The 57671-nt window shown below is 32.0% G+C and carries 53 protein-coding genes and 1 tRNA gene (2 of these 54 only partly in view); 24 read left to right on the forward strand and 30 right to left on the reverse strand.

The window, feature by feature from the left end; translation table 11 throughout:
* Both AAFP94_RS01125 and AAFP94_RS01130 read left to right on the forward strand, forming a co-directional pair.
* Positions 1-209, forward strand: the 3' end of a protein-coding gene (locus AAFP94_RS01125) for a C40 family peptidase (protein WP_316661040.1). Its footprint begins 328 nt before the window's first position; 209 of the gene's 537 nt are visible here — the last part of the coding sequence; its start codon lies beyond the left edge, outside the window; it ends in the stop codon at positions 207-209.
* Positions 210-236: 27 nt separating this feature from the next.
* Complete coding sequence (locus tag AAFP94_RS01130) at positions 237-2273, forward strand: ComEC/Rec2 family competence protein (protein ID WP_316661039.1); 2037 nt, start codon at positions 237-239, stop codon at positions 2271-2273.
* Here AAFP94_RS01130 and AAFP94_RS01135 read toward each other — a convergent pair.
* The 3 genes from AAFP94_RS01135 to AAFP94_RS01145 form a co-directional block, all read right to left on the reverse strand.
* Complete coding sequence (locus AAFP94_RS01135) at positions 2270-2818, reverse strand: thioredoxin family protein (RefSeq protein ID WP_316661038.1); 549 nt, start codon at positions 2816-2818, stop codon at positions 2270-2272. The genes AAFP94_RS01130 and AAFP94_RS01135 overlap by 4 nt on opposite strands.
* An 88-nt stretch (positions 2819-2906) precedes the next feature.
* Complete coding sequence (locus AAFP94_RS01140) at positions 2907-4691, reverse strand: peptide MFS transporter (protein WP_316661037.1); 1785 nt, start codon at positions 4689-4691, stop codon at positions 2907-2909.
* 12 nt (positions 4692-4703) lie between these two features.
* Positions 4704-6089: a peptide MFS transporter gene (locus AAFP94_RS01145; RefSeq protein ID WP_316661036.1), complete on the reverse strand. Its 1386-nt coding sequence runs from the start codon at positions 6087-6089 to the stop codon at positions 4704-4706.
* Between the two features lie 269 nt (positions 6090-6358).
* Here AAFP94_RS01145 and AAFP94_RS01150 point away from each other — a divergent pair, with 269 nt between their 5' ends.
* A complete protein-coding gene (locus AAFP94_RS01150) occupies positions 6359-7681 on the forward strand; it encodes a hydroxymethylglutaryl-CoA reductase, degradative (RefSeq protein WP_316661035.1) in 1323 nt (440 codons plus the stop codon).
* Positions 7674-8606, forward strand: coding sequence for a GYDIA family GHMP kinase (locus AAFP94_RS01155; protein WP_316661034.1), 933 nt, complete (start codon positions 7674-7676; stop codon positions 8604-8606). Before AAFP94_RS01150 ends, AAFP94_RS01155 begins: the two co-directional genes overlap by 8 nt.
* 31 nt (positions 8607-8637) lie before the next feature.
* Here AAFP94_RS01155 and AAFP94_RS01160 read toward each other — a convergent pair whose 3' ends face one another.
* The 7 genes from AAFP94_RS01160 to AAFP94_RS01190 form a co-directional block, all read right to left on the reverse strand.
* Entirely contained in the window at positions 8638-10761 is a 2124-nt protein-coding gene (locus AAFP94_RS01160) for a peptidylprolyl isomerase (protein WP_316661033.1), read from the reverse strand.
* Positions 10762-10859: 98 nt separating this feature from the next.
* Entirely contained in the window at positions 10860-12143 is a 1284-nt protein-coding gene (locus AAFP94_RS01165) for a hemolysin family protein (protein WP_316661032.1), read from the reverse strand.
* A gap of 7 nt (positions 12144-12150) precedes the next feature.
* The gene (locus AAFP94_RS01170; RefSeq protein ID WP_316661031.1) at positions 12151-12327 is read right to left on the reverse strand and encodes a hypothetical protein; all 177 of its coding nucleotides are present in this window, start codon (positions 12325-12327) and stop codon (positions 12151-12153) included.
* 53 nt (positions 12328-12380) lie between these two features.
* The gene (gene lptC / locus AAFP94_RS01175) at positions 12381-12935 is read right to left on the reverse strand and encodes an LPS export ABC transporter periplasmic protein LptC (RefSeq protein ID WP_316661030.1); all 555 of its coding nucleotides are present in this window, start codon (positions 12933-12935) and stop codon (positions 12381-12383) included.
* A complete protein-coding gene (locus AAFP94_RS01180) occupies positions 12935-14317 on the reverse strand; it encodes a tetratricopeptide repeat protein (RefSeq protein WP_316661029.1) in 1383 nt (460 codons plus the stop codon). Before AAFP94_RS01180 ends, lptC begins: the two co-directional genes overlap by 1 nt.
* Before the next feature lie 17 nt (positions 14318-14334).
* A complete protein-coding gene (locus AAFP94_RS01185; protein ID WP_316661028.1) occupies positions 14335-15648 on the reverse strand; it encodes a hypothetical protein in 1314 nt (437 codons plus the stop codon).
* A complete protein-coding gene (locus tag AAFP94_RS01190; RefSeq protein ID WP_316661027.1) occupies positions 15648-16376 on the reverse strand; it encodes a type III pantothenate kinase in 729 nt (242 codons plus the stop codon). The genes AAFP94_RS01185 and AAFP94_RS01190 overlap by 1 nt, the downstream gene beginning before the upstream one ends.
* Positions 16377-16473: 97 nt before the next feature.
* Here AAFP94_RS01190 and AAFP94_RS01195 point away from each other — a divergent pair.
* Positions 16474-16546: transfer RNA gene (locus AAFP94_RS01195), tRNA-Phe, on the forward strand.
* A 61-nt stretch (positions 16547-16607) separates the two neighbouring features.
* Here the strand turns inward: AAFP94_RS01195 and AAFP94_RS01200 are convergent.
* A complete protein-coding gene (locus tag AAFP94_RS01200; RefSeq protein ID WP_316661026.1) occupies positions 16608-17210 on the reverse strand; it encodes a peroxiredoxin-like family protein in 603 nt (200 codons plus the stop codon).
* Between the two features lie 174 nt (positions 17211-17384).
* Here AAFP94_RS01200 and AAFP94_RS01205 point away from each other — a divergent pair, with 174 nt between their 5' ends.
* The 4 genes from AAFP94_RS01205 to AAFP94_RS01220 all read left to right on the forward strand — a co-directional run bounded on the left by AAFP94_RS01205 (position 17385) and on the right by AAFP94_RS01220 (position 22099).
* On the forward strand, positions 17385-17864 hold the full coding sequence (locus AAFP94_RS01205) for a nucleoside deaminase (protein WP_316661025.1): 480 nt from the start codon (positions 17385-17387) through the stop codon (positions 17862-17864).
* 7 nt (positions 17865-17871) lie between these two features.
* Positions 17872-19287 carry an FAD binding domain-containing protein gene (locus tag AAFP94_RS01210; protein WP_316661024.1) on the forward strand — a complete coding sequence of 472 codons (1416 nt, stop codon included), beginning with the start codon at positions 17872-17874 and terminating at the stop codon, positions 19285-19287.
* Positions 19280-21604 (forward strand): xanthine dehydrogenase molybdopterin binding subunit, encoded by a 2325-nt coding sequence (locus AAFP94_RS01215; protein ID WP_316661023.1) that lies wholly within the window; start codon positions 19280-19282, stop codon positions 21602-21604. Before AAFP94_RS01210 ends, AAFP94_RS01215 begins: the two co-directional genes overlap by 8 nt.
* Positions 21605-21691: 87 nt before the next feature.
* Complete coding sequence (locus tag AAFP94_RS01220; RefSeq protein ID WP_316661022.1) at positions 21692-22099, forward strand: hypothetical protein; 408 nt, start codon at positions 21692-21694, stop codon at positions 22097-22099.
* Here AAFP94_RS01220 and xdhC read toward each other — a convergent pair.
* Positions 22096-22866, reverse strand: coding sequence for a xanthine dehydrogenase accessory protein XdhC (xdhC, locus tag AAFP94_RS01225; RefSeq protein WP_316661021.1), 771 nt, complete (start codon positions 22864-22866; stop codon positions 22096-22098). The two genes, AAFP94_RS01220 and xdhC, sit on opposite strands and share 4 nt — an antisense overlap.
* A 27-nt stretch (positions 22867-22893) precedes the next feature.
* Positions 22894-24138, reverse strand: coding sequence for a cation:proton antiporter (locus AAFP94_RS01230; RefSeq protein WP_316661020.1), 1245 nt, complete (start codon positions 24136-24138; stop codon positions 22894-22896).
* 119 nt (positions 24139-24257) lie between these two features.
* Between AAFP94_RS01230 and AAFP94_RS01235 the strand changes: the two genes are divergently transcribed.
* From AAFP94_RS01235 to AAFP94_RS01295, 13 genes are all read left to right on the forward strand, one after another.
* Entirely contained in the window at positions 24258-24593 is a 336-nt protein-coding gene (locus AAFP94_RS01235) for an arsenosugar biosynthesis-associated peroxidase-like protein (protein ID WP_316661019.1), read from the forward strand.
* Positions 24594-25634 (forward strand): arsenosugar biosynthesis radical SAM (seleno)protein ArsS, encoded by a 1041-nt coding sequence (arsS, locus tag AAFP94_RS01240; RefSeq protein WP_316661018.1) that lies wholly within the window; start codon positions 24594-24596, stop codon positions 25632-25634.
* A gap of 2 nt (positions 25635-25636) precedes the next feature.
* Positions 25637-26134 carry a rhodanese-like domain-containing protein gene (locus AAFP94_RS01245; protein WP_316661017.1) on the forward strand — a complete coding sequence of 166 codons (498 nt, stop codon included), beginning with the start codon at positions 25637-25639 and terminating at the stop codon, positions 26132-26134.
* A complete protein-coding gene (locus tag AAFP94_RS01250) occupies positions 26127-26729 on the forward strand; it encodes a TIGR04282 family arsenosugar biosynthesis glycosyltransferase (protein WP_316661016.1) in 603 nt (200 codons plus the stop codon). Before AAFP94_RS01245 ends, AAFP94_RS01250 begins: the two co-directional genes overlap by 8 nt.
* Entirely contained in the window at positions 26722-27534 is an 813-nt protein-coding gene (locus tag AAFP94_RS01255; RefSeq protein ID WP_316661015.1) for a purine-nucleoside phosphorylase, read from the forward strand. The genes AAFP94_RS01250 and AAFP94_RS01255 overlap by 8 nt, the downstream gene beginning before the upstream one ends.
* Before the next feature lie 79 nt (positions 27535-27613).
* Positions 27614-28582 carry an arsenosugar biosynthesis arsenite methyltransferase ArsM gene (arsM, locus tag AAFP94_RS01260; RefSeq protein WP_316661014.1) on the forward strand — a complete coding sequence of 323 codons (969 nt, stop codon included), beginning with the start codon at positions 27614-27616 and terminating at the stop codon, positions 28580-28582.
* Between the two features lie 9 nt (positions 28583-28591).
* On the forward strand, positions 28592-29473 hold the full coding sequence (locus AAFP94_RS01265) for a sterol desaturase family protein (protein WP_316661013.1): 882 nt from the start codon (positions 28592-28594) through the stop codon (positions 29471-29473).
* Positions 29473-30162 carry a DUF547 domain-containing protein gene (locus AAFP94_RS01270; protein ID WP_316661011.1) on the forward strand — a complete coding sequence of 230 codons (690 nt, stop codon included), beginning with the start codon at positions 29473-29475 and terminating at the stop codon, positions 30160-30162. The genes AAFP94_RS01265 and AAFP94_RS01270 overlap by 1 nt, the downstream gene beginning before the upstream one ends.
* Positions 30155-30907: a TIGR04283 family arsenosugar biosynthesis glycosyltransferase gene (locus AAFP94_RS01275; RefSeq protein WP_316661010.1), complete on the forward strand. Its 753-nt coding sequence runs from the start codon at positions 30155-30157 to the stop codon at positions 30905-30907. Before AAFP94_RS01270 ends, AAFP94_RS01275 begins: the two co-directional genes overlap by 8 nt.
* A gap of 66 nt (positions 30908-30973) precedes the next feature.
* Positions 30974-31438, forward strand: a complete 465-nt coding sequence (locus AAFP94_RS01280; RefSeq protein ID WP_316661009.1) for a hypothetical protein — start codon at positions 30974-30976, stop codon at positions 31436-31438.
* A 42-nt stretch (positions 31439-31480) separates the two neighbouring features.
* Positions 31481-32170 carry a glycosyltransferase family 2 protein gene (locus AAFP94_RS01285; RefSeq protein WP_316661008.1) on the forward strand — a complete coding sequence of 230 codons (690 nt, stop codon included), beginning with the start codon at positions 31481-31483 and terminating at the stop codon, positions 32168-32170.
* On the forward strand, positions 32167-33654 hold the full coding sequence (locus AAFP94_RS01290) for a cellulose synthase family protein (RefSeq protein WP_316661007.1): 1488 nt from the start codon (positions 32167-32169) through the stop codon (positions 33652-33654). Before AAFP94_RS01285 ends, AAFP94_RS01290 begins: the two co-directional genes overlap by 4 nt.
* A gap of 108 nt (positions 33655-33762) precedes the next feature.
* Positions 33763-35205 (forward strand): glycosyltransferase 87 family protein, encoded by a 1443-nt coding sequence (locus tag AAFP94_RS01295; protein WP_316661006.1) that lies wholly within the window; start codon positions 33763-33765, stop codon positions 35203-35205.
* Here AAFP94_RS01295 and AAFP94_RS01300 read toward each other — a convergent pair.
* The 14 genes from AAFP94_RS01300 to AAFP94_RS01365 all read right to left on the reverse strand — a co-directional run bounded on the left by AAFP94_RS01300 (position 35195) and on the right by AAFP94_RS01365 (position 50876).
* On the reverse strand, positions 35195-35605 hold the full coding sequence (locus AAFP94_RS01300; protein ID WP_316661005.1) for a VOC family protein: 411 nt from the start codon (positions 35603-35605) through the stop codon (positions 35195-35197). The genes AAFP94_RS01295 and AAFP94_RS01300 overlap by 11 nt on opposite strands.
* 9 nt (positions 35606-35614) lie before the next feature.
* A complete protein-coding gene (locus AAFP94_RS01305) occupies positions 35615-35845 on the reverse strand; it encodes a hypothetical protein (RefSeq protein ID WP_316661004.1) in 231 nt (76 codons plus the stop codon).
* A 14-nt stretch (positions 35846-35859) separates the two neighbouring features.
* Complete coding sequence (locus AAFP94_RS01310; protein ID WP_316661003.1) at positions 35860-36189, reverse strand: hypothetical protein; 330 nt, start codon at positions 36187-36189, stop codon at positions 35860-35862.
* A gap of 33 nt (positions 36190-36222) precedes the next feature.
* Positions 36223-37758, reverse strand: coding sequence for a bifunctional GNAT family N-acetyltransferase/carbon-nitrogen hydrolase family protein (locus AAFP94_RS01315; protein WP_316661002.1), 1536 nt, complete (start codon positions 37756-37758; stop codon positions 36223-36225).
* A gap of 2 nt (positions 37759-37760) precedes the next feature.
* Positions 37761-38735: a deoxyhypusine synthase family protein gene (locus tag AAFP94_RS01320; RefSeq protein ID WP_316661274.1), complete on the reverse strand. Its 975-nt coding sequence runs from the start codon at positions 38733-38735 to the stop codon at positions 37761-37763.
* Positions 38725-39660, reverse strand: coding sequence for an agmatinase (gene speB / locus AAFP94_RS01325; protein WP_316661001.1), 936 nt, complete (start codon positions 39658-39660; stop codon positions 38725-38727). The genes AAFP94_RS01320 and speB overlap by 11 nt, the downstream gene beginning before the upstream one ends.
* On the reverse strand, positions 39660-41114 hold the full coding sequence (locus tag AAFP94_RS01330) for an arginine decarboxylase (RefSeq protein ID WP_316661000.1): 1455 nt from the start codon (positions 41112-41114) through the stop codon (positions 39660-39662). Before AAFP94_RS01330 ends, speB begins: the two co-directional genes overlap by 1 nt.
* Positions 41115-41547: 433 nt before the next feature.
* Positions 41548-42360, reverse strand: coding sequence for a pseudouridine synthase (locus AAFP94_RS01335; protein WP_316660999.1), 813 nt, complete (start codon positions 42358-42360; stop codon positions 41548-41550).
* Positions 42361-42398: 38 nt separating this feature from the next.
* Complete coding sequence (locus AAFP94_RS01340; RefSeq protein WP_316660998.1) at positions 42399-43313, reverse strand: geranylgeranylglycerol-phosphate geranylgeranyltransferase; 915 nt, start codon at positions 43311-43313, stop codon at positions 42399-42401.
* Positions 43314-43324: 11 nt separating this feature from the next.
* Positions 43325-44254 carry a mevalonate kinase family protein gene (locus AAFP94_RS01345; RefSeq protein ID WP_316660997.1) on the reverse strand — a complete coding sequence of 310 codons (930 nt, stop codon included), beginning with the start codon at positions 44252-44254 and terminating at the stop codon, positions 43325-43327.
* 28 nt (positions 44255-44282) lie between these two features.
* Positions 44283-45389 carry a diphosphomevalonate decarboxylase gene (locus tag AAFP94_RS01350; protein WP_316660996.1) on the reverse strand — a complete coding sequence of 369 codons (1107 nt, stop codon included), beginning with the start codon at positions 45387-45389 and terminating at the stop codon, positions 44283-44285.
* Positions 45386-45928 carry a DUF1697 domain-containing protein gene (locus AAFP94_RS01355; RefSeq protein WP_316660995.1) on the reverse strand — a complete coding sequence of 181 codons (543 nt, stop codon included), beginning with the start codon at positions 45926-45928 and terminating at the stop codon, positions 45386-45388. Before AAFP94_RS01355 ends, AAFP94_RS01350 begins: the two co-directional genes overlap by 4 nt.
* Positions 45929-47140, reverse strand: coding sequence for a BaiN/RdsA family NAD(P)/FAD-dependent oxidoreductase (locus tag AAFP94_RS01360; RefSeq protein WP_316660994.1), 1212 nt, complete (start codon positions 47138-47140; stop codon positions 45929-45931).
* A gap of 31 nt (positions 47141-47171) precedes the next feature.
* Complete coding sequence (locus AAFP94_RS01365; protein ID WP_316660993.1) at positions 47172-50876, reverse strand: metallophosphoesterase; 3705 nt, start codon at positions 50874-50876, stop codon at positions 47172-47174.
* Positions 50877-50915: 39 nt separating this feature from the next.
* Between AAFP94_RS01365 and AAFP94_RS01370 the strand changes: the two genes are divergently transcribed.
* Complete coding sequence (locus AAFP94_RS01370; protein WP_316660992.1) at positions 50916-52112, forward strand: Pycsar system effector family protein; 1197 nt, start codon at positions 50916-50918, stop codon at positions 52110-52112.
* Here AAFP94_RS01370 and AAFP94_RS01375 read toward each other — a convergent pair.
* Positions 52109-54484 carry a GAF domain-containing protein gene (locus AAFP94_RS01375; RefSeq protein ID WP_316660991.1) on the reverse strand — a complete coding sequence of 792 codons (2376 nt, stop codon included), beginning with the start codon at positions 54482-54484 and terminating at the stop codon, positions 52109-52111. The genes AAFP94_RS01370 and AAFP94_RS01375 overlap by 4 nt on opposite strands.
* A gap of 168 nt (positions 54485-54652) precedes the next feature.
* On the opposite strand from AAFP94_RS01375, the gene AAFP94_RS01380 reads away from it, so the two are divergent.
* A complete protein-coding gene (locus AAFP94_RS01380) occupies positions 54653-55060 on the forward strand; it encodes a hypothetical protein (RefSeq protein WP_316660990.1) in 408 nt (135 codons plus the stop codon).
* 49 nt (positions 55061-55109) lie between these two features.
* Here AAFP94_RS01380 and AAFP94_RS01385 read toward each other — a convergent pair whose 3' ends face one another.
* Together AAFP94_RS01385 and AAFP94_RS01390 are read right to left on the reverse strand one after the other, a co-directional pair.
* On the reverse strand, positions 55110-56783 hold the full coding sequence (locus AAFP94_RS01385) for an alpha-amylase family glycosyl hydrolase (RefSeq protein ID WP_316660989.1): 1674 nt from the start codon (positions 56781-56783) through the stop codon (positions 55110-55112).
* A 4-nt stretch (positions 56784-56787) separates the two neighbouring features.
* A protein-coding gene (locus AAFP94_RS01390; RefSeq protein ID WP_316660988.1) for an alpha-amylase family glycosyl hydrolase crosses the window boundary here: on the reverse strand, positions 56788-57671 show its final stretch. It continues 994 nt past the right edge of the window; only the last 884 of its 1878 coding nucleotides appear in the window; its start codon lies off the right edge, out of view; it ends in the stop codon at positions 56788-56790.

Genomic DNA, 57671 nt, shown 5'->3' on the forward strand with positions numbered 1-57671 from the left:
TTGACCTCAAAGAGGTAGAAAAAGGAGATCTTCTTTTTTTTGCCACTAAAAAAAACAGTAGAAAAGTAAACCACGTAGCCATTGTTACCGAAGCCCGAACTGGCTATGTTGAGTTTATACACTCAACAACCAGTGCTGGAGTCATTGTTTCAAATTTAGAAGAGAAATACTGGTATTTTGCATTTGTGCAAGCCAGGCGAGTTTTTTAGAAAACGTAATTTTATTAACTTTCATAAATGAAGTTACTGGATTTTGCAATTATTAAACTTACGTTTTGTTTGGTCTTTGGTATTATATGGGCTAGTGCTTTTTCTATTTCTTTAAATTGGTCTTTATGCATTACAGGTTTTTTCATAATATTAACATTTGCCTTTTGGGTATTGGCAAAGAAACAATTGGTTAAACCCTTTTGGTTTGGTATTATTTCTTTTTCGACTTTTATTTCTATTGGAATTTTAACTGTTAACCTTCATAACCAGAAGAATTTTGAGGATCATTATTCTCACAAAATATCTTCAAAAAGTGAGTCTCATGTTCTTTTGCTAAAAGTAAGAGAAGTACTAAAATCAAGTGCTTTTCATGACAAATATGTTGTTAATGTCATAAAAATGAATAATAATGAAGTTTCCGGAAAAATACTTCTAAATATTGCTAAAGATTCTTCAAAAAATCAATTGACAATAGATGAAGAATTTTTGATAAAAACTAATCTTGCCGAAATAAATACTCCTCTTAACCCAAATCAGTTTAACTATAAAAATTATTTGGAAAAGAAATATATTTTTCATCAAATTTATACTGACCATTCAGAACTATTCAAACTTAAATCTAATTCATCAACCATATTTGGTAGTGCAAATCATATTAGAACTACAATAAATGAAAAGCTTAAAAAATATGATTTTAAAGGAGATGAACTTGCTATAATCAACGCATTATTATTAGGACAAAGGCAAGATATAGACAGAGATATTTATGAAAATTATACTAATGCTGGAGCAATACATATACTGGCAGTTTCTGGTCTACATGTTGGAATTATATTACTATTAATCTCTTTCGCTTTAAAACCAATTGAACAGATAAAGCATGGTGTTTTCATAAAAACGTTACTCATAGTTTTGTTTTTGTGGTGCTTCGCCGTTGTGGCTGGATTATCGGCTTCGGTTACAAGAGCAGTTTCCATGTTCAGTATTCTTGCTATTGGGCTACAAATGAAAAGACCAGCCAATATTTACAACTCCATTGCTATTTCTGTTTTCTTTTTACTTTTAGTCAAACCCATGTTTTTATTTGATGTAGGATTTCAATTAAGTTATGCTGCTGTTTTGGGCATTGTTAGTATCTATCCTTTGATATATAAACTCTGGAAGCCTAAACATTTTATTTTAGATAAGTTTTGGCAAATATTCATAGTTAGTCTTGCAGCACAAATTGGTGTTATTCCTTTAAGTCTGTTCTATTTTCATCAGTTTCCAGGATTGTTTTGGCTTTCCAATCTCGTTATTATTCCTTTTTTAGGGCTTATCCTAGGTTTAGGTTTAATTATTATTCTTATGGCTTTACTAGGTGTTTTGCCTTCCTTTTTAGCTAGAATATATGAAAGTATTATTAGGGCAATGAATCTATTTATAGAATGGGTTTCTGTTCACGAAGAATTTTTGATCAAAGACATTTCTTTTGGAATCATATTTGTCATAACTACGTATTTGATCATTGCTTCAACCGTCAGGTATATTAAGAATAAAAGCTTTCATAACCTAATCTATGCTTTTGTGGCCATATTGTTTTTTCAAGCCACATTGATATATAAAAATATTGAAAATCAACAGATTGCATTCATTGTTTTTCATAAAAGCAGAAAAAGTTTAATTGGTGAAAAAACTGGTACTAAATTCATTGTACATCATAATTTAGATAGTATTGAAAACAATTTCATTTTAAAGAACTACTGTATTGGCAATCATATAAAAGAAATTAAGGAGGATACTCTAAAAAACATTTATCAGATTGCCGATAAAAAACTCTTGGTTATTGATAGTCTTGGAATTTATAATGTAAAATCTTTTAAACCCAGTTATGTTTTGTTACGGGATTCACCAAAAATAAATTTAAACAGATTAATAGATTCTATTAACCCGGAACTGGTTATAGCAGATGGAAGTAACTATATATCATATATTGAAAGATGGGAAGAAACCTGCAACAAAAGAAAACTCCCTTTTTACCAAACTGGAAAAAAGGGAGCTTATATATTTAACTTTTCCTATTAACTTTTAAATTCTGGTTTAAAAGCTTCATAAAAATCATTAAAATCTTCTTGAGATTTCATGTTCTTATGATGATCATCTTTGAACAACTTTAAATACAATTCTAGCTGCTGTGGTGTTTGATACCCAACTATTGGTGTAATATAATCACCTTTTTCATCAAAGAATACTAATGTAGGATAAGCTGAAACTTTTAAATATGAAGTAAGTCTATGAGTCCCATTTCTTCTTTTGGCTTTTGCAGGATCATAGTTTGGATTATCAAACGTTTTACCTTGATAGGTAATGGTTTCATTTCCTTCAGCATTAAACTTCACAGCGTAAAAATGCTCATTGATATAATTTACTACATCATTGTTGTGAAAAGTGTTACGATCTAACATCTTACATGGACCACACCATTCAGTGTAAGCGTCCATGATTATCTTTTTTGGATTCTTTTTTTGAAGTGCTATAGCTTCCTCCAAACTAACCCAATTTATCTCTTGAGCTACACTGTTAAAGCCTACAAATGCCAAACACAGTAATAAAATAATTGCTTTTTTCATAATAAGATTTGTTGCAATAGTTGTGCCTAACTTACAAAAAAAGCTCCAAAATTGGAGCATTTTACGTTTATTTTAACTGTTTTTTCGATTATCGGATACCGTGCATAAGTTTCTTTAACACAGGATTCAACACCATCGAAATAAACCCTACACCTATAGGAATTAGCGCAAATATCATGAAAAACGTGCCCATAGAGTATTGTTCTGAAATTTTATCAATCATGCCTCCCATAGTTCCTGCTGCTTTTTGTCCTACCGCAATGGCTAAATACCAAATACCAAACATAAAGCCTATCATACGCGCTGGCACCAATTTACTCAAATAAGAAAGACCTAATGGCGATAGGCACAACTCTCCCATAGTATGAAATAGGTAAGCTAAAATCAAAAAGATAATACTTACCGATGCAGTTTTCGCACCTGATGGAATATCAGAAGCTCCATATGATAATATCGCAAAACCAAGACCTAAAAGAATCAAGCCTATAGCATATTTCATAGCAGCACTTGGATTATATTTACTTTCCCACCATTTTGAAAATAACGGAGCCAATGTTATAATGAAAAATGAATTTAAAATACCGAACCAAGTAGCATCTATCTCATTGCCTTCTTGTGAAAATTTATCATTAAGTCGAAAAATCACCAAGCCCCAAATACCAATAAAAGCGATTGCCAAAATAATATTTGAAGGACCAATTCTAGAAAATGTCTTTTTTGCTAGAAGAATTAAAACCCACGTTATAATTATTAATGGCACAGTAGTTAGCAAGGCATCTACAACTTTAAATACCATTGCTGAAGTACCTACCAAGTCTCTTTCGGTGTAATCTCTAGCAAAAAGAGTCATTGAACCTAAAGATTGTTCAAAAAATGAAAAGAAAAATACCGTAAAGATTCCAAAAATAGAAACTGCAATAATTCTATCTCTTACCACCGGAAGATATCTAGAAATTCTAGTGATGAGTAATATTAAAAATAAAAATAAAGCCGATAACACAACAACATTAGACCCGCTTAAACTCCCTAAACTAAATGGTAAAATATTAATATCTCCTATTTTTTCTAATGGATCATTAAATAAATATAGTAAGCCACCTATTGACGATAAAATAACCAAAATTTTATCAACCATAGTAAATGGATTTAGTTTTTCATCGGTTTTGGTATCCTCGTGTTCGGTTGGAGTTTCTTCGTTAATATTTTGTGGTAATTCTACTTCATACTTTTTTGAAGGTTTAGCTCCGATACTTCCAAATAAACTACCTGCTAACCAAAATTGTAGCATTCCTAACATCATGAAAATTCCTGCTAATCCAAATCCCCAAGACCATCCAAAATTTTCAGCTAGATAGCCACAGAGCATCATCCCAAAAAAGGCTCCTGCGTTAACACCCATGTAAAAAATAGTATAAGCACCGTCTTTTTTAGATTCTTTCCCTTTGTACATTTCGGAAATTATCGAAGTAATATTAGGCTTAAAAAAACCTGTACCTATGACCAATAAAGCAAGACCAAGATAAAAAGTCATTGTGGTTTCAAGAGCCATAGACGCATGACCTAAAGTCATAATTAAACAACCAATAACTACAGCGATTCTATAGCCAGTAATTTTATCGGCTATCCAACCACCAATAATAGGTGTTAAGTACAATAAAGAAGCATAAGTTCCTATCAAAGCCAAAGCATGCTCTCTTGGCCATTCCCATCCAGGATTATCACTTAAAATTGGTGCTGTTAAAAACAAAACCAATAATATACGCATTCCATAAAATGAAAAACGCTCCCACATTTCTGTGAAAAACAAAACAAACAATCCTGCTGGATGTCCTAGTACTTTGTCTTTAAAAAGGTTCTCTATGTCTGTGTTCATTTTAACTTTTCTTTAATTGTCAGCTAATTCAAAACCTTCGGTTTCATCATTTATTACATGTTCATTGTCTTCTGCTCCATGTGTCAGATGTTCTAATTTTTTTCTAAAAACCATAACTAAACCTCCAAACGCCACACAAAAAACAGCTATTCCCGTAAATATGGTATACTCACCTAAAGTTTCAGAAGCTTCACCAAGCAATCCAGCAAGCTTATTTCCGAAACCTGTCATTGCAAAATAAATTCCCATCATTAGAGACGCATATTTTACAGGAGCAAGTTTTGTAATATAGGATAATGCAACAGGTGAAATGCTTAACTCACCAACAGTGTGAAATAAATAAGCTAAAACCAACCAATACATTGCTGAAGACCCATTACTCTCATATTGTCCAGCTGCAGCAGTCATAAAAAAGAATCCTGTACCCATAATTATAAGACCAACTATCATTTTAAAAAGTCCAGTTGCTACTTTCCCTTTTAATTTTCTATTTGCCCAATAAGCCGCTACTGAAGTTCCCAAAAAGATAATGAACATAGCATTCAAAGACTGAAACCAAGATGCTGGAATTTCCCAACCCATAAGCAGTCTATTTGTTTTTTCTGAAGCATATATATTCATTAAACCTCCAGCTTGTTCAAAAGCGCCCCAAAATACGATAACCAATAAAAAAGAAACAAATAATACTACGACTCTATCTTTCTCATTTTTGGTTAGTGGCTTTTTCATTATCTCCTTATCAACTTTATTTTCAGATGCGCCCAAAAAATTCCCTACATGCTTTAAATGTTTTTGGCCAACTAAATACTGAATCAATCCGAGAGCCATACCTATTCCAGCTAATCCAAAGCCATAATGCCAACCATGAACCTCACCTACATATCCAACAATTAAGCTTGATAAAAATGCACCTACATTAATGCCTATATAGAAAATAGTAAATCCTTTATCCCGTCTTATATCTCCTTGCTTATAAAGACCTCCAACCATAGTTGAGATATTTGGTTTCAACATGCCAACACCAGCAATAATTAAACCTAAACCAGTATAGAACGCCCACATTTGTTCGACTGCAAGAATACTGTGACCAGCAACCAAAAGAATTCCCCCATAAAGAACAGACTTTTTTTGACCTAAAAATTTATCTGCTATCCAACCTCCAGGGATGGAAGCAACATAGACCAACATTGTGTACCAACCATACAAGGCTAATGCTTCACCGTTGGACCAACCCAATCCTGCATTATCATCTGAAGTAGATTGTACTAAATATAATACTAGAATTGCTCTCATTCCATAATAAGAAAAGCGTTCCCACATTTCAGTAAAGAATAGAACATATAACCCAACTGGATGCCCAAATAGTTCTTTTTGTTTAATTGCTGATGTATTAGCCATAAATGTTATTTTAGTTAATAATAGTTAGTAAATATGTTTGATTGAGATTTCCTTGTTTATAAAAAAAACTTGAGAAGTAATAAAAAAACAAGCAAATAGAGAAAATTTCAAATATTTCATTAAAATTGTTTTATTATCAAAATGTTGTCAAGTTTACTAAAAATTATGCAAAAAACCGTAATTATTAACAGTTAAATGGTCATTATCATTTTTACATTTAACTTATTACTCTTAAGAATAGTATCTTTGGAATCGAAAAATAGTGATCTATGAGCAAATCTATTTCGGGCTTTTCAAAATTATCAAAATCCAAAAAAATTGATTGGATTGTTGATACCTATTTTGTAAACAAAGAAGATGCTAAAAATATTTTAAAACAGTACTGGAATTCTAATGAAAAGTTACAACAGCTTCATGACGAATTTATTGAAAATACAATCTCTAATTATTATTTACCACTTGGTGTTGCACCAAATTTTTTAATCAACAATAAACTTTATACCATCCCAATGGCTATCGAAGAAAGTTCGGTAGTTGCTGCAGCAAGTAAAGCTGCCAAATTCTGGTTAGATAGAGGAGGTTTTAAAACCAAAGTTATTTCTACTGAAAAAATTGGTCAGGTGCATTTTATGTATCATGGCAATTTTGAAAATCTTCAGCGCTTTTTCGAAAAAGTTAAACCCCAATTAATTGGCGAAACTAAATCCATTACCAAAAATATGGAAAAGCGTGGTGGAGGTATATTAAAGATTGAATTACGTGATAAAACCAATGAAATAAAAGGATATTATCAGCTGCATGCAACATTTGAAACTGTTGATGCTATGGGTGCCAATTTTATTAATTCCTGTTTGGAACAGTTTGCAAATACATTCAAAAAAGAAGCTGAAAAATATGATGCTTTTGGTCCAGATGAAAATATTCAAATTGTTATGAGTATTCTATCTAACTATGTCCCTAATTGTCTAGTTAGAGCAGAGGTGAGTTGTCCTGTTGAAGATTTAAATGAAGATAGCACTATTTCGGGAAGAGATTTTGCTCAAAAATTTATCCAGGCCGTAAAAATTGCAGAAGTAGAACCATATAGAGCCGTTACTCATAATAAAGGTATTATGAATGGTATTGATGCCGTTGTACTCGCTACTGGCAATGATTTTAGGGCAGTTGAAGCTGGTGTACATGCATATGCAGCTAGAAATGGAATATATAGTAGTTTAACACATGCGAAAATAGATTATGGGATTTTTAAGTTTTGGATTGAAATACCTTTAGCTTTAGGAACCATTGGAGGTTTAACGAGCTTGCATCCTTTAGTAAAATTATCATTGGAATTACTTCATAAACCTTCTGCGAAAGAACTGATGCAAATCGTTGCTGTAGCAGGATTGGCGCAAAATTTTGCTGCTTTGCGCTCTCTTATAACCACTGGAATTCAAGAAGGACATATGAAAATGCATCTAATGAATATCTTAAATCAGTTTAACGTTAATGAACACGAAAAGTCAATCCTTATAGAACACTTTAAGGTCAATATAGTAACTCATAGTGCAGTAACAGATGCCTTAAAAAAGTTAAGAGTAAAAAGTGAATAAATTTTACAGCAACGGAAAATTATTACTCACCGGAGAATATGTTGTGCTAGATGGCGCCATGGCTCTGGCTTTGCCAACAACATATGGACAATCTTTAAATGTAGAATCTATTAATGAACCTAAAGTAGTTTGGCAAAGTTTTGATAAAAATGGAAACATTTGGTTTGAAAGTGAATTTATTATTCATCATGATGAAATTATAAATCAGGTTAAAACTGGTTCTGCTGAATCTGAACAATTACTACAAATACTGAATGCCGTAAAACAGATTAATCCTCTCTTTTTTAATTACGAAAAAGGATTTCATATTAGTACAAAGCTTGATTTTCCAAAAAATTGGGGACTTGGTAGTTCTTCAACTTTAATAAATAACATTGCCAAATGGACTAAAGTTGACGCGTATAAATTACTTAAACTTACATTTGGAGGTAGTGGCTATGATATAGCTTGTGCGCAACATAATCAACCTATTACCTATCAGGTTAAGAATGACAAAAGGATTATTAAAGGAATTAACTTCAATCCAAAATTTAGTGACTATCTCTATTTTGTGTATTTAAATAAAAAGCAAAACAGCAGAGAAGGCATAGCTTATTATAGAGATAATGTTTCAACTACTAAAGAAGCTATTTCAGAAATTAGTGATATTACTTTGAAAATTATTGACTGTACTAGTCTAAATGAATTTGAAAGTTTGATTAACAGGCATGAGCAAATAATCGCTTCGCTAACAAAACAGGAAACGGTTAAAGATGTACTGTTCAAAAATTTTAAAGGAAGTATTAAAAGCCTTGGTGCTTGGGGTGGTGACTTTGTATTAATAACTTCAAGAGAGAATCCTTCAAATTATTTTAAATCTAAAGGCTTTGATATCATTATACCATATGAAAATATAATTTTAAACCATAAAAAAAAGCCTTACTGAATAGCAAGGCTTTTTTTATAAACTATATTGTTTACTGAACTGTTTTAGCTCTGTTATCTTCTATTTCTGATGCCTCTTTTAAAGCATTATACAATTTTGAATTTACTGTACTTATCTTTTGCTGACCAACACGATTTGCTGCAGCTTGATAACTATCTAGTTCAACCACTGGAGTTATTTTAGTTACCTGTAACATGTATACACCTTTATCCCCATCAATCAATTTAGAAGTTTCGCCTTCTTTAAGACCAAAAGCTGTTCCAACAACCAAGCCTTCTTTACCTGCTCCAGAAAGTGTAGGGTTCTTCATGTTAATAGCAGCAGCTGTTTTCACTGTTGTATTTTCAGCGGCGGCCAAATCTTCTATTGAAGTAGCTTTAACCCTTTCTCGGATAATTTGGGCTTTCTTTTCTTTTCTTAATTTTGGTAAGACGGTGGCTGTAGCATCTTCTACATTCATTAATCCTTTTTTGTTTTTGGCTGTAAGCTGAACAATCGCATAACCTCCAGGTATATTAAACCTTTTTACATCTCCTACTTTGGTTGCATCTTCAAAAGTCCAACGAACTATACTTCTTTGATTACCCAATCCAGGAATAGATTCATCCAGAATTTTTATACTATTTACAGGTCGAAGTGCGTAATTGTTTTCTGTTGCTACTTCTTGAAAATCTTTGTTTGCTACAGCAATTTCAAAATTTGAAGCGTCTCTAAATACTTTATCTATTGTCGCTTCAGATGGTTCTATTTCTCTCGAAATGGTTCCAACTTTTATCATTCTTTGCTTGTTTTTTTGACCTTCAATCTCTATGATGTGAAACCCGAAAGCTGTTTTAACAACACCTATATCACCTGTTTTTCCTTCAAATTCAAAATCTCTAAACTCTGGGACCATAGTATTATATGGATGCCAATCATAGCGACCTCCATTTGCTTTACTTCCTTGATCTGAAGATAAAGCTTCTACTAACTCTGGAAATTTAGAAGGGTTGGACTTAACAACTGCTAGAACACTATCTGCTGTAACTTTTGCTTCTGCTTCTGTTTGGGTTACGTCTGGAGCTGCACTAGCTGCTCCAACAAAAGGAATTAAAATATGTCTTACTTTAACAGAGTCTGGTAATTGCTTTTCAGCAATAATTTTAGTCAATTTAAAGGTTTGACCATCTTTATATGGCCCGTATATTTCACCAACATTAAGGTTATAAATACTATCTGCTACTGCGGTTGGCAAATTCGATTTTGTCACAAAACGATCAACAAACTTAACATCTGAATGTGAATTGATAAATGCTTCATTATCTTGTGTTTTTCTAAATCCAACAACAGTGTCGTTTGTTTTGGTAACCTCATTATAAACTAATCTATCTTCCAATAATAATTCTAAATCTGCTTTAATAGCATTTTCATCTTCAACAGAAGCTACTTCTTTAAACTCTACATAATGCAAGTTTCTCGATTCTTCAACTTCGTAATCTTTTGAATGTCTTTTGATATAGTTTGAAATATCAGATTTACTGATTGTGACAGTACTGTCTGGAATAGACGTGTACGGAATTTGCACATATTTAATATCAACTTTGTTGCCTTCTAACTGATGCTCTAATTTTCCTTCAGCTAGAGTTCCCATTAAACCAGCTTTAACCAAATTCATATAATCTTGTTGTAAAGCATTTGCAGCCAAAGAGTTTTCATAATCTACCCATTGCTGATATGCTGCTGGCGTTTCTTTTAAATTGGCAATATATTCGTTCATGATATTTTCATCAAACAAACCCACTTCATTTTGAAAATCAGTATTAGTGGCCAAACTTTTACTCAAAATATCTTTCATTTGGTCTTTTTCAATTGAAATACCTAATTTTTCAAATTGACTTTCAAAAACCGCCTGTCTTACTTCCTGATCCCAAACTCTATTCATAACTTGGTTATTACTTGTGTTTGGACCAAGTTGTCTTTGAGTTATTTCTACTTTGCTTAAAAAGTATTCGCGAGTAATATCTTTATCATTGATGGTGCCAACAATATTCAGCGACTTTGAAGTTAAGGCGTCGCTATTTCTAAATAAATCTGATAAGACAAAAGAAAATAATGCTAACGCTATTATGATTATTAAGAAAAGACCTCGTTGTCTAATTTTATTTAAAACTGCCATTATTCTTTAATTTTTATAAAAATATAGTGCGCGAAAATACCATTTTCTATTTAATAATAAAAGTAGAATTAAGCTTAAATTAGTTTATACAAAGTAATTTACTCTTCTTCTTTAATTTTAAGTTCCACCAGGTCTATTTTTGTGTTAGAGACCTCTAAAATGGTAAACTGGAATTTATCAATAATCACGATTTCGTTTTGTTGTGGTATTTCTTCTTTGTGATCAACAATCAAACCTCCAAGAGTTTCGTAATTTTCACTTTCAGGTAGATTTATTTTATAAGTTTCGTTTAAATAATCGACTTCTAGACGTGCTGAAAATGTATAGTGGTTTACATCTATCAATTCTTCAGTAAGCTCTATATTATCATGTTCATCTTCTATTTCTCCAAAAAGCTCTTCTACAATATCTTCTACTGAAATAATACCCGAAGTTCCTCCGTACTCATCTAAAACAATAGCAATACTCTTTCTTTTTTTTATCAGGGTGTTTAAAATATCCTTTATCAGCATCGTTTCAGGAACAAACTCAACCGGTAATATAATAGACTTAATTGATTTGGGTTTTTTAAATAATTCGAATGAATGTACATATCCTAAAATATCGTCTATAGTTTCTTTATATACCAATATTTTAGAATACCCTGTTTCGGTAAAAAGTGCATTAAGATTCTTTATCGTTTCATTTTGTTCGACCGCAACTATTTCCGTTCTTGGTATCATAACCTCACGGGCTTTGACCTCTGAAAATTCTAAAGCATTTTGAAAAATTTGAATTTCTGTATCTACTTCTTCATGTGCTTCTACAGACTCCATTTGCTCACTTATGTAATTGCCTAATTCAACTTTTGTGAAAGCAAGTTGTACTTGATCTCCTTCGGTCTTAAAAAAACGCTTCAAGACTGTATCAGAAATCCAAATGACAAAATCTGAAATAAATGAGAATAACAAATAAAATAAATACGCCGGTATTGCAAATATCTTTAAGAGTGTATTCGCATAAATTTGAAAGAATACTTTTGGTAAAAATTCGGCAGATATTAAAATGATGAACGTAGATATTATGGTTTGGGTTAATAAACTTAAATCGGTAATTAGGTAATTAATAAATTGAGATTCTATATTCAATGTTTGAAACCTGTTTACCAAAAGATCGCCCATAAAAAGTCCATAAATCACTAAGGCTATGTTATTACCTATAAGCATTGTAGCAATAAATTTTGATGGTTTTGCCGTAAGCTTTCTTAAAACATTAGCCAAAAGGTCTTGTTGCTTTTTCTCGATCTCAATATGTATCTTATTTGAAGACACATAAGCAATCTCCATTCCCGAAAAAAAGGCTGAAAGCAATAAAGAAATAACAATGACTAGATAGATACTCATTTACGTTTTACTCTTTATTTTCAAACTTTTTATTAAATTTTCTTCTGAAAAAAAACATGAAAATAGCAGTAGCAGCGAGCAATATAGACATATATGCAATAACTCCTTCAGAAAACCATTTCTGAATCGCATCATAAACAAAAAGTATAGCAAATATCAGGTAAGCGTATTGAAAAAACTTCATGTACCTCATCAGGTTTTGAATTTAGATAGTTAAGAAAGTATAAAGATAATTAATTATTCTTCAAGTGTAATGATTCCATTAATTTCAAGAACTTCAGCTTGAGTAAATTTAGAATCAGAATCAAAACCATTACCGTTAATAAGGTCTGTTCCTGTTCTAAAGGTTACAGGGTTGTTGGTAAACAACCATTCTTTTGTTTGATCATAATATAATTGTTCGGCAAAAAGTGTGTCGTTTTGATGTGTAGATAAGACCACATTGCCTTGCATATCAATGAGATCGGTCTTACTATAAACAATGGCATAATCTGCCACAACTGTACTTTTTTGATTTTTATCATCAAAGATATCCAAATGTACACCATCTGTAAATTCGGTAAAAGCAAAACTTCGATTCGAAAAATCTAACATTTTTGGACTTAATAAAATAGCTTTTACTCTACCAGAGTCTGTATATTTTAAATTTATGTTTTCAGCTACACCTATTGGTTCGTGCTCGGAAATACCAATTTTTTGAACTTCTTTAAAGTTGTTTTTGCATGAAAAAAACATAGTCACAGTAAATACTGTGACTATGTGTAATGTAATATGCTTATTTCTAAATATCATTAAAGACTTGGCACCGTTACGCTAGACCCAATCCAACAACCTATATTTATGGTTTTTCCTGCGTTGCCTTCATTAAAGATATCTCCTTTAGAAGGTGCCTTTGCCATATAGTTTGCAACCGACTGTCCAGCTACTTTACTTAATGTAGCGTCGACACGTGCCGCCTTTCTGGCTTCGTCTGCAGCTAACCAGAATACAGCTCTTTTGTTAAACGTTGTATCACCACAATCATTAGCACTAGAGGCATACATTTGTGCAATTGCTAAATGTGATTTACCCATTGATGGGCTTGCAGACAAAGCTTTTCTAAAATAACTCCTTGCAGAACCATAGCTTCCTCTAGCTTTAAGTTTAGTACCTATTTTGTAAAGTAATTTTGCTTTCTCAAAATTATCTTTTTGTAAACTAATTGCTTGCTCATAAAATTCTATTGCAGCTTTAGAGTCTCCTTCTTTGTCTTTAAGTAACCCTAAATAGTATGCCGAATTAGCTGAAGGGCTTAAGTTATGATATGCATTAACCAACTTAAAGAATAATGGATCGTCAGTACATTCTTTTTCAGACATTCTACCAGCTGCTCTTTGTAACCAAACGGCATTTCCCTTATTGGCTTCAAAATCTTTGGTATATAATGGTATTAAATTTTCACAATTTGCTCTACCGCCAAGCTTACTGTCTATACTACCGGAAATTTGATCATAAGCCTTACAATAACTTTCGTAAGAATTTTTGTATCGCCCCTCTTTAGATGTTAAAGCTATTCCTGCTTCTTCTTTTTCAATGAGTTTATTTAATTTCTCTGTATAAATCTTTACTTCGTCATTTACTTTTTCAGTAACATCATCATATTTATCAAATAGCTGTGCATCAGTTTTTTTCTTGGCATCAAATAAATCTACCATTAGAGAAAAATAAGTATATAAGCTTTTTGGATTTGTAAATGTTTTTTTGTCTGCCTTGTAAGCGGCATCAAAACAATTGTAAAGTTCTTCATCACTTTTGTTTAAAATATCACGATTATCAAACATAAGTTGGCATGCTTTTGCTTCATATTCACCTTTAGGGGTTTTACTTGCAAAATAGGTTTCTCTTTCACTCCAAAGCTTAATTAAATCGTTGATATAACCTACTTTATCTGCTCCAGAAGATTTTTCAATTTTATCTTCTAATATCTTTTCACCATCAATGTAAATTGCATTGTTGAATTTTGGACATTTTACTCGAACATCCATCCAAGGCTGATAGGCCGAGTCGTAATTTTTTGCTTTTACATACTCATGAAATATGGAAAGTTTAGACATGCACTCTTCATCTTGCTGTGCAAAACCAGTTTGAAATCCTATAAATAAAAAGGTTAATAATAATGTAATTTTCGTCTTCATGATATTTAATTTACTCGTTAGTCATATTTTCTTTTATTGAACCATCTATCGTTCAAAGATAAACTTATTTGAAAATTTATGAAATTCTCTTGTATCAAGTTGTTGTTAGTTGTACCTCTTTTTCCAAACTCAAAACCTAAATTAGCATTAGAGAATACATTTCCAACTGGTAATCCTACTCCAAAAGACATGCCAAACTCATTTATAGACTCATCATTTATGACCAAACCCGTTTTTTCAAACCTGACTCCTGCTCTATAAACAACTCTTTGTAAGTAGCTTGTAAAAGAATTATATTTTGGAATATAAAATCCTCCAAAAGAAAAAGTTGAACTATCTTCAAAGGTTTGTGTACTATTGTTATGTAGCTCGTTTGAAAAATTACTTGTTTTTTGTGTAGTGTATTCTGCCCCTACAAACCACATTCTAGGCTGTCCGATACCTGCTCCAAAAGAAAACTTTGAAGGTAGTGTTAATTCGGTTTCATCTAAACCTGAAGCTATTAAATCATCTTGACCATCTATAGTATGAACTACAAATTCCTGTCCTGTTGATGCGCTAATGGTTATTGTAGAAAAGGAACGTTGATTACGAGACGTTAACTGTGCTTCTGGAGCATAAGTCAGACCTGTAACCAATTCAAATTTATCATTAATCATGGCTTTATAAGATAATCCGAGATTAAAGTTTAATCCACTTAAATCAGACCTACTGTCTTCACGAGACTGATAAGAGGTTAAATCGCCTTGGTTATCATATACAAACTCGATAGCGTAATTTTTAATATTTCCAAAATTATAATTAGCATCTACACCAATACTTAATCCTTTTGCCACTTGATATGCTAAAGACAAATATGTTTTGTTTACTCCTCCTTCTCCTCGAAATCTTTCGTATAAAAAATCATCATCATTTAAAGTTTCTAGCTTATAGCCAACAGAAGTATACGGAAGTAAGCCAAAACCAACTCCAAATTTATTTAGTGGTATTGAAATTGCAATATAGTTGAATGTTGAAGCGGCCGCACTTTCACTATCACTCTCACTTTTTAATTTTGTATTTGTATGACTTCCACCAACCGAAAATTTTACTGGTCTGCTTTCATTATTAAAAGATAAAAGGTTTGGAGTTGCATAAGACGCAGGATTACGTAAGTTTACATGAATACTATCTGTATAAATACTTAAGCCTCCCATGCTCCTATTTTCAACAGTTCCCTTAAACTTAAGACTACCAATGCCGTAAAAAGAATAAGGTGATGCTGTACCTTGTTGTGCGTAACTTTGAATTGCAAAAAAAGCAATAAAAACTATTACAAGTTTTCTTATCATTAATTTGAATTAAATTGTAAAATATGGTTCAATCCTTCTAAAAGAAAATTAGAGTTCGCAAATATGCTACTTTTTAATTGTTTAGACAAGAAATTAGCATCTCCACCTGTTAAAATAACTGTTAAATCTGAATATTTCTCTTTATAGTTTGCAATTACACCATCTATTTCATTTAAAACTCCATTAACAACTCCTGAATGGATTGAGTTTTCTGTTGAATCTCCTATAATTGAACTTGGAATTTCTGTTTCTAATAACGGCAAGTTAGCAGTTAAATTATTCAATACTTTATATCGCATTCTTATTCCTGGAGAAATTGCACCGCCTTGATATTCATTTTTGTCATTAATAAAATCGTATGTAATGCAACTACCAGCATCAATAATCAAGACATTACTTGCTGGATATTGATACACCGAGGCGCTTACTAATGCTATTCTGTCTACTCCTAAAGATTTAGGTGTTTTATAATTATTTTTAAAAGGTAATTTTGTATTTGAATTTAATTCTATAAAATCAAAAGTGTCTTTTAAGTAATTGGTGGTTGATTTGTTGAGTCTCCCAACAGAAGATACTATGGCTTGTTTAATAGACTTGTGTTTCTTAATTATACTTTTTATAGTCTTTAAAACTTCAGCTTCAATAACCACTTCTCTTAAAACTAACTTATGCTTTTTAAAAACAGCTAGCTTTATATACGTATTACCAACATCTATAACTATATTCATCTTGTAAAATAAAAGCTATAAATTTACAAATTCAATTTTTATAATATTTCTTTTGGGAATACTAAAATTGGATTTATATTTGCAACCGCTTTAGCGAGGTACCTTAGCTCAGTTGGTAGAGCAACGGACTGAAAATCCGTGTGTCCCTGGTTCGATTCCTGGAGGTACCACATTACAACCCTGAAATTTTATTGTTTTCAGGGTTTTTTGTTAAAGGAATTTTTTTACATCTTATAATTTAGTCTTCAAAGATTTTAATGCGCTTATTAAAAGATCTTCACTAATACGTTGTTTATAATTTGGGTTTATGTACTCAAACAATATTTCTCCTGAAGTATTTACAACCATAACAGTTGGAACGGGTAATACTTCTGTAGCATCTATTTTGGTTTTCTTTTTAATATACATTTTAGCCATTCCCGGAGTTTTAAATCCAATACCAACTTCTTGTATTAATTTGGCACCGGCATCAGAAAACAATAAATAGGTTACTTTATTATCATCAATTGAAGGTTTCAGAACACTATAATCGTCAGGGCTAATTGCAATAATTTGATAACCAAGATCAATAATCTGGCTTTCAGCTTCTGCCAATGATGCTAATTGCTGGTTACAATAAGGGCACCAACCACCTCGATAAAAGATCAATACTGTTGGTTTCTGTTTGATTAATTTATTTAGCAGTACTTCTTGGCCTTTAGAATCTAACAAGGAAGCTTTTGGAAATTTTTCACCAATCAATAAAGGGCTAATGTCTTCAGCCTTTTCAGGAAATTCTTGCCCATTAACAGAGTAACAAATAAGTAACACTAAAGCAAGTAATTTTAAATTCATCCTAAATATTTTAAACCTTTTGTCTGTGCAATAATGTTTTTCTTACAAAAAAACTGGAGCTTAATCGATTTTTGGTTTTTTTTATAAAGCTTTATGGCTTCATAAAAAAATTAAAAAAATGTATATTAGCTTGTTTGCTGTTTAAGCAAAACGAAATAACACACTTTTAATAAAATGGCGTTCAATACTAAAGAAAAGTTTATGCATGAAGCTGTCATGGCTGCACTTAAAGGCATGCAAAATAATGAAGGAGGTCCTTTTGGATGCGTCATTGTCAAAGACGGAAAAATTATTGGGAAAGGAAATAACAAAGTTACTTCAACCAATGATCCAACGGCTCATGCCGAAGTCACAGCTATAAGAGAAGCTTGTAAACATTTAAATTCTTTTCAGTTGGATGGTTGTGAAATTTACACATCATGTGAGCCTTGCCCTATGTGTTTAGGTGCTATTTATTGGGCACGCCCTAACAAAGTATATTATGGAAGTAATCAGCTTGATGCTGCCAATATAGGATTTGATGATGAATTCATTTATAAAGAAATTCTGTTGCCATACGATAAAAGAAGTATTTCTTTTGAGCAGTTAGGACGTGAAATCGCTTTAGAAGCCTTTCAGAAATGGTCAGAAAAAGAAGATAAAACTGAATACTAAAAAAGCTATGATTCAATTCATCCTTAACGATAAAACCATTGAAACCAGTGCAATTTCAGGTATGACCTCGCTGGATTTTGTTCGTTATGAACAACGTCTTACAGGTACAAAAATTGGTTGTAGAGAAGGTGATTGTGGCGCTTGCACAGTTTTAGTTGGCTCATTAAGCAAGGATAATAATATAGAATATCAAAGCATTACTTCTTGTATTTCTCCTTTAGGGAATGCTCACGGCAAACATATTGTAACGATTGAAGGAACAAATTTAAAAGACAAGTTAACAATAGCTCAACAATCCATGAAAGCCAATTATGCCACACAATGCGGATTTTGTACTCCTGGTTTTGTTGTGTCATTAACTGGTTTTGCAATATCTAACGTTGAAAAAACTCAAGAAAATGCTCTAGATGCTATTAGTGGAAATATTTGTAGATGCACAGGCTACAAATCTATTGAAAAAGCAGCACAGGAAGTTTGTGATAAATTAGAATTTTCAAAAACGAAAATATCACTAGAGTGGTTAATTGAAAATGAATTTATTCCTGAATATTTTAAAAATATCCCTAGCCGGCTTAAAGAATTTAAAACGAGTAAATCCTTGAAACAAGGAATTAAAATTGTCTCCGGCGGAACCGATTTATACGTTCAAAAGGCTGATGATTTAATTGAAAACAATCAACATCTTATTGCAGATCATAACCTTTTAAAAGGTATTGCTATACAAGGTGATAATTGTAGTATTGGAGCTGGAACAACCGTGACAGAACTTTGGAATCACATAGAACTTAATGCATATTTCCCAAATCTAAAAAAACATTTAAAGTTAGTGTCTTCAGAGCAAATCAGGAACATGGCTTCCTTTGGAGGAAACTTTGTCAATGCCTCACCAATTGGTGATATGACCATTTTCTTTTTGGCATTAAATAGTGACATTACAATTTTGGATAAGGCTGAAAAAGAAAGAACCATCGCCTTAAAAGACTTTTACACGAGCTATAAGACTTTCGATCTAAAACAAGATGAACTTATAAAAACTATACATTTCAAATTGCCCAATAAACAATCTCATTTCAATTTTGAAAAAGTATCTAAACGCACTCATTTAGATATTGCCAGCGTGAACTCTGCAATTCATGTAACAATTGAAAATAATAGCATTAGTGATGCTCATGTTTCTATTGGTGGCGTATATGAAATCCCAAGATATTTGCATAAAACTTCGGCTTTTTTACTAGGAAAGTTTTTAACTTCAGACCTTATTCTTGAAGCGCAGGATATTTTACAAAGTGAGATCTTACCAATTAGCGATGTTCGAGGTTCATGCGATTACAAACGATTGTTAGCTAGACAATTATTTTTTGCACATTTCACAGAATTATTCCCAAATCAATTTTCACTAAATGATTTTGTTGAACATGCATAAAAATAAATCACATAGCAAACTCAATACTTTAAAGAGTAACGTTGAAAAATCTTTAAAGCAAAGTATAAAGAACATTGATTCAAATACCCATGTTCGTGGTGAATCTTTATATGTTGATGATATTAATGTGAGAGAAGGAACTTTTCATGCTGTGGTTTTCGATTCGCCAATAGCACATGGAAAAATAAAAGGCATTGATTATTCTAAAGCAGAATCTCTTGAAGGTGTTGAGCGGATTTTTACGTATAAAGACATTCTTGGTGATAATCAAATTGGTGGTATTATTCCAGATGAACATTTGTTTGCTGAAGATGAAGTCCATTTTTGGGGACAGCCAATTGCTTTAATCGTTGCTAAAACTGAACTAATTGCTCGTCAAGCACGACGATTAATAAACATAGACATTGAAGAACTTCCTGTAATCACAACTGCCAAAGAAGCCAAAGAAAAAGGCAGTTTTATTAATGCGCCACGTTCATTCAATTTAGGCAATACAGAAAAGGCATTTAACGATTGTGAATACATTTTTGAAGGCGAAACATTTTCTAATGGTCAAGAACAACTCTATATTGAAGCACAAGGTTCTTATGCAGAACCTCTGGAAAATGGCAACATAAAAATCACTTCGTCTACACAAGGCCCAACTGCTGTACAAAAAACTGCAGCTAGAGTTTTAGGTTTACCCATGCATAAAATTGAAGTCGATGTCACACGTCTTGGTGGTGGTTTTGGTGGCAAAGAAGATCAAGCGACGCCTTGGGCAGTTATGGCTGCTTTGGCAACCTATCATTTAAAGCAATCGGTGAAATTGATTCTTAATCGTCATGATGATTTACGAATGACAGGAAAACGTCATCCTTATGAAAGCACATATAAAATTGGGCTTTCTAAAGATTTAAAAATTCTAGCTTACGAAGTTGAATTTCTACAAAACTCTGGTGCAGCAGCAGATTTATCGCCAGCTATTGCTGAACGAACTCTTTTTCATGCGACCAATAGTTATTTCGTAAAAAATGTGAAATCAACAGTTCATAGTTGTAAAACCAATTTACCTCCAAATACAGCTTTTCGAGGTTTTGGTGGTCCTCAAGGCATGTTTGTCATTGAATCTGCCATAGCTAAAGCAGCTTCTGAAATTGGAGTTTCGGCTCGAAAAATTCAAGAAATCAATTTACTTAAAGAAAACGATGAATTCTCTTATGGTCAAATTGCGAAACATGTTGAAGCGCAAAACTCTTGGTATGCTGCAACCTCTATTTTTTTTGTTGAAGAACTAGAACAAGAAGTTGAGAGCTTCAACGAAAAAAATACAGCTTTCAAAAAAGGGCTGTCTTTAATGCCAATTACTTTTGGCATTTCATTCACCAATACACCAATGAACCATGCCAGAGCATTGGTTCATATTTACCTTGACGGAAGTGTTGGAATTAGCACTGCTGCGGTTGAAATGGGACAGGGTGTCAATACCAAGATGTTGCAGATTGCAGCCAAAGTGTTTTCAATTGACAAAAGCAAAGTAAAAATTGAAACCACAAACACGACTCGTGTTGCCAATACTTCGCCTTCTGCAGCAAGTTCCACAGCAGACCTTAACGGAAAAGCATTATTAAAAGCCTGCAATAGTTTATTGGACAGATTAATAATAGTAGCTTCAGAAGACTTAAATGTTTCAGTAGAAAGTATAACATTGAAGTATGAGTTCGTTTATATTGATGATAAAAAAACGAATTTATCATGGACTGAACTCATCAGCAAGGCCATGTTAAATCGTGTCGCTTTAACAGAAAATGCACATTATGCAACACCAGAAATTCACTTTGATAAGACTAAAGAAAAAGGACATCCATTTGCATATCATGTTTACGGAACAGCAATCACAATAGTAACTGTAGATTGCACCCGAGGTACTTATGAATTTGATGCTGTTAAAATTGTTCATGATTACGGGAAAAGTATGAGTGAAGGTATAGATTTAGGACAAGCAGAAGGTGGACTTGTTCAAGGCATGGGTTGGATGACTATGGAAGAGATTGCGTATGGTTCAAATGGACGATTACTTTCTAATACCTTATCAACTTACAAAGTTCCAGATGTGTTTTCTGTTCCAAAGAATATCGAAATTTTACCTTTGGAAACTTCAGGAAATGAAATGGCCATATTAAAATCAAAAGCTGTTGGAGAGCCCCCTTTAATGTATGGTATTGGTGCTTATTTTGCAATTCAGAATGCTATAAAGGCTTTCAATCCAAACCATCAGCTTAAGTTTCATGCACCAATTACACCAGAGAAAGTATTGATCAGTTTATACGAAAAATAAAAGCCTATCAAACTACATTATACAAAACAAAACATATTTAAAGGTGCATTAATTTACAGCACAGGAGATACTATTGCATCACTTTTTTTGGATGAGTTTTCCATATACAGATTATTAGGGATGGTGTTTGTTGGAGCTACGTTTTATGCCTTTGAGATTCCTAACTATTTTGACTGGATAGTTAAGAAAACTCAATATCTTAATAACTTAAAAGCCACTTTAGCAAAAACAGGGTTGGCAATCTTATATTTTAACCCATTATGGATTGCGAGGCATCTATTTTTTATCAAGTTATTCTCTGGACAATTTCAAAATATTGGATGGAATATTTTAGAAATAGCATTTTGGTCTTTTTTGGCCAATATTTTAATTTCTTTTATTGCTAATTACATCATTCAAAACTTTTTCAAACTAAAATGGAGATTTCTTGCTAGTGCTATTTTTTCAGCGCTAATGGCTATTTATTACGCTTTAAGCGAGGTGTTATTTGCTTAACCCTTATAATGTATTTGTAGCAACTGTGCTACAACACTTATTGCAATCTCTTTAGGTGAATTACCTCCAATTTCTATACCTATCGGGCAAACAACATTATCCATTCCTTCGTTTATAGACATCTCTTTTATTAGCATATTATGAAATCGAACGCGCTTCGTTTTACTTCCTATTAATCCTAAAAACTTTGTGTCATTTTGTAATGCCATTGCAATAATATCAAAATCGATTGTATGATCATGCGTCATCACAAGTACATAACAGTTATTTCCCCAATTAACAGCATCTTTAAAAGTTTTAAAATCTTTAATGCTTACAGGAATTTGATTGACATGCTCTCCTAATTCTAAATTTTCAAACCAATTATCACGTGAATCTATAAGGTTTATTTTAAAAGATGTGCCGTTTAGTAAATTACTTATCTCAACGCCAATATGTCCTGCGCCATAAATGTAAAGTTCAGGTAATTGATTCATAGGTTCTATTATAAATTCCACTTGACCACCACAGCATTGTTCAAATTCTGGACCTAATGTATAGGTGGATTCCATTATTTTATTCTCGTCCAATGCAATTATTGCTTCATCAATAGCTTTAAACTCTAACTTACCACCTCCAATAGTACCATATATTTTTTTCTCTTTGGAAACAATCATCCTTGAACCGACTACACATGGAGTTGAACCCAAACATTTTGTAACGGTTACCAATGCAACTGGTTCTTGCTTTTTTTTAAAGCTATTCAATATTTCAAGCCAGTTTTCCATAATTGGTAAGTAAGAATACATTAAAACTTAATTTCTAGATTGTACTTTATTTACCAGTTTTCCAACGGTCAACCCTTGAACGATAATTGAAAAAACAACAACAATGTAGGTAATAACTAAAAAAAGATCCCGATGCATGTCTTGAGTCAACCCAAGTGCCAATGCAATAGAAATTCCTCCACGCAATCCTCCCCAAGTCATTATCAGGTTTGTTTTTGGAACAAAATCAAGTCGATCTTTAAAAAAATTAATCGGAAATAATAATGAAAGGTATCTGCAAAACAATATAATCGGAATAGCAATCAAACCAGCAATTATGAATTTACCTTCAAATGTTAAAACAAGGATTTCCATTCCAATCAATACGAACAGAATGGTATTTAAAAGAATATCTATGAGTTCCCAAAATTTATCAACGTATAATTCGGTAGATTCTGACATAGCATTTTGTCTTACAGTATTATTCCCAACAATCAAACCTGCTGTAACCATAGCCAGTGGTGCAGATAAATGTAATTTTTGAGCCACAACAGTTCCTACCATAACAGTGGCAAGTGTAATAATTACTTCAATATCGTAATCATCAATAGATTTTAATAATCTGTAAGTTATCCAACCCAGAAGTAGACCTAGTACTATACCACCAATTACTTCTTGTCCAAATAATTTTAAAACATGAATCGGTTCAAAATTATCGCTCCCAAATTCAGCTATTTTAAAGATTGTAAGAAAAATAACCACTCCAACACCATCATTAAATAACGATTCTCCAACAATTTTTGTTTCAAGTTTTTTAGGAACTCCTGCTTTCTTTAAAATACCTAAAACAGCAATTGGGTCTGTTGGAGATATTAAAGCACCAAATAATAAGCAGTAAATAAAGCCTATGTTAAAACCGATAATCTGTAATGAGTAAAACATAATTGTTCCAACCAAAAAAGTTGAAACCAATGTTCCTAAAGTTGCAAATACCAGAACAGGCCAACGCTGAACTTTTAATTGTTCGAAGTTGGTGTGTAAGGCTCCAGCAAAAAGCAAAAAGCTCAACATAACATCCAATAAAACTGTTCTAAAATCAATATGAGTAATGATAAATCTTTCTGCGTTAAGTAATCTGGTATCAAAGTAACTTAAAGCAAAAACTCCAAGCGTAAATAGTATAGTAATAATCATTAGCCCTATTGTATTAGGAAGCTTTAGAAATCTAACATTGATGTAACCAAATGTTGCAGCCAAAAAAACTAACACAGATATAATTAGAAAATAATCCATTTCTTAAAATTTATCATGCTAAAATACGGTATTCTTTAAAAAAATTATTTCAAAGATACTCGTAAAGTTTTATGTATTTTAGCTACTAAACAATTATCTTAATTATCAAATCATTTTAAATGTCTAAAACATATTACGATCCTTCCGACTTAAAAAAATTTGGCAATATCTCTGAATGGAATAAAGAACTAGGGACAAAATTCTTTGATTATTACAATCAGGTTTTTGAAGAAGGTACATTAACTCAACGTGAAAAATCGTTAATTGCATTAGCCGTTGCTCATACTATACAATGTCCTTATTGCATTGATGCTTACACTGGTGACGGATTGCAAAGAGGTATCACAAAAGAAGAAATGATGGAAGCACTTCATGTAGCAGCTGCCATTCGTGGTGGTGCTTCACTTGTACATGGCGTGCAAATGATGAATAAGGTTAACAAACTAGAAATGTAAATGATTAAATCTCTTCATAAACGTAAAAGCGATCTAGCCAAAACCACAAAACAACTTGAAATTCTTTCTAATGGAATTTTTGCCAATGGTGACTTACCAAAGTTTAAAGATAAAATTGAAATACTTCTTCGTCCAAAATTATTGGAAGTTCTACAAATTAATCTGGGTTATATGTGCAATCAAGTTTGTGCCCATTGTCACGTTGATGCAGGGCCTGACAGAAAAGAGATTATGACCGAAGAAACTATGAAACAATGTTTGGATGTTATAAAAAGGACAAATACACATACGCTGGATTTAACTGGTGGAGCTCCAGAAATGAATCCTGATTTTAGATGGTTTGTTGAAGAAGCTTCAAAAATTGGTGTTAAAGATTTCATTGTTCGGTCAAACCTAACCATTATAAGCGCTAACAAAAAGTATCATGATTTGCCAGAATTCTTCAAAAAATATAATATTCATGTGATTAGCTCAATGCCACACTGGACTCGTGGGAAAACAGATAAACAAAGAGGTGATGGTGTTTTTGATAAATCAATTCAAGCGCTTAAAAACTTAAACGATGTTGGATACGGGATGCCAGATAGTCCTTTAAAACTAGATTTAGTATATAACCCTTCGGGTGCATTTTTACCTGCAAATCAAAGCGCGTTGGAAAAAGATTTTAAAAAAGTATTACTTGATGATTTTAATATAAATTTTCATAATCTATTTGCCATAACAAATTTACCAATAAGTCGTTTTTTGGATTATTTAATTGCTTCAGATAATTATGAAGATTATATGTATGCATTAGTCGAAGCCTTCAACCCTTCAACACTTTCTAATCTTATGTGTACCAATACAATTTCTGTGAGTTGGGATGGCTACTTGTATGATTGTGACTTTAATCAAATGCTTGATTTAAAAATATCGAGTCGTGTTAAACACATCAGTGAGTTTAATGAAGAATTACTTCAAAGTAGAAACATTATTATTTCACAACATTGTTATGGTTGCACAGCTGGAGCAGGAAGTAGTTGTCAAGGAAATGTTGCATAACAATGATAAAATTCTCTACATATATTATATTCTTTTTTCTAACTATTCCTTTTGCAATAGCCCAAGAATCCTTGTCTGAATTATTGCACATGCACAATTCTAATTCAGTGCTATATATGTCTGTTCAGGAACTGGCAATGCCCAAAACCGATGCTGTAATTATTGATTCTCGTGAAGTTGAAGAATATAATGTAAGTCATATTAAAAATGCTTTACCCGTTGGGTATGACTCTTTTGATTTGAAGACAGTAACTGAAAACATAAAAGATAAAAACCAACTTATTGTTGTTTACTGCTCTTTGGGTATTCGTTCAGAAAGGATTGCAGAACAAATACAAAAGTCTGGCTATACAAATGTATATAATCTTTATGGAGGTATTTTTGAATGGAAAAATGCAGATTTTCCTTTATATAATTTAGAAGGTGAAACGAATAAAATTCATGGTTTTTCAAAAGAATGGAGCAAATGGTTAAAAAAAGGTGAATGTGTTTATGAATGAAAATTTGCTGATTATTTTTGTAAAAAATATAAAACTTGGAAAAGTAAAAACCAGACTAGCTAAAACCATTGGCAACAAAGCCGCATTTGAGATTTATAAAATTCTTGTTGATAAAACAGAAAAGGCAACTGAAAAATTACCAATGAAAAAACATATTTATTTTTCAGATGTTATTATAGATAGTAAATGGATTGGTGATAATAAAACCATTCAAAATGGCTCAGATTTAGGAGCACGTATGAAAAACGCTTTCAAAGATGGATTAAAAAAAGGTTTCAAAAAGATTGTTCTTATTGGCTCCGATCTGCCAGATATAGACGAATCAATTATTAAAAAAGCATTCAAAGTTCTTAATTTTAAAGATACCGTTTTTGGTCCAGCTGAAGACGGTGGTTATTATTTAATTGGTATGAAACAGTTATACACTCATGTATTTGATAACAAGCCTTGGAGTGAATCACATTTATTGGAAGCGACATTGCAAGAATTGAAGTCCAATAATATTTCATTTGGCTTAACCGAAACACTCAATGATATTGATACTTTTGAAGATTTAAAGTCGTCATCAATTTACAAGATATATTCTCATGATTAAATACATAAACGAAACAACAGAATTTCTTAGAAATAAGGGTTTCGAAAATCCTGAAATCGGAATTATTTTAGGTACTGGTTTAGGTCAATTAGTTCATGAAATAGAAATTTCAAAAGAAATTAGCTACAATCATATTCCTCATTTTCCAACAGCAACAGTGGAGTTTCATAAAGGCAAGCTACTTTATGGTATTTTAGAAGGAAAAAAAGTAATTGTTATGCAAGGTCGTTTTCATGTATATGAAGGTTATACTATGCAGGATGTAACCTACCCTGTTCGTATCATGGAAAAGCTTGGTATAACAACACTTCTGGTATCTAATGCAGCAGGTGCTATCAACCTTGACTTCAAAAAAGGAGATTTGATGCTTATTGAAGATCATATCAACCTGCTTGGCAATTCGCCTTTGGCATTTAAAGATGTCTCTCAACTTGGAGAGCGATTTGTAGATATGAGTGAGCCGTATGACCTAGAAATAAATAATAAATTCTTTTCAATCGCAAAGGAAAACAATATCAAGCTTCATAAAGGTGTTTATGTAAGTGTAGTAGGTCCGCAATTAGAAACAAAAGCCGAGTACAGGATGCTCAAAACTCTTGGCGCAGATGCTGTAGGCATGAGTACTATCCCAGAGGTTATAGTTGCAAACCATTTGAAATTGAAAGTTGCAGCCATTTCGGTTTTAACAGATGAGTGTGACCCAGACAATTTAAAACCTATAAGCGTTAAAGAAATTATTGAAATGGCAAATAAAGCCGAACCAAACATGATAATACTTTTTAAAGAGCTAATAAAAATTATTTAATCATGTAATATTTGTTACACACTATTGGTAATAAAGAATATACCTTTATCTAATTCAAAATCTAATAAATAAGAGCAAAATGAGCTATTTAGAAACTACTCAAGACATATATAAAGAAGCTGCCCTAGTACCAGATGTTGGTTTTTGTTGTACAACAAATCCTGTTTGGGAATTACCTGGATTAAAGATTCCTAAAATCATGCAAGAAATGAACTATGGTTGTGGTAGTACAGTACATGCCCGAGATTTAGTGAACAACCCAAAAATGCTATATGTTGGTGTTGGAGGCGGAATGGAACTTTTACAATTTGCATATTTTAATCGCCAAAAAAGTGGTATTATTGGAATTGACGTTGTTGATGAAATGCTTGAAGCCTCAAGAAAAAACCTTAATGAAGCTGAAAAATTAAACTCTTGGTTTAAAAGTGAATTCGTAGATCTTATAAAAGGAGATGCTATGCATCTTCCGGTTAAGGATAATAGTATTGATGTGGCAGCCCAAAATTGCTTATTCAATATTTTTAAAACCGATGATTTAAAGAAAGCTATTGCAGAAATGTATCGCGTACTTAAACCTAATGGGAAATTAGTAATGAGTGATCCAACTTGTGAGCAACCAATGAATGATGACTTAAGAAATGATGACAGACTTCGTGCTTTATGTTTAAGCGGAAGTTTGCCTATAAAAGAATACGTGAAAATGTTAACTGATGCTGGATTTGGCACGATTGAAATTCGAGCTAGAAAACCTTATCGTGTACTTGATCCTAAACATTATGCCACCAATGAATTGATTTACATAGAATCTATTGAAGTAGCGGCTATTAAAGACCCAATGCCGAATGATGGACCATGTGTGTTTACTGGAAAGGTGGCAATATATTTTGGTGATGATGATTATGTAGACGATAAAGCTGGACATATTTTACTTAAAAATCAACCGCTCGCCATTTGTGACAAAACGGCTAATGCTTTGGCAAATTTAAATAGAGATGATATCTTTATAAGTGAATCTACCTACTATTACGATGGTGGTGGATGCTGTTAACCGATGATAATGGAAAAGTATATTGACATTATATTAAATTCTTATTATGGGTATCTGTCATACCTTAAAGATTTATTGATTTTCAAATACCATTGGGATAATTATTTCTATGGGTTAATAATTCTATCATTAATTGTTTGGGTTCTTGAAATTAAATTTCCTTGGCGAAAAGATCAACCTATTTTCAGAAAAGACTTTTGGTTAGACACATTTTATATGTTCTTCAATTTCTTTTTGTTGAATCTTATTGTGATGATTGCTCTGTCTAATACTGCTGAAGTTCTTTTTAATGACTTTTTAAGTTTTTTTGGATTGAGTGTCTCTAGTTTTCAATTGTTTGATGTAGATGATTTACCAAAATGGGCTGGTCTGTTAATTTTCTTTTTAGTATCAGATTTTGTTCAGTGGAATACACACAGATTATTACACAGAGTTCCTTTTTTATGGAATTTTCATAAGGTGCATCACAGTGTAAAGGAAATGGGCTTCGCAGCACAATTTAGATATCATTGGATGGAACCTGTAGTTTATAAATCCATACAATATATTCCATTGGCAATCATAGGCAATTACGACGCTAGTGATGTAGCAATAGTTTACTTCTTTGCTATTTTAATTGGCCATTTAAACCATGCTAATCTCGGCTGGGATTATGGCATCTTTAAATACATTTTGAATAACCCAAAAATGCACATTTGGCATCATAGCAAAGAACTTCCTGAAAGGTTTGGCGTGAATTTTGGTCTAACACTAAGCATTTGGGATTATCTTTTTAAAACCAACTACATTCCGACAAGCGGAAGGGATATTGAATTGGGTTTTGAAAATGACGAAAATTTCCCGACAGATTTTGTTAACCAGGAGTTATATCCTTTATCAAAAAAGAAGTAATGAGGTATTTTATAGTTTTGTTTTTAATGTGTGTTGGTTTAAATGCACAACAAATTGATCATTCTAAATGGACATCATTTCTTCAACAACATGTTTCAGAGTATGGTAATGTAGATTATAAAGTCATTTCTAAAAACCCTTCAGAATTGAATAGATATTTAAACGAATTCGTCAATATACACCCAAATGTTTCATGGACAAAAAATGAAACTTTAGCCTATTGGATAAACGCTTACAATGCATTTACCATTAAATTGATAATTGATAATTATCCTGTTAAAAGTATCAATGATATTTCACAACCTTGGGACAAAAAGTTCATTCCAATCAATGGAAAATCGATCTCTTTAAACTATATAGAACATGAAATCCTTCGTAAAATGAATGAACCTCGTATTCATTTTGCTATTAATTGTGCGTCTATATCTTGCCCTAAACTATTAAATGAAGCCTATGTACCCGAAACTTTGGACGGGCAATTAGATAACGCTGCAAAAGAGTTTATCAATTCTAATAAAAACAAACTAACGTCAGGAAATATCAAAATTTCCAAAATATTCAAATGGTTTAAAAAAGACTTTGAAACCAATGGTTCCATTATCGATTTTATAAATAACTATTCAGAAATCAAATTGAGTTCTAAAGAAAAAATAGGATATTTAGATTACAACTGGAGTCTGAATGAATAAAATTTCCATCATCATCCCAATTCTTAACGAAGCCAAAACCATTGGCAATTTACTTCAATACTTGATTAAAAATGCTTCTAAAGAAAACATTGCAGAAATTATTGTGGTTGATGGCGGAAGTAACGATGGTTCAAAAAGTGTAGTGACTAATTTCATATCAGGTCGAGCGCAGCCGAGACCTAATTACAACCTCTCGATTGCGCTCGAGGAGGCAAAAATCGAATTTATTACTTCAGAAAAAGGAAGAGCCAAGCAGATGAATACTGGAAATGAATTTGCAACTGGAAGTATCCTTTATTTTTTGCATGCCGATTCTTTTCCTCCAAAACATTTTGATCAACACATCATTAACGAAGTAGAAAAAAATAACCTTGCAGGTTGTTTCAGGATGCAATTTGACAACAACCATTGGTGGTTACGTTTAGCAAGTTGGCTTACTCAATTTCATTGGCGAGCTTGTCGTGGTGGCGATCAAAGTTTGTTTATTACCAAAACATTATTTGATGATATTGGTGGTTATAACGAGAGTTATATGATTTATGAAGACAATATTTTGATTAACGAACTTTACAAACGTAATGAGTTTGTTGTCATTAATAAAAAGCTACGAACTTCAGCACGTTGCTACGAAAAAAATGGCATTTGGAAATTACAATATCATTTCTGGACCATTTATGTAAAGAAATGGTTTGGTGCTTCTGCAGAAGAATTATACAGTTACTATAAAAAACATATTATATCTTAAGTAAATTTTAACTTTGTAGCAGAAAGGATATTCAACTTTCTCGACCAATACTAAAAATTAAACCATATGGAACAAAAATTAAACCAAGTTCAAGGCAAAGAGCCTAATATTTTTAAATGGGCATTAAAATTTGCTTCTACTGCGGGTATTGCAGGCATTATATGTTGCGTGGCTCCAGCTGTACTTTTCATGTTTGGTCTCATGGGTGGTATTTACGCCATTTCCTTTGCAGATTTCTTTTATGCTGAAGATGGTTCGATTGGTTTAGGTTCATGGATTTTACGCGGTTTGGCTGTGGTTATTGGTGTTTATGGCATCTACTTATACAGAAAAAAGCAGAATCAATGCTCTATAGATCCAAAAAGAAAACGTAAAAATATCATTCTGGTTACTATCATAACTGTTGTTTTAGGAGTTGGTATCTTTTTGACACTTGAAAAATGGTCGTCTTGGTATTTTGATAAACACATTGTACCAGCGCAACAGGAAGAATATCGCCAAATGGATTTAGAGAAAAATACAAACCAATAGCCATTAAACTGTTGTATTTTTATATTGAAATCTAAAAACCCAATGTCTATAATCAATATTATCATCCCTGCTTTTAATGAGGCAGATTCTATTGCAAAAGTCATTGGTGATATCCCTGAAAATGCTGACGAGATTATTGTGATAAGCAACAATTCTACAGATGCAACTATCAAAAATGCAAAACAAGCTGGAGCTATTGTCCTATCTGAAACACAAAAAGGTTATGGTCATGCGTGTTTAAAGGGCATGGATTATATTGCTAAAAAAGAAGTTAAACCAGATATTATTGTATTTCTTGATGGCGATTATAGTGATTATCCTGAAGAATTAACAAAGATTGTAAAACCAATCATTGAAGATAATTTCGATTTTGTTATTGGCGCGAGACAAAAATCATTGCGTGAAGAGGGCTCGATGACAACACAGCAAGTTTTTGGCAACTGGCTAGCAACAAGATTGATGGCACTTTTTTTTGGCTCAAGCTTTACTGATTTAGGTCCTTTTAGAGCCATTACATATGAAAAACTAATAGCTCTTAATATGCAAGACAAAACTTATGGCTGGACTGTTGAAATGCAATTAAAAGCCATAAGACAAAATTTAAAATACATCGAAGTTCCTGTAAAATATAGACAACGTATTGGCGTTTCAAAAGTATCTGGTACTCTTAAAGGTACAGTTATGGCAGGTTATAAAATATTAGGTTGGATATTTAAATACAGTTTTAAATGATTGTTGTAGAAATTCTTGTTATCATCATTTATGGTTTGGCACTGCTGCTCATCTTTCTGTATGCTTTGGCACAAATGAGTCTGCTATTAAATTATTTGAAGTCGAAAAAAATACCCGATACATCTGAACAATTTAATTTTTCAAATCCAGATGAAATCCCTTTGGTCACCATTCAGTTGCCTGTGTATAACGAGATGTATGTTATGGAACGGCTGTTAAATAACATTTCAAAAATAGATTATCCAAAACATAAATTCGAAATACAAGTTCTGGACGATTCTACAGACGAATCTTTAGAAACAACAGCCAACCATATCCAACAATTACAACAAATTGGTTTAGATATCAAACACATTACCAGAACCAACCGAATAGGCTTTAAATCTGGAGCACTTAAAGAAGGGTTAAAAACAGCCAAAGGTGAATTTATTGCCATATTTGATGCCGATTTTCTACCAAAAAAAGACTGGTTGCTACAAACCATTCCATATTTTAAGAATAAGAAACTTGGTGTTGTTCAAACACGTTGGTCACACATCAATAGAGACTATTCGCTACTCACCAAAGTACAAGCCTTTGCTTTGGATGCCCATTTTACACTGGAACAGGTAGGCAGAAACATACAAGGGCATTTTATGAACTTTAATGGTACTGCTGGTGTTTGGCGAAAAGAATGCATTTTGGATGCTGGCAACTGGCAGGCAGACACTCTTACTGAAGATCTGGATTTAAGTTACAGAGCACAACTAAAACATTGGGACTTTAAATACTTAGAACATGTCGAAACTCCTGCCGAATTACCTGTAGTCATAAGTGCGGTGCGTTCACAACAGTTTAGATGGAATAAAGGTGCATCAGAAAATTTCAGGAAATCGTTTTTAAAAGTGATACGTTCTAAAAATGTTTCCTTTAAAACCAAAATACATGCCTTTTTTCATTTGCTAAACAGTACCATGTTTTTAAATATGTTGGTTTTAGCAATATTGAGTGTTCCTATGCTGTTTATCAAACAACATGAGGTTTATAATCTCTACATGTTGGGTTTAGGCTTTTTTGTGTTAAGTTCTGTAATGTTTTTTGTGTTTTACTGGTACATGTATAAAACCATTTATGGTAAAGGATTAAAGAATTTTATAGGCTATATTGGTATGTTCTTCACGTTCTTTACCATTATTATGGGTTTTTCATTACACAACGGTATTGCGGCTCTTGAAGGCCATTTGGGAAAACGAAGCGATTTTATACGTACTCCAAAGTTTAATATCAATACTATTACAGACACTTACAAAGGCAACAAATACCTAAAAACTAAAACCTCTTATAACACCGTTTTTGAAGGTTTATTGGCACTCTATTTTGGCTTTGGACTTTATAGCGCTTTTACCATAACACAACATGGCGATTTTGGTTTTTTTGCACTGCACTTTATGGCATTTTTAGGATTTGGCTATGTGTTTTTGAGGTCTTTGAGGTTGAGTGTTTAAATAGAAGGCTCGTTTATTTTTTTCATCAAAAGCAATTAAGCATTTCAATAGCATACTTTTTGTCATTCCGCACTCGATGCGGAATGACAAAATATTTATATTTGATACATGCAACAAAAGTTAACTTTTTTAAGGCTAAACTACATTCCAATAGTCTTTGTAATAACAAGTGCTTTGTTCTACTGGAGTTTTGCTTATGATTTACATAGAGCAGACACTATAAAACTCTTAATCCTTTATGTTGCATTGTTCTTTTTGTTTTACAAGTTAGTGCAACGATTAAAACACAACTTCAAATTTTTGGCTTGGTTGGCTTTTGGGTTTCGTGTTGTTTTTATTCTGGCTATACCTAACCTTTCTCAAGACTTTTACCGTTTTATTTGGGATGGTAGGCTCATTCTAGAAGGAATAAATCCTTATCTCTACACACCAGAATCTTTTATTGCAAAAGGTGTATTACCTGTAGAACAAGCCCAAGAACTTTACGATGGTATGGGAACTTTAAATGGTAGTCATTTCACCAATTATCCACCTTTAAATCAATTGTGTTTTGTTATTGCTGGTTTGTTGGCTGGTAAGAGTATTCTGGGTTCTGTTGTGGTGATGCGATTGCTCATCATTGCTGCCGATTTTGGAACCTTGTATTTTAGCCAAAAACTTCTTGAAAGATTAAAACTTCCAACATATCATATATTTTGGTACGTGTTCAATCCGTTTATAATTATCGAACTCACTGGAAATCTTCATTTTGAAGGCGTTATGATTTTCTTCCTGATTTGGAGTATTTATTTGTTACATCTTGGTAAATGGCAATGGAGTGCTTTGCTATTTGGATGTTCGGCTTCTATAAAATTAATACCGCTACTATTTTTACCAGTGCTTATTATTTGGTTTATAAAACAGAACGTCATTGCAAGTGAAACAAGGCAATCTGTCTCAAATAATAGGATTGCCACGTCGCAAGTTCCACGCAATGACAATTGGATTAGTTTCACAGGAATGACAAAATTTTTGGTTTTCGTTACCATTGTTTGTCTTACTATTATTGTATCATTTATGCCATTTTCTTCTATAGAATTTATAACTAACTTTACTGAAACTACAGCTTTATGGTTTAATAATTTTGAGTTTAACGCCAGTATTTTCTATGTTGTCAGAACCGTTGGTTATTGGTTTGTAAGTTTTAATATTATCCCTTATTATGGTTGGTTTATTGCTGTGGTTATACCAATACTGATTTTTTTTTTAATCTACAAACGCAAGCACAAAAACACAACCCTAGATATTATTATAACCATACTGTTTGCTTTAAGTCTGTATTATTTTACAGCAACTACAGTGCATCCTTGGTACATTACTACATTACTAGCTTTAAGCATTTTTACGCGCTACAAGTTTACATTGGCATGGAGTTTTATAGCTATATTAAGTTATACAGCTTACTCACAAGACAATTACACCGAAAATTTATGGTTGGTTACTCTGGAGTATATTTTGGTTTATGGCGTTTTTATTTGGGAAGTACTTTTAAAAAAACCTATTAAGATTTAAACATATCTTCTTCAATTTTAAAACTCTTGAATTCAATCATATAATCGTTTGGGTCCTTAATGAAAAAAGACATGTGTTCACCAGTCTTATCCTTTAAAAAAGTAGCTTTTGTTACTAATTCCAAGCGCTGTGCTTTTAATTTAGCATACACTTTTCTAAAAGTGGCTTCGTCTACAATAACACCAAAATGGAATGAAGGTAAAATCTTGCCTTCAAATACGTAGTTCGGATTGTTAAAATCAAACTTTCCTGCTTTTGTAAATGTAATTTGATGATTGTACAGATTAATGTCTGTCCAATTTTGCGCATGCCTTCCAGAGGTTGCGCCAATGTTTAAATAAAATGCTTTGGTGGCCTCTATATCCAAACATGGTAACGAAAGGTGAAATGATGTGTTCATAACATAATGTTAGAGGAGTTTTAAACTTTCAATTCTGTAAATTACTAGATCTTCGTCTGTGTCTTCAATAACTTCTGAATACGTTAATTGAAATTCTTTGTCAATGTAAGAAGAGTCACTTTTTAAATTGTACTTGTACAATGCTTTTGGGTGAATCTCTTCAAAAACCATATCGTGTCCTTTTTCAAATTCGAACGTGTAATAACCATTCTTGTAAGACTTAAAAACAGCTGTTGTCATGATAATATATAATGTTAATCTAAATCATCTTCTGGGTCATCAGATGGTTCAATCTCTGGATCTTGAATCGCATCTGGATCGTCATCTTCGTAATCTTCGTAATCGTCCTCATCATAATTCTCCATAGTTACTGCTAATTTTGAGCTTACTTTAACCAAATATTTGGTGTCTTCAGTTATCACTTCTACAGCCTCTACAATTTCATTGTTAATATTTCTAAAAGATATGATTTGGTCTTCATCATAGCCATCTGGATATTTTTCAACCAATAGAGCCAAAATTTCAGGCGTTAGTTTTTTAAAATCTACAATAACCCGCTTTAAATTATCCCTTTTATTTTTCATATGTTAATATTCACTTTTACAAGTTTAAATATACTATTTATGATGATTAATTCTAACAACATCGTAAAAATCTCTTCTTCGGTCTTTTAAATTTTTAACTGCTCCAAAAGAATGGAGCTCTTTTAATAAGCTTAAATCTACATCTGCCACTAATATCATTTCGGTATTTGTGGTTGCTTCTGCCTTAATGCCATTACTAGGAAATGAGAAATCACATGGTGTAAAAACAGCTGATTGTGCATATTGAATATCCATATTATTCACATTTGGTAAATTGCCTACACTTCCAGAAATGGCAACATAGCATTCATTTTCTATGGCTCTGGCTTGCGCACAAAGTCGAACACGAGAGTAACCATTTTGTGTATCTGTTAAAAACGGAATGAATAGAATATCCATGCCTTCATCAGAAAGCAAACGTGAGAGTTCAGGAAATTCAGAATCATAACAAATTAAGATTCCTATTTTTCCACAATCTGTTTCAAATGTTTGCAATTTATTTCCTTTTTGCATACCCCAAACTTTGGCTTCATCTGGCGTGACATGAATTTTTTCATAACGTTCAATACTTCCGTCTCTTCGACATAAATAGCCTACATTATATAGCTTATTATCCACAACCTCTGGCATACTTCCAGAAATAATATTAATGTTATACGATATAGACAATTGCTTTAGTTTGTCAATAATTATGTCTGTAAACTTTGCCAATTCTCTAATAGCATCTGGCTCATGTAAATGATTGAATTCTGCCATTAAAGGTGCATTAAAGAACTCTGGAAACACAGCAAAATCTGACTTATAGGCAGCAACACTATCAACAAAGTATTCTACTTGTTGCATTAAATCGTCCAGTGTTTTATATGGTCGCATTTGCCATTGTATTAAACCAAGCCTTACAATTGTTTTTACTGTACTTGCTTTTTTATTGGGTTTAGAGTAGTATATATTGTCCCATTTCATTAAAACCGCATATTCTTTTGATGCGGAGTCTCCTGATAGGTATCCTTTTAAAATACGTACAGGATGAAAATCGTTAGATATTTGAAAGTTTAATACAGGATCATGAATCTCTTTACGCTTAACCTTTTCTATGTATTCTTTTGGTGTAAGTTCTTTATTTTTATGGTAATTAGGCATCCTGCCTCCAAAAACAATACCTTTTAAGTTTAAATTTTCACAAATTTCCTTTCTATAATCATAAAGACGTCTTCCTAGACGTAATCCTCTATATTGTGGTTTTATAAAAACATCAATCCCATATAGTACATCTCCATTAGGATCATGGTTTTTAAAAGATTCTCCTCCAATAATATCTTCGTAAGTATGTTCATCATCTATACTATCATAATTCACAATTAGTGATAATGCACAACCAGCAATATTTCCATCTATTATTATAATAACCTGTCCTTCAGGAAATAGTGATGTTAAATCTTCTATATGGTGCTCTTTCCAATATGAAGTTAGTACACCTGCATAAGATTCTAATGTTGCTTCTTTTAATTCCTCAAAATCATCAACCGTCAAATACTTCAGTTCAATATTATCAATTTTTTTTACTTCCATGGTTACTGATTTAATAAATAAGCAAATATTAATGGTGCAACTATGGTTGCATCGCTTTCAATAATGAATTTAGGCGTATTTATATCTAATTTTCCCCAAGTTATCTTTTCGTTTGGCACGGCACCCGAATACGAGCCATAACTAGTGGTAGAATCACTAATTTGACAGAAATAACTCCAGAAAGGTGTATCTGTTCTCTCCATATCTTGATATAGCATAGGTACCACACAAATTGGAAAATCGCCAGCAATGCCTCCACCTATTTGAAAAAACCCGATGCCATTATCCGAATTATCTGTGTACCAATCTGCCAAAAATGTCATATACTCAATACCCGATTTCATAGTACTGGCTTTAAGTTCTCCTTTTAAAACGTAGCTGGCAAAAATATTTCCCATAGTGCTATCTTCCCAACCAGGGACAACTATTGGTAAATTTTTTTCTGCTGCTACATACATCCAAGACTCCTTTAAATCAATCTCATAATATTCTTCCAATACACCTGAAAGCAACATTTTATACATGAACTCATGAGGAAAATAACGCTCTCCTTTGGCTTCGGCATCTTTCCATATCTTATATATGTGCTTTTGCAAACGTCTAAACGCTTCATGTTCTGGAATACATGTATCCGTCACTCTATTCAGTCCTTTTTCCAGTAAATCCCATTCTTGCTGTGGTGTTAAATCACGATAGTTAGGTACACGTTCATAATGTGAATGTGCCACCAGATTCATAATATCTTCTTCAAGGTTTGCTCCTGTACAAGAAATTATATGTACTTTATCCTGACGAATCATCTCGGCAAAAATTTTTCCTATTTCAGCCGTACTCATTGCTCCTGCAAGTGAAACTAACATTTTTGCGCCAGAATTCAATTGGTCTTCATAAGCTTTTGCTGCATCAACCAGAGCTGCTGCATTAAAATGTAAATAATATTTTTCTATAAATTTTGAAATTGGACCTTTAGTAATCATCATCTTCAAATTTTAAATTAGCAACTTTTTTATCTTGAATTTCAAACAAATTGTCATACATATCGTCTATGTTTTCATCTTCGAATTTATAGCTAATCATCTTGTAATACAGTTTTGCAGCGAGAAAATCTGAAGATTTATCAATTTTGTTTGGGCAAAGTTCAACAATGTCAAATCCTACCACATTTTTTTCTAAAAACACTTTCTTTAAAAATTCTAAAGTCTCGTACCAAAAAAGTCCTCCAGGTTCTGGAGTTCCTGTACTTGGCATAATTGAAGGATCTAAAGCATCCAAATCGAAAGTAATGAATACATTGTCTGTCATTTGGTCTATAGCACTATCCATCCATGTATCGTCTAAAGCCATTTCGTGAGCAAAGTAAACTTTGTCCTCATCCATTACCGTTTTTTCAATAGCATCCATAGAGCGAATACCAACTTGAATTAAATTAGTAGTTTGTGATGCTTCATACACAGCACATGCATGATTGCATTTAGAACCTTGATAGCTTTCTCTTAAATCTGCATGAGCATCAATTTGTAAGACTGTAAGATTATTAAAGCATTCGTTGAATGCTCTAATGCTTCCAATAGAGATAGAATGTTCACCTCCAAATAATGTTACAAACTTATTCCGTTTGATGTATTTTTTTGTGATTTTATGTACTTCGTCTACCACACTCTCTGGTGAAGAATTTTCTGTAATGGGTTGAGTCAAAAACACACCTTGCTTATATACTTCGGTTTCTGTCTCAATATCATAAAGCTCCATGTTTTCTGAAGCATTTAAAAAAGCTTCTGGACCTTTGTCAGAACCTTTCTGCCAAGTGCTCGTGCCATCATAAGGCACAGGAATTAATACAATTTTTGCTTGCTCTAATTTTGAGTATTCTTCAGAAATTCCAGCATACGTTTTTGTGTTCATTAGAGTGAATTAATAATGTTTTTTATTTTAGATTTTTGTTTTTTTGCAGGCATATTTTCGTCTTCATATCCTAATAGTTTAAGGAAATCATTACTGGTTTGTTGCTCGCTAAATAATTTTGTTGTTATTTTCCCGTCTTGATCTTTATTAATTAAAATGTGTTTTGGTGAAGGAATCAAGCAGTGTTGTAAACCACCAAAACCACCAATACTTTCTTGATAAGCTCCTATATTGAAAAACCCAATATACAAAGGTTTTTCTTTCGCATATTTAGGTAAGTAAATAGCGTTCATGTGTTGCTCGCTATTATAATAATCATCACTATCACAAGTTAAACCACCAAGTAAAACGCGTTCGTAGCTATCATTCCACCGGTTTATTGGTAACATGATGAATCGTTTGTTGATTGCCCAAGTATCAGGTAATGTTGTAATGAAAGACGAATTGATCATGTTCCATTTTTCACGATCGTTTTGTTGTTTCTGGTAAAGCACTTCATAAATTGCTCCACCACTTTCACCTACAGTAAAGCTACCGAATTCTGTAAAAATATTGGGAACATCTACTTCTGCTTCTTCGCAAGCTATTTTAATTTGGTTTACAATCTCATCGACCATATAGGCATAATCAAACTCGAATGCCAATGAGTTTTTTATTGGAAATCCGCCGCCAATATTTAAACTATCCAAAGTTGGACAAATCTTCTTTAAACTAGTATATACCTTGAGACATTTTGTAAGCTCATTCCAATAGTAAGCATTATCTCTAATGCCAGTATTGATAAAAAAATGAAGCATTTTTAAATTCACTTTTTTATTCTCTTTGATTTGTTTATTGTAAAAAGGAACAATGTTTTTGTATCCAATACCTAGCCTAGACGTATAGAATTCAAATTTTGGTTCTTCTTCAGAAGCGATACGTATACCAACATTAAACTGACCATCTATTTCCTTTGATAATAAATCCAACTCTTCATAATTATCAATAATGGGAATACATTTTTTGTGTCCATTATTAATTAGTCTGGCAATGTTTGTAATGTATTGAGCCCTTTTAAATCCGTTACTTAAAACATAAGTTTCATTTGCTATCTTTCCTTCTTTTTTAAGACTTTCAACAATATTAATATCAAAAGCTGAAGACGTTTCAATATGAATATCATTTTTCAGGGCTTCATCCAATACATGCTTAAAATGAGAACTTTTTGTACAATAGCAATAATGATATTCTCCTTTGTAATTATTTTCTACAATAGCATCAGCAAACCATTTTTTGGCTCGTTTGATATTATTTGATATCTGTGGTAGATAGGTAAATTTTAAAGGTGCTTGATAGGTTTCTATCAATGCTGTTAAATCGATATCATGGAAACGTAGTTTATACTCTTGAAGTTTAAATTCCTCTTGTGGAAAATCGAAAGTTTGATTTATTAAATCAATATATTTTGTATTCATTATTATTTTTAAAAATGATATTTAATAAAATTAAAAAAAAGATAAGACATGCTGTTCTTAAAAAGCAATAATGAATAAATATCAAACTTGGATTTGGCTTTTTGTGGTAGGTACAAAGCCATAGTAATGCTGACTAGCATAAATAGATAAAACGGAAGTTAGCTTTAAAATTCGGTTGTTTATCCTATAAGCTGCTTTTGAAGATGACTTCCTGATTTTCAAAAGCCCGAACATAAAAACAGATTTCAATTTGTTCAGCTAAATGCGGCGCAAATGTAATTTATTTTTTGACACGTAAAACTTTTTTCTAAAAAAGTTTTATTTTTTCAAAATCCTTAAAAATATTACTTATTTGACTTTGTTTTAAAAAAAGATGAACTTCCTTTAACAACTGAAACGGGTTTATATTAAAGCATTAAACAAATCTCCAGAATCATAGCATCTTTAAATTGTTAATCTCTTGCTCTGTAAGGTGTTTCCAGTGGCCGCGAGGAATATCTTTTTTGGTGAGATGTGCAATACCCACACAATCCAATCGAAGAATATCGTACTTTAGATGACTGAAAATGTTTCTTATAATTGTATTTCCTGTGTTTTTTATTTTTAGACCAATCTCTCTTTTTGGAGCACCGTCTATATAACTTATTTCTTCTACAGTAATTTCTTTGCCATCAATTTTAAAACCGTCTTGAATCTTCTTTAAATCTTCAAACTTTAAGTTCTTATCAAGTTCAACATGAAATAGTCTTACAACACCATTTTTAGAATTAGTGAATTTACTTACTATAGTATCGTCATTTGTAAATAGTAATAGACCTGTAGAGTTTCTACCTAATCTCCCTATAGGTTTTATACGTGAAGACGTCGCATTGGCCACCAAATCCATAACAGTTCTTCCTTTACCTTCACTGGTAGTTGTAGCAAAGCCTTTAGGTTTATTAAGCAATACATAGGCCTTTTTTTCTGGTGTAACACGTCTACCATCATAGCGTACGTCATCATCCAACTTTACCTTATAACCCATTTCTGTAACTACTTTCCCGTTTACAGATACTAAACCAATAGCAATATGATCATCGGCTTCTCTACGTGAACAAATACCTGAATTGGCAATATATTTGTTTAACCTTATTTCATCTGGGTTTGATGACGGTTTTTGTTGTACTTTCTTTTTTATAGGAGCATTACCTCTTGCATAGCTTTTGTTTTTGCTATGACCTCTCTTACTGCCTTGATGTCTGCTCATTGTTAATTTTTTTGCAAAGATATGCGATAATTAATTCCTTAACTAATTAAAGTAATTTTATTCAATATCAACGAAATATCTATTAAAGGAATACTTGCTACACCAGCAACAATAATAAATTTTAAAATATTATGCAGCACTAAATATTGAGTTTTGGTATTTGATCTCCAAAGGGAAATTTGAAAAACTAATAATAGAATGATGCTTAAATAAAAAAAGTAGTTCATCTTGCCTACTTGAAATTTAAAAATTAACAGCATAGCCGGAACAAGCGCCAATAAACATAGAATTGTAAGCATTATTTTTGAAACCTTCTCTCCATAAACAACTGGAATAGTATGATAATTTTGTGTAAGGTCACCTTTTATGTTCTCTAAATCTTTGGTGAGTTCCCTCATGGAAATAATTAGAAACAAAAATATAGCATGAACAAAAATAACATGCTCAAAATTCTTATAATACACAAATATGGCAAAGAATGGTGCGATGGTCAATATTGCCGAAGTTAGGTTTCCAATAAAAGGTAATTTTTTTAGTTTATGAGAGTAGAACCAAATAGCAAAAATGTAGAGAGAAAAAAAAACAACTGCTCTAAAAGAAACTGCACTTGCTAGAATTACAGCCAAAAAATTTAGCACAAAATAAAATGAAAGCTTCGTATTTTGGCTCACTAATCTATCCAACATCGATTTTTGAGGTCTGTTTATTAGGTCTTTTTCAGAATCGTAAAAATTATTGATAATATAACCTCCAGCTATTGTCGCTGCCGATGCCATGACCAACATCAATAAATTCCAATCAAAAATAACCTGTCTTAACGATTTATTATGTGCTAAAATGTAAATTGAAGCTAAATATTGCGCAATAACAATGATTAAAATATTGTATCCTCTAACCACAGAAAACATACTGAAAAACTTCAGTAAAATGTGTTTTTGTCTTCGAGAAAGCATGTTTTGAGATTTTAGAAGTTATAGACCACTTCTAATTTGTAAGCAGAAAGAGATTGCTTTGCTATTTCGATATCTTCGGCAAACCCTAAAATATAACCTCCTCCACCAGAACCACAAAGTTTTAAATAGTACTCGTTGGTTTCAATCCCTTTCTTCCAAAGCTCATGGAATTGTTTAGGTATCATTGGTTTAAAATGATTAAGGACAACTTTGGATAAATGTTTAGTATTATTAAAAAGTGATTTGATATCGCCTTTTAAGAAATCTTCTACACAAGCATCTGTATATTTTATAAACTGTTCCTTTAGCATATTCCTAAAACCTTCTTGCTTCATATTCTCCATAAATATACTGACCATAGGAGCAGTTTCTCCTGTCATTCCACTATCTAATAAAAATACAGCACCTTTACCATTGGTTTTTTGGGAAGGAATACCTGTTGCTTCAATATTATCTTTCGAATTTATTAAAATTGGTAAACTTAAATAACTGTTTAATGGATCTAACCCTGAAGATTTTCCATGAAAAAAAGATTCCATTTCAGAAAAAACAGCTTTAAGCTTTAAGAGTTTTTCACGAGTTAAATTCTCTAATATTGTAATTTTATCATGTGCATATTTATCATAAATAGCTGCAACCAATGCACCGCTACTTCCTACACCATAACCTTGTGGTATAGAAGAATCAAAATACATTCCGGCTTCAACATCTTGTTTAAGAGATTCAAAATCAAAAGTTACCAATTCTGGACTAATTGTTTGTAAATAGGCTACAAAACGTTTTAAATTTTGATTTGATTTTATAGAATATTCTGTCGGCTCTTTTAAAACTTTTAAAGCACCATTGTAAAAATTGTATGGGATTGAAAGCCCTTTAGAGTCTTTAATGATTCCGTATTCACCAAAGAGTAAAATTTTTGAGTAAAATAGAGGTCCTTTCATTTAATATATTTGATTTGGAACTGTAAAATTACAATTGTTTTGCACCAAAACCAATTCTGTCACAAATATAATGTCCGTTTTGACAATATGCAACTAATTCATTTTGAATAAACTCTAAAGCTTTTTTGGCTTCAGATTCTGGATATAATACATGTACATTTGCTCCAGCATCTAATGTGAAACATATATTTAGTCCAGTTTCGTTTCTAAAATTCCAGATCTTATTAATGATTTCAAGTGTGTTGGGCTTCATTAAAATAAAATAAGGCAAACTTGTCATCATCATGGCATGAAGTGTTAAGGCTTCACTTTCCACTATTTCTGTGAACGCCTTTAAATTGCCTACTTTAAATACGTGGGTAAGCTTTGAGAGGTTTTGATTAGCTTGCTTAAAACGTTCTTCTGCAAAAGGATGATTGTGCATTAAATTATGACCAACTGTACTGCTAACTTGTTTTTCTCCTTTATCTACCAATAGAATTGTATCATGGTAGTTTTTGAAATTATTATGAACTTCAAAAGGATATTTTATGCCAAACAAATCCGAGCTTCCATCAATGTCTTTGTGATTTCCCCAAACCACCAAATCGCCTTCAATACTTCTGCAAGCGCTACCTGAACCTAAACGTGCTAAAAAAGATGCTTTTTGGTTGAAATAACTTTCAATTTGAGTTGTCTCGACTGCGCTCGACATGACATCCATCACAAGTTGCTTTTCTAAACTTATTAAGCATAAGGCCAAAGCACTCATTCCTGAAGCAGAGGAAGCAATTCCTGAACTATGCGGAAAAGTGTTAGAGGTTTCAATCTTAAAATGATAGTCTTTTAAAAATGGTAAATAGGCTTCTATACGCTTGAAAAACGTTTCTATTTTAGGTTCAAAATCATTTTTTGGTTTTCCGTCTAATAAAACCTCAAAAGAAAAATATTTATGAGAATCTTTTTTCGAAAAGCTTAAAGTGGTGGTTGTTCTGCACGCATCAAGTGTAAAACTGATAGACGGATTTTCAGGAATTTGATGTTCCCTCTTTCCCCAATATTTTACCAACGCAATATTACTTGGTGATGACCAAGTATAGCAGCCCCTTTCAACTTTTTTAGAATATGTTTTTGGTATAAAATCTTGTTCTGTCATGAATTACTTTCTGCCGACAAAGATAACAACTTTACCATTGTATTGTAGTTTCTAGCTGTTGCAAATGTTTGCAATTTTCGTTCAAAAAAATTGACATTAAACTTGGCTTGTCCATAACCTCTCTCACAGAAGTAATAAATACAATCTTTAATAATATGATATTCTTCACTGTCATATTTTTTTTCTGATACAACTTTAACTAAATCCTTGTCTGGAACATCATGTAACATCATAAAATAGCTTGCTTTTTTTTTCTCTTCAGAAAATGGAGAATTATCAAAAATGTTTTGTAAGTCTTTTCTAATCTTTACTAAAACAGATACTTCAAACCCAAAATAGTCTAAAATGGCTTTTTTAATTGTGCTTTCAATTTTTTCAATATTATTTTCTGTTGATTGTAAAATAACATTCCCACTTTGAATATAAGATTTTACATTTTGAAATCCGCTATTTGTTAACAATTCTCTCAATTCTACCATTGGAACTTTTTTATGCCCTCCAACATTAATCCCTTTTAATAATGCAATGTATGTAGTCATCTATTCTGAAATATTTTGCGCAATTATATAAGCACCAGTCCAAGCATTTTGAAAATTAAAACCTCCTGTAATAGCATCTATATTTAACACTTCACCTGCAAAGTATAGATTTTTATGCAACTTGCTTTCAAAGGTTTTAAAATTAACTTCTTTTAAGTCGATGCCTCCAGCAGTGACAAATTCTTCTTTAAAAGTGCTTTTCCCATCAACTTTAAATACGGCTTTTGTAAGTTGATTTGCAAAAGCTTCTAATTGACGTTTATTAACATCTGCCCATGTGGTAGTTTCATTAATATTTGAAGCTAAAACCAATTGCCGCCAAAGACGTTTAGGCAATTCAAATTGTGAGAATTTAAAAAGGGTTTTCTTGTTTAATTCTTGTTTTAAGGTCTTTAATCTTTCTAAACAATCATTAAAAGGCAACCCTATAAAATTAATTTCAATTTCAAATTTATAATCATGTTTCGCCAACTCTAAAGCTCCAAAAGCTGATAATTTTAAAATGGCTGGCGCACTAAATCCTTGATGTGTAATAAGCAATGGACCATGACTCTCTAAATTACTTCCAATAACTTTTACCTCAACATTTTGAGCTACAACTCCGGGAATGCTTTTTATACGTTTATCATTGACATTAAATGTGAATAAGGAAGGTACTGGTTGTGAAATGGTGTGATCTAAATTTTCTAAAACCTTCCATATTTTTGTATTGCTTCCTGTAGCTACGATTAACTTATTACATGAAAATTCATCTTGTTTTGTAATAACCGTCCAAACTTTATTTTGTTTTTTAATGGCTATTACAGATTGGTTATATAATACATTAACCTTATTTTTATTTGCTTCATTTAAAAAACAATCAACAATGGTTTGTGATGAGTTTGAAACTGGAAACATTCTCCCATCGTCTTCAATTTTTAATTCTACACCTCTTTTTTCAAACCATTCTATGGTGTCTCCAGTCATAAATGTATGAAATGGCCCAAGTAATTCTTTTTCTCCTCTCGGATAATTTAAAACCAAATCTTGAGGAATAAATTCAGCATGTGTTACATTACAACGTCCACCACCAGAAACTTTGACTTTTTGCAGTCCTTCTTTTCCACGTTCTAAAATGGTGATTTTTAAATTTGGATTTTGTTCAGCAATGTTAATGGCTGCAAAAAAGCCTGCAGCTCCACCTCCAATAATTAATACATCCAAATATGTCATACAATTTATAATCTAGTTGAATTTATATAGATTAAAACTCAAATCCAAAAGCAAAAGTAAGCCTCAAACCATCATCACTATTAAAAGTTGCTAGATTACATGATAATACATCTAAAGCATTAAAAAAAACACCACCACCAATAGAGGTATTCATTCCATTTGTATTATAATCCAATTCTGTTACTAAACTATTATCAATCCAAACTCGACCATAATCGAAACCTCCATAAATTCCAATAATTAATGGTACAATAGACGTTTTGGTTTCGTGTAAATTTAATCGTATGTCTGTACTTTGATAAAATGAACTTTTGCCAGTAAAGCGTTGATTTCTGTAACCACGAAGTCCATCGTCACCTCCTATACTTGCTGCTTGGTAAAACTCAAAATCATCACCTATATTTAAATGACCTTTAAATTTTGTTGCAAAAACCAACTGTCCTTCTGAATCAATTTTATAATTAAAACTCAATGATGGAATTATGTAACCAAACCCTTTTGATTCTTTTAAGTTTGATCTATATCCAGCAGTAAGACTAAAACCCATTCCTAATGTTGGAAATGCTTTGTAATCTCTATTTTCAAATTCATAAGATGTTTCCACTCCAAAAAAATGATTATGACTTTCTTCGTTATTTTCAACATAAAATGTGTTAATATATCTGTCTTCTATTTCTTCTACTTCAATAGATTCATATCTTAATCCAAATTTAAACTGTGCATCCAATTGCCCTCTCCAAACTAGTGAAGGTGATAAACTAAAGGTGCTTAATTTTACTCTGTTATAATCTTTATCTACATCAATACCATCATTATCGTCAGCTTCATTATTTGGTGTACTGTTTCCATATCCAAAAAAGTTAATACTGTAGTTTGGACTTGTAAAAACAGACTCAATTTTAAAATTCCAGTTTTGGAATATGTTAGCAAACTCTCCACCATATTTTAACTCAAATCCATTGGTGGAAAAATAATATGCTCCGGAAAATGTATGCTGTGTTGTAAACGGGTTTTGTTCGAATTTGTAAGTCGTGTATTTATCTAAAAACCCTATTTTAAAACCATCATCAGGATTTATTCCAATCGTAGGAATGAGCTCGTTAGAATCATTTTTTAGTTTCTTATAATCGTAAACATTAATTCCATAATCATCTGTGAGGCTTTTCTTTCCATTATCATTCAAAAATTTATTCTCTTTAGATTTATAATCATAAAGCACTATTGATTTTCCGTTTTCTATATCATAAGTGTCTTTATTTTGTCCTCCTATTATACGAACTTTAATCAGTTTATCACCATTGCCAGAAACTTTAAAAACATCATCATCATCTAAACCATAAATCCATATTTCTTTGGTATCTCTTGTATTATAAGTTCTACTATGAAAGATATCTCCTTTTTTTCCTTTTTTAATTCTAAAAGCTTCAACTTTTGTATTACCATTTGCTAATCTTGTAACCTCAAATACATCGTCTTTATCTGTTCCGATAATGACTACATACTTATTTAAATAAGCATAATATGCATCGGATATTTCTTGTAAGTTATTCAACCTTCCCTTTAATTTTCTTTTTATTTCTTTAACCGATTGTTGATTAACTTCTTTTGGGAGATTAGTAAATGCCTTATTAATAACATCATCATTTAATACATCAACTATTTGCTGTATTTGTACATCCCAAACAGATTTATCAGATTTTGTAATCAATGCTTTATCTAAAGGATAAGGTTCTAAATTAAACCACTTGGGGCTTTTTAATTCTTCATCATAGGCTTCTAATAAACGTAAACCAGGTATTAGTTTTGTGAGTATGTTTGGTAAAAAGCCATCACTCATAATTGAAAATGCCTGATCTCTATCTCGTGGAACAGGTCTGTAAATTGTTTTTCCATTTTCTTTAAATATTGCCCAACGCCATTGGTCTTGGTGTCTATCCCAGTCGCCAATAACCATATCAAACAATCGAGCCCGTATATACATCTCTTCATCAATACTATGATTTTCATTTTTATGAAGATCGTAAAGCATATCGTCTGTACTAATAATTTTGTTTGAAAAACCAAAACTTGAATTATCTCCATGACCATCTCCTGGGCGTTCTTCAATCATATACAATTCATCTCCAAATTCATTATTAAAATTACCAAGCGCTTTTTGCTTTGGCACATAATACAACACAGGATTTGTATGATAAATATCAACAGCTTTTGAAAGTGTGGGAACAACGAAAGATGAATATGGATGTGAACCTGCGAAAAAATCGAGCAATAAATCTTCCGTTGCAGTATCTTCAAAATCAGTTTTTACATACTGATCTTTAAATCCAACGGCCTGAATGTATTGTACAGCACTTTTTCTCATGGCTCTTAACACATATTCTTTGCCATTTTTATCTTCTAATCTTAAAGATAAGGATTGGTGTCCTCCTCCTTTTCTAATAGGTTTTAATCCTCCAAATAGTGTATCCAAATTAACTGTTGGTGCTGTAACATTTACACTATAATCTTGTCTGTAACGCTTTCCCCAAACTTTGGTGTAAAAATCACTTTTTGTAGTTTCTTCTTTAGTATAAATTGAAGCTATTTCTTCATTTGGAAATATAGCATCAAATTTAGACGTATCATATTTTTTATCTTCAGCTAAAACTGAAGATTCGAAAACAACTTTATTTTCTGTTGCCGAATAAAAACGAACATGCGACGAACCATTTTCAAAAACATCCAGTCTAGCATAACCAGACTCTCCTGAACTGAATTTACCGCCATTTATATTTCGAGTAGGATTTATTTTAGAACCTGAACCACTAATAATTTGAGGTATATTGTCCTTAATTATGTATTGTAAATTATGTTCATGTCCAGAGACAAAAATGACTTTATCATTTTCTTGAGATAAGGTAACGATGCGTTTTCTAAATTCTGTGTATCTTTTGTTTTGTAAATCTTCTGGCGAAATACCACTTGTTTTCCTGATCACATTTTTTAAAGTTCCTAAACCTGGAAGTGGTGTCATGTGAGATTTAAAATCGTATTGACCACCATGAGGTCCATTTGTAAACATTGGATGATGAATAGCTACAATGGTTGTTTTTCCTCTTGCTTTTTTTATTTCACTTTCAAATTTATCAAAAAAAGCTCCTCTAGTTTGAATTTCGCAATCATCATTCATGGTTGGATGTTTGTCCCAATTAGTTAAGTACCATGACGAGTCAACAATAAGCAGCACAATATCGCTACCTATTTTAATTCTCTTTAATGGACAACCATCTTCGGGTAAAAATGTGTTTTTCCCAATTAAATCTTCAATAAATTTTTCTTGACGTTTTAATCCTTTTAACCCATCTGAATACCAATCATGATTTCCAGGAATAAAAATAGTTCTTCCTTTAAAGTCTTTTGCTAACTGCGTTTGTGCTTTTAGTTGATGTTCAGCAAATGCACGTTGCTTCTCATCCTTTTTTGGCATACCATGAGGATAAATATTGTCTCCGAGAAAAAGTAGCGTACTGTGTTTAGATGCTGTTTTTAAATCTGCCTCTAGCATTTTTAATGTACCAGTCTGTTCTCCTAAAGGTGAATTGCCTCCATCTCCAATCAAATAAAATGAATGTTTAATCGTTTTGTCATAAGGGAAATTTTCTTGCACATAATTTGCATCGTATTGTGGCTTATAAGTAGCACAAGCAGTTATAAGCAATAACACAAAAAGTAGTAATGTGTTTTTATAAAACCTCATAAATAAATAATTAACTATTTTAGTAAAAATAATCAATGAATGACTAATTTACTTAAAGAAGTAGAGATATTTGTTTCAAACCTTCTAGCAAATAAACTTTCTCATGTTTATGTATACCACAATTTAGGTCATACAAGACGAGTTGTTAAAAGTATTCAAGAAATTATTGAAGGTGAAGGCATATCTGGAATTGACGCCGAAAATTTGATTTTAGCAGCCTGGTTTCATGACACAGGATTTATAGAAGGATGTGATAATCATGAAGCTAAAAGTGCCGAAATTGCTAAATCTTTTTTATTAGAAAATGGAATAGATGAACAAAGGGTAGAAGTTATCTCTAAATTGATTTTGGCGACAAAAATGGATTACGAGCCTAAAACTTTGTTTGAAAAAGTTATTTGCGATTCCGATTATGGGCATTTTAAGGACAATGAGTTTATTCAAATAAGTGAACTATTAAGAAATGAGTGGAGATTAACCCGCAATAAATTGTTTACTGATGTAGAGTGGACAGAAGAGAACATATTGTTTTTAACCAAAAAGCACAATTTTCATACAAATTTTGCACTAAATAATTGGCAAACAGGAAAAGACATTAATCTTGCTTCTTTATTCAAAAATTTAAATAAACACAAACAAACTGAAGTTAAAGATAAAGTAAAAAATGAAGAACTTGCGCTCAAAAAAAAGAGAGCAAAAATCCCTGAACGTGGCATAGAAACTATGTTTAGGGTAACTTTAAGAAATCATATTGATTTGAGTGACATTGCTGATACAAAGGCGAATATTTTACTTTCGGTAAATGCCATTATTATCTCATTGTTGTTATCTAATCTAATTCCAAAGCTCGATAACCCTTCAAATGGTTATTTAATTTATCCGACAATTATTTTTATTACTTTTACCATAGCAGCCATGGTATTATCTGTCTTGGCAACAAGACCAAATGTAACAAGTGGAAAATTTACAAAGGAAGACGTTGAAAATAAAAAGGTTAATTTATTGTTCTTTGGTAACTTTCATAAGATGAAATTAGACGATTTTGAATGGGCTATGAACGAGCTTATGAAAGACAAAGATTATTTATACAACTCATTAATTAAAGACCTTTATTTTTTAGGCAAGGTGCTTGATAGGAAATACAAAATATTGCGCATTACATATACCATTTTCATTATAGGTATTTTAGTTAGTGTTACAGCTTTTGCAATTGCTTTTCAGTATATAGAGAATTAAGCCTTTATTTCTTTCATTAAATCGTCGTATGTATAGAATTCTTTATCATCTTGATTTTTATTATATAGAATACTTACTCTTATGGCCTTAAGCCCCGTTACTGCTTGGAGATCTTGTAATTCAACTATCTCAACATCATTGCCCAAATAGTGTTTAGATTGCAAAAACTTAATGTATTTTAAATATTCTGATTCATCACTCTTTTGTGAATACACAATAGTAATTTTTCCTTTTTTGGTAATTCTCTCTTTTGTTCCTTTTATGAAAGCCTTATCAACCCTCTTTTTTACAATCTCATATCTTGCATTATAGGTACCATCAACATCAAATTGTTTTTCATCCATTCTAAAACTAATTGCTAATGGCGACCCAAAAACAAGTATCATTGATGTTGCATCAAATTTTATTGGAAGATCATTCTGAAGCCGGTAATACTCATTCTCCATCTCACACATCACTTGCAACTGCCATAGCCTTAAATTGTAGAGATAAATTTTATTAAAGGTATCTTCTCTTGTTATAGATTGGCCAATATACATGTTATGTTCAACGCCATCTGTTTTAAATCTCTCAAAAAAGTGAGGATACATTTCTTGTGCTTCAACTTGTTTATTATCTAAAAGCATGCTCATCTTTTCATTGATTAAAGAAATGGTATCATCATATTGTTTTCTGAACTTATATATGACATTTAATTTATTATCTATTCTATTAAAGTATTCATCAATTCTTGATGATAAAACTTTCTCTTTTAACAAATGATAAAATAATTGAGTGATTTCATTTCTGAAAAAAGAGGTTATTCTTTGTTCTGAATCCACTTGAAAATGACTTTCTAAATCTTCTAAAAAACCATCGATCTGAAATATTAATTCTTCATAAATAGGTAAATTGTTAGCTTTTAATACGACTTCTATTATTTCTTTAGCTTCATTAAGTTGTAATTTTAGGTCTTTAACCGTTGCTCTATTTCTTGCTTCGGAAGAACCTTTAATATCTATTTGGCCATAGAGTGGATAAACATCTTCAAAGGTTACCTTCTTAAACGATACATCATTTCCTTTGGCCAGTTCTTTAATAAAATTGCTAGCTTCGTCCTTAAACCTCCAATGTACACTAGGATGTATAGAAGTGCATTCTTGCTGAATTATGGCTTCAATTAAGTTTTCTCTTTCGGCTTTAGAACGTTCTACAGCACTCAAAATAAATGGCAGCACATCTGTAAGTTTATTGGCATTTATACTGTTTAATACTTTAGGTTTGTAAGACACAAATTCTAAAATTCCGAGTAATTCTTTATTATTGGCAATTGGGGCCAATACAACACTCTTAATACCTTGCTCTTTAAAAGCGTTTATTTGTGGCGCCTTACCTTTTGACAACTCATAGGCTTTATCTATATCTGAAATCGAAAAATACTTGTTTTCATTAATTAATTGATTATATGACCATTTACATAGGGATTCTTTACAAGTCATGTGATCTTCGTTATTCAATAAATAACTGTTTAAACCTACTCCTCCATAAAACCGCCTAAAAGTTTTATTTTCTCTATCAAAGTGGGAAAAGCCTACTTCTAAATCTTTAATATTCAAAAAAGAACGGAAAATATCATGAAATACTGACGTAGGTTTTTCACTGTAAAGTTGACCTTCTGAAATTAAGCTAGATTTGATGTTAGATATAGACTGATCGTCAGTAACATCAAACATATTAGAAATAACAAATCCCTTAAAAATATAACCTTCAGCCGGAAACTTTTTTTTCCACAGATTTAAATCATCATAATTATCCAGTAACTCATCAACATCTTCTTGAGTGATTTTTTTTGCGCGTTCTGTACGAATGATTTCAACAAAATCAGCATTGTATAAAATTTTGTAGTAACGAATTATACCATCTGCATCAGGTATTTCGTAAAAAAACGGTCGTCTTAAATTCAAATTGTAACCATAACAAAATTTTAAAATGATTGTACATGCAATAATATAAGTATCGCCTTTTGGCATGTTCTGTATCTTAAGCTCAAAGTCGTTCCCTGCAGTACCTATTATTTTTTTAAATCTTTCTGAAAGGTTGAATATCGTATTTTGAAATGGTACAGACGCAGCTTTTATTTCGTTGTGGGTCAAAACTTCACTAAATGAATCTTGCAAAATGAATTTTATTTCTTTTGCATACTTATCTAATAAAGAAAAATCTGTGAAACCTTCTCTTAATTCAGGAATATGCTCTTGGATTTTCAATATACGTCTAGCCTTTTCTGAAATAAACTTGTCTTCGCTATTTGCCAATTTCTCATACTGCTCTAACAACTTATTAAAGCTTATTTTTATGAGCATTGGAGACTCCAAGTAATCTTCGTTATTCATTTGCCTTTAATCTTTAAAATACTATAAAGTTAATAATATTTTTAATTAGACGTAAAAATAGGTCAATTGTAACAAATTAAATTGTTCATAATATTTTTATGGTTTTATTATGAATATCACAATTTTGACTATATTTAATTTCATATTTACTAACTAAAACTAATTATTATGTTTTCAAAAACAAATTTAATTTCGACATTAGTAGGAGCCATTTGGACGTATTTTGGAGGGTTCTTTTTATGGGAAGTTGTTGGGCCTTACTTTTTTTCATCAAATGAAGAAAGTAATCCTGAACATCTGCATTTAATTATTGCCTGTTTAATCACAGCTTTTGCATTTTCTACAATCTATTCAAAATGGGCCAGAGGACACCATAGTGTTTCTGAAGGAGCTCAATTTGGTTTATGGGTTGGAATACTAATCGGGTTTGGCGAGCGCTGGTTTGATCTTGCATTCTCTCACATGGCTTTAGGCGACACCATTGTTAATGGTATTTTAAATCTAGTTGTTTTCACTGTTTTAGGAATAATAACCAGTCTGATTTATGGTAAATTCTCATCAGCATCCACTGAATAAATGAATGGTAAATAAATAAAAAAGCTTCAACTTGATTGAAGCTTTTTTTTTATATCTTTTCTAATAGCACAATATTAAATTCGGATTCAATATTAACTTGTCCATCATTAACTTTTACATTTTGCATAGAATATGCATCGTGAACAAGGTCTCCATTTTTAAAAACAGCAGATACATTTAATGATTTAGTTCCTTTTGGTAAATCTAACCCAATCACAACAAAATCTTCGAAACCCTCTTTAGTGAAACTTCTATAAAAGGTGAATGGTTTTTCAGTTATCATTTTGTGTTTTCCTGCACCAATGGCTGGATGATTTTTTCTAAACTGACCAAGCTTTTGCCAATGTGATAATATTGACTGTGTGTATTTATCATGCTTAACATCATCCCAATTCATGAAAGAACGTAATGTAGCATCGCCTATTGTTTCTTCAATAACAAGTGATCTATTTGATTCATCACCATAATACACTTGCGATGTTCCTGGCGATAACAATAATTTTGTCGCAGTCTCAAACGGTTTTTCTCTTTTTGGATCGAATGGACTACCATCATCATGCGAGCTTAAATAATTTAATACACCATAACTTTTTAATTGAACTTGAAGTATGGAGTCATATTTCACAAACATATCTTCTATATTCATTTGAGCAGCGTTCCATTTAAATTCAAAATTTATCTGACTTGCAAACATATCATCAAAGTAGTTTACTTTTTTATCACCAAAGTCAAAATATTTTCCACCGCTAATTCCATAATTATATACTTCACCAACTAAATAAAACTTATTATCATCTAATACTTTATCTGGGTTTTCTTTTTTGAATTGGTTAAATGCATAATCGCACTCTGTTTTGAACTCTTGCCATACATGTTCTTCAGTATGCTTTACAGTATCACATCTGTAACCATCAAAACCAAATTCAGTAATATAGTCTGTAAGCCATTTCATGATATAAAAACGAGGTGCTCTTGGATGACCAGTTCTTTTAAAAAATTCTTCTAGTTCTGCAACCTCTTCTTCATAACGACCTTCTGCTTTCCATTTTTCAACCAATTGATCTGGTAGTTCAACATTATCGTTGCTTTCAGTTTTTATATCTGGAAGATTCTTTACCAATGTACATGTGATTGTATTTTCATAATTATTGTATTGACATTGAGGTTCTGTTCTTACCCAATCACTCGGCCAAACAGGATCTATTTCAGTAACAGGGCCTGTATGATTAATCACAGCATCTAGTATAATGCGAATTCCGTTTTTATGAGCAACATCAACCAGTGCTTTCAAATCTTCTTTTGTTCCATAATTTGGATCAATCCTTGTCCAATCTTTAGTCCAATATCCATGATATCCATATGTATTGCCAGTACCTTCATCTGTAGCGCCATAAATTTGCTCTACAATTGGAGTCATCCAAATGGCATTAATACCAAGGTCTGTAAAATAGCCTTCTTCTATTTTTTGAGTCACACCTTTAATATCACCACCTTCAAAACCACGAAGTTTTCCAGTCTTAACCGATCTATCAATAATTGTATCATTAGCAATATCTCCATTATTAAATCTATCTGTTAAAAGAAAATAAATATTGGCTCCTTCCCAAATAAATGGCTCTTCAGTATTTTGAGAAACTACTTTTTGCGTTTCAATTTTTTTCTTGTTTTCACAATTAACAAAAACTACGAAACATAAAATCAATAATACTCTTCTTGTATTCATTTCACTATTTTATTTTAAGAATAAATGACTCTAAAGGTTTAATTTCTATAGAAATTTTAGCTTCACCATTTTCGACATTCAAATTTTGGGTGAATACATTGTACAATTGGTCTTCTACTATATATTCACCATCATTTAAACGCCATTTTTTAACAATGTATTTAGGTAAGCCTAACTCAAAACTATAAGTGTCTTTAGCATTGAAATTAGAAATAATTATAAGTTTTTCATCATCACTCCAACGTACAAAAGACAATACTTTATCGTTGTATCCTTTTGTATTTTGGCGATTAAAATGATGAATATCTTGATAGTTTTCAGCCAATGCAGAACTGTTAATCGTAAAATTTAATAAACGTTTATAAAAATCTCGCAACTCTTTTTCCTGATCTGTAGATTGTCCTCCATCAAAATTCTTGTTATTACTCCACTTTACAATACATGGCACGCTACCATAATCAAAAATTGATGTACGTGTTGGATCACCAAACCCTAAATCTTCTTCGCCTGGTTCGCCTAACTCTTGTGCAAAATATACTAACGTTGGCGATGTACTTATTGTTGAAGAAACCACCATTGCTGGTTTTCCTTTTTGAGCACTTCCTGCAAAATCAGAACTCGCAATACGTTGTTCATCATGGTTTTCTAGAAAATGAAGCATGTGATGTTCAATATCAGCCAATTCTTCTTGAATTGGTGGAATATTATCTGTTTTACCATGACCTTGCATCACATGTTTCAAAGTATCATAAAGTTGAACTTTGTCGTATAAATAATCCATTTTTCCTTTTTTAATATAATCTCTGTAAAGTGAAGGATTATAAACTTCTGCCAATAAAAAAGCATTAGGATTCTTCATTTTAATTGCTGAATTCATGTAACTCCAAA

It is taken from the genome of Gilvirhabdus luticola, from assembly GCF_040117515.1.
GTDB classification, from domain to species: domain Bacteria; phylum Bacteroidota; class Bacteroidia; order Flavobacteriales; family Flavobacteriaceae; genus Gilvirhabdus; species Gilvirhabdus luticola.

Coding starts and splice junctions, on each gene's coding strand:
- AAFP94_RS01130 (WP_316661039.1), top strand. CDS start 237: ATGAAGTTACTGGATTTTGCAATTATTAAACTTACGTTTTGTTTGGTC.
- AAFP94_RS01135 (WP_316661038.1), bottom strand. CDS start 2,818: ATGAAAAAAGCAATTATTTTATTACTGTGTTTGGCATTTGTAGGCTTT.
- AAFP94_RS01140 (WP_316661037.1), bottom strand. CDS start 4,691: ATGAACACAGACATAGAGAACCTTTTTAAAGACAAAGTACTAGGACAT.
- AAFP94_RS01145 (WP_316661036.1), bottom strand. CDS start 6,089: ATGGCTAATACATCAGCAATTAAACAAAAAGAACTATTTGGGCATCCA.
- AAFP94_RS01150 (WP_316661035.1), top strand. CDS start 6,359: ATGAGCAAATCTATTTCGGGCTTTTCAAAATTATCAAAATCCAAAAAA.
- AAFP94_RS01160 (WP_316661033.1), bottom strand. CDS start 10,761: ATGGCAGTTTTAAATAAAATTAGACAACGAGGTCTTTTCTTAATAATC.
- AAFP94_RS01165 (WP_316661032.1), bottom strand. CDS start 12,143: ATGAGTATCTATCTAGTCATTGTTATTTCTTTATTGCTTTCAGCCTTT.
- AAFP94_RS01170 (WP_316661031.1), bottom strand. CDS start 12,327: ATGAAGTTTTTTCAATACGCTTACCTGATATTTGCTATACTTTTTGTT.
- lptC (WP_316661030.1), bottom strand. CDS start 12,935: ATGATATTTAGAAATAAGCATATTACATTACACATAGTCACAGTATTT.
- AAFP94_RS01180 (WP_316661029.1), bottom strand. CDS start 14,317: ATGAAGACGAAAATTACATTATTATTAACCTTTTTATTTATAGGATTT.
- AAFP94_RS01185 (WP_316661028.1), bottom strand. CDS start 15,648: ATGATAAGAAAACTTGTAATAGTTTTTATTGCTTTTTTTGCAATTCAA.
- AAFP94_RS01190 (WP_316661027.1), bottom strand. CDS start 16,376: ATGAATATAGTTATAGATGTTGGTAATACGTATATAAAGCTAGCTGTT.
- AAFP94_RS01200 (WP_316661026.1), bottom strand. CDS start 17,210: ATGAATTTAAAATTACTTGCTTTAGTGTTACTTATTTGTTACTCTGTT.
- AAFP94_RS01205 (WP_316661025.1), top strand. CDS start 17,385: ATGGCGTTCAATACTAAAGAAAAGTTTATGCATGAAGCTGTCATGGCT.
- AAFP94_RS01210 (WP_316661024.1), top strand. CDS start 17,872: ATGATTCAATTCATCCTTAACGATAAAACCATTGAAACCAGTGCAATT.
- AAFP94_RS01215 (WP_316661023.1), top strand. CDS start 19,280: ATGCATAAAAATAAATCACATAGCAAACTCAATACTTTAAAGAGTAAC.
- xdhC (WP_316661021.1), bottom strand. CDS start 22,866: ATGGAAAACTGGCTTGAAATATTGAATAGCTTTAAAAAAAAGCAAGAA.
- AAFP94_RS01230 (WP_316661020.1), bottom strand. CDS start 24,138: ATGGATTATTTTCTAATTATATCTGTGTTAGTTTTTTTGGCTGCAACA.
- AAFP94_RS01235 (WP_316661019.1), top strand. CDS start 24,258: ATGTCTAAAACATATTACGATCCTTCCGACTTAAAAAAATTTGGCAAT.
- arsS (WP_316661018.1), top strand. CDS start 24,594: ATGATTAAATCTCTTCATAAACGTAAAAGCGATCTAGCCAAAACCACA.
- AAFP94_RS01245 (WP_316661017.1), top strand. CDS start 25,637: ATGATAAAATTCTCTACATATATTATATTCTTTTTTCTAACTATTCCT.
- AAFP94_RS01250 (WP_316661016.1), top strand. CDS start 26,127: ATGAATGAAAATTTGCTGATTATTTTTGTAAAAAATATAAAACTTGGA.
- AAFP94_RS01255 (WP_316661015.1), top strand. CDS start 26,722: ATGATTAAATACATAAACGAAACAACAGAATTTCTTAGAAATAAGGGT.
- arsM (WP_316661014.1), top strand. CDS start 27,614: ATGAGCTATTTAGAAACTACTCAAGACATATATAAAGAAGCTGCCCTA.
- AAFP94_RS01265 (WP_316661013.1), top strand. CDS start 28,592: ATGGAAAAGTATATTGACATTATATTAAATTCTTATTATGGGTATCTG.
- AAFP94_RS01270 (WP_316661011.1), top strand. CDS start 29,473: ATGAGGTATTTTATAGTTTTGTTTTTAATGTGTGTTGGTTTAAATGCA.
- AAFP94_RS01275 (WP_316661010.1), top strand. CDS start 30,155: ATGAATAAAATTTCCATCATCATCCCAATTCTTAACGAAGCCAAAACC.
- AAFP94_RS01280 (WP_316661009.1), top strand. CDS start 30,974: ATGGAACAAAAATTAAACCAAGTTCAAGGCAAAGAGCCTAATATTTTT.
- AAFP94_RS01285 (WP_316661008.1), top strand. CDS start 31,481: ATGTCTATAATCAATATTATCATCCCTGCTTTTAATGAGGCAGATTCT.
- AAFP94_RS01290 (WP_316661007.1), top strand. CDS start 32,167: ATGATTGTTGTAGAAATTCTTGTTATCATCATTTATGGTTTGGCACTG.
- AAFP94_RS01295 (WP_316661006.1), top strand. CDS start 33,763: ATGCAACAAAAGTTAACTTTTTTAAGGCTAAACTACATTCCAATAGTC.
- AAFP94_RS01300 (WP_316661005.1), bottom strand. CDS start 35,605: ATGAACACATCATTTCACCTTTCGTTACCATGTTTGGATATAGAGGCC.
- AAFP94_RS01305 (WP_316661004.1), bottom strand. CDS start 35,845: ATGACAACAGCTGTTTTTAAGTCTTACAAGAATGGTTATTACACGTTC.
- AAFP94_RS01310 (WP_316661003.1), bottom strand. CDS start 36,189: ATGAAAAATAAAAGGGATAATTTAAAGCGGGTTATTGTAGATTTTAAA.
- AAFP94_RS01315 (WP_316661002.1), bottom strand. CDS start 37,758: ATGGAAGTAAAAAAAATTGATAATATTGAACTGAAGTATTTGACGGTT.
- AAFP94_RS01320 (WP_316661274.1), bottom strand. CDS start 38,735: ATGATTACTAAAGGTCCAATTTCAAAATTTATAGAAAAATATTATTTA.
- speB (WP_316661001.1), bottom strand. CDS start 39,660: ATGAACACAAAAACGTATGCTGGAATTTCTGAAGAATACTCAAAATTA.
- AAFP94_RS01330 (WP_316661000.1), bottom strand. CDS start 41,114: ATGAATACAAAATATATTGATTTAATAAATCAAACTTTCGATTTTCCA.
- AAFP94_RS01335 (WP_316660999.1), bottom strand. CDS start 42,360: ATGAGCAGACATCAAGGCAGTAAGAGAGGTCATAGCAAAAACAAAAGC.
- AAFP94_RS01340 (WP_316660998.1), bottom strand. CDS start 43,313: ATGCTTTCTCGAAGACAAAAACACATTTTACTGAAGTTTTTCAGTATG.
- AAFP94_RS01345 (WP_316660997.1), bottom strand. CDS start 44,254: ATGAAAGGACCTCTATTTTACTCAAAAATTTTACTCTTTGGTGAATAC.
- AAFP94_RS01350 (WP_316660996.1), bottom strand. CDS start 45,389: ATGACAGAACAAGATTTTATACCAAAAACATATTCTAAAAAAGTTGAA.
- AAFP94_RS01355 (WP_316660995.1), bottom strand. CDS start 45,928: ATGACTACATACATTGCATTATTAAAAGGGATTAATGTTGGAGGGCAT.
- AAFP94_RS01360 (WP_316660994.1), bottom strand. CDS start 47,140: ATGACATATTTGGATGTATTAATTATTGGAGGTGGAGCTGCAGGCTTT.
- AAFP94_RS01365 (WP_316660993.1), bottom strand. CDS start 50,876: ATGAGGTTTTATAAAAACACATTACTACTTTTTGTGTTATTGCTTATA.
- AAFP94_RS01370 (WP_316660992.1), top strand. CDS start 50,916: ATGACTAATTTACTTAAAGAAGTAGAGATATTTGTTTCAAACCTTCTA.
- AAFP94_RS01375 (WP_316660991.1), bottom strand. CDS start 54,484: ATGAATAACGAAGATTACTTGGAGTCTCCAATGCTCATAAAAATAAGC.
- AAFP94_RS01380 (WP_316660990.1), top strand. CDS start 54,653: ATGTTTTCAAAAACAAATTTAATTTCGACATTAGTAGGAGCCATTTGG.
- AAFP94_RS01385 (WP_316660989.1), bottom strand. CDS start 56,783: ATGAATACAAGAAGAGTATTATTGATTTTATGTTTCGTAGTTTTTGTT.